Below are 54,657 nucleotides of genomic sequence, written 5' to 3' on the forward strand. Positions count from 1 at the left end.
CGGCCAGGTCAACCGCGGCGCCGCCGAGACCGGCTCGGCGTCCGAGGAGGTGCTGAATTCGGCCAAGTCCCTCTCCAGCGAAAGCACGCGTCTGCGCGCCGAGCTCGACCGCTTCATGGGGAATATCCGGGCGGCGTAGCGTTCGGACCGCGCCACCCGCTCAATCGTCGTCCCGGCGAAAGCCAGGACCCAACCCCAGGGAGCGGTTGCGGCGCGAGGCTGGTAACCACGCTTCGCCCAACCACTTCCTGTGGTTATGGGTTCCGGATCTGCGCTCCGCTTCGCTACGCTTGTCCGGGACGACGGTGGAGTGAAGATCGAGACCCACTCTTACCCCAAGGCCTCACTCTCTCCCGAACGCCCGCTTCAGTTCCACCTTCGCCCGCTCCAGCCGCGTGCGCTGCGTCTTCGGCAGCAACTTTCCGGCGCGGTTGATGTAGAAGGTCAGCATCGACAGCGCCGAGCGATAGGCGCCGGACTTGCGGCGCGAGCTGTGCTCGGCGGAACGCTTCAGCGATGCTGCGATGTTCTTCGGGCTCGTCTGCTTGAACACGCCGCGCTCGAGATCGAGCGCGTCGCTCTCCTTCGTCACGCGCTGCGACCAGCGCTTCGGCGCGGCGCGCTTCGAACTCTTGCGCGCGCTGGTGCTGCGCCTCGCGCGGCTCTTCGTGTTCCGGCGCGCCGTCTTGTGCATGCCGCTTTTTCGCGAATGTGTCGTCTTTCTGGCTTGAGCCATGCGTCAACTCCTTGCGGCTCCATCCGAAACGGATGTTCTGGGACACAGTTCCTATGGGAACCTGCCCGAGCCGCAGACGTTGTCGACGGTGGCAGGCGGAATGCCGCATCCCCATGATCGGATCGACCCCGTCCACATCATGTGAACCAGGGTTGATGGCATTGGTCAGACGCAACAACCCGATGGAATTGCAGCAAAGCCCAGCACTGAAATTTGGTCCTGCGGCCTCAGTGGCGGCCGCGTCCGACCGTATCGTCGAGACCAGCATTCCTTCGCGGCTCGACGCGCTGCCGTGGAGCGGCTTTCACACCCGCGTCGTGCTGGCGCTCGGCATCACCTGGATCCTCGACGGCCTCGAAGTGACGCTCGCCGGCGCGCTGTCAGGCGCGCTGAAGCAGAGTCCGACGCTGCAATTCTCAAATTTCGATCTCGGCATCGCCAATTCCGCCTATCTCGCCGGTGCGGTGCTGGGCGCGCTCGGATTCGGCTGGCTCACCGACCGCATCGGCCGCAAGAAGCTGTTCTTCATCACGCTCGCCGTCTATCTCTCGGCAACGGCGGCAACCGCGCTGTCCTGGAATATCGCGAGCTACGCGCTGTTCCGCTTCCTCACCGGCGCCGGCATCGGCGGCGAATACACCGCAATCAATTCGACCATCCAGGAGCTGGTGCCGGCGCGCTATCGCGGCTGGACCGACCTCGTCATCAACGGCAGCTTCTGGATCGGAGCCGCGATGGGCGCTGTGGCGGCGATCGTCCTGCTCGATCCCGCTTTGCTCGGCCCCGATCTCGGCTGGCGCCTCGCTTATCTCATCGGCGCGAGCATCGGCCTCGTCGTGCTGCTGATGCGGATGTGGATCCCGGAAAGTCCGCGCTGGTTGATGATCCACGGTCGTCCCGACCAGGCCCATGCGATCGTCGACGATATCGAGCGCTCGGTCATCGGATATGACCAGGATGCGAGCGAGGGACGCTTCACCAAGATCCGCTTGAAGATGCGTGACCACACGCCGCTCGGCGAGGTCGTGCACACGCTGTTCTCGGCCTATCGCCAGCGCGCGCTGGTCGGTCTCGTGCTGATGAGCGCGCAGGCCTTCTTCTACAACGCGATCTTCTTCACCTTCGCGCTGGTGCTGACCGACTTCTACGGCATCAGCGCCGATCGAGTCGGCTGGTACATCCTGCCTTTCGCCGCCGGCAACTTCCTCGGGCCGCTCTTGCTCGGCCGCCTCTTCGATACGCTCGGCCGCCGCACCATGATCGTGCTCACCTATGGCGTCTCCGGCCTGTTGCTGGCGCTGTCCGGCTATCTGTTCTCGATCGGCGCGCTGAGCGCGCAAGGACAGACCATCGCCTGGATGGTGATCTTCTTCTTTGCCTCGCCCGCCGCGAGCGCGGCCTATCTCACCGTCAGCGAGACCTTCCCCCTCGAAGTCCGCGCGCTGGCGATCGCGGTGTTCTATGCGGTCGGTACCGGTATCGGCGGCGTAATCGGGCCGGCGCTGTTCGGCGCGCTGATCGACACCGGCTCACGTACCAGCGTGTTCGCCGGCTATTTGCTCGGGGCGGTGCTGATGATCGCGGCCGCGATCGTGGCGTGGCGCTATGCCGTCTCCGCGGAGCGAAAATCGCTCGAACAAATCGCGCGGCCGCTTGCCTTTATGGAGTAGACTATGAAATCAGACCTTGCGGAAATGCCGTTGAGCGACGAACCAACCTTGCGCGATGACGAGGACGCGCCGGAAACGGTGCCGGTACCGCACGCGCTCGTGCCGCATCTCAATGAGATAGCGATGCTGCTCGACATCGATGGCACGCTGCTCGACCTGATGCCGACGCCGCGCGAGGTCTGGGTGCCGCCGGGCCTGTCTGATACGCTCAACCGGCTGGCGGAGCGCACGTCGGGCGCCCTGGCGCTGGTCAGCGGCCGCTCGCTCAACGACATCGACCTGATCTTCGCGCCCGATGTCTATCGCGCCGTCGCCGGTCATGGCGCGGAGATGCGCCTGTCCGTGGACAATGAAGCGGACGACGTGCACGCGCCGCCGCTGGACAAGGAGTTGAAGCGGCGGCTGGCGGCGATCGCCAAGCTCAGCCCGGGCATTCTGCTCGAGGACAAGGGCTATTCGCTGGCGCTGCATTACCGCCTTGCGCCGCAGGCGGAGAAGGCGATCTACGAATCCGTATCGCTGATCCGCGCCGACCTGCCCAATGCACCGATCGAGGTATTGCCCGGCAAGTTCGTCTGCGAGATCAAGCATTCCGGCTTCACCAAGGCGAGCGGCGTGCGGGAGCTGATGAAGCACGAGCCCTTCAAGGACCGCCGTCCGATCTTCATCGGCGACGACGTCACTGACGAAACCGTCTTCGCGATCATGCCTGATATGAACGGGCTTGCGTTCTCGGTCGGCCGCCGCGCCATCGGCGTGAACGGTCATTTCGATGCGCCGAGCGACGTACGCGAGTTCCTCGCGCGTCTGCTCGATAATCCAAGAACGTGATCCTGACCTAAAGCGCGATGACGATTCGTCGGCGCTTTAGGTGAAAGCAAGGCAGCGCCACCTCGAGGCCACAATACCTCTCGCGTCGTTCGATCGCGCACGCAATTCATGCTGCGCAACGCAGCCGCAAAAACTGTCTTTGCTGGCAAATTTCCGGGTTCCGCAGGAAAAACCGGTTCCATCGCACGCGCCCGATTTTGGTTTCAATTGGTTGGAACGATGATCAGGAACCATATTGATGAACGCCAGTTAAACGGTTCGGAATAAACAGGAGGGGACGACCTGTGAATCTTGTCGTCGTTTCGAACCGCGTCGCGCGCGGTAAGCCAAATGAACCCATGACGGGGGGCCTCGCGGCTGCCCTGCTTCCCGTGGTGGAACACTCGGGCGCGATCTGGGTGGGTTCCTCGGGCCGCGTGCGTGACGGCCACCAGAAGGAACCGTTCGCCGAGATCGAAGCACTCGGCACGGGCGCCCTGGCGACGCTGGATCTGCCGGCGGCGCATTACGGCGGCTATTACGAAGGTTTTGCCAATTCGGCGCTGTGGCCGGCGCTGCATTCGCGCAGCGACCTGATCCGCGTCTCTCAAGGCGACTATCTCAGCTATCGCGAGGTCAACGCCTTCATGGCGCGGGCGCTGCTGCGCTTCCGAAAGGTGCGGACCGCGTTCTGGGTGCAGGACTACCACTTCCTGGCGCTCGGTGCGGAGCTGCGCGAGGTCGGCGTCGACGAGCCGATCGGCTTCTTCCTGCACACGCCCTGGCCCGTGACCGCGGTGATGCAGGGCGTGCCGAATCATCGCGAGCTGATCACGGCGATGCTGGCCTACGATCTCATCGGCTTTCAGACCGAGGAGGATCGCGAGAACTTCCTCAGCTATGTCGGCGGCGAACTTGGCCTGAGCGTCGACGACGGCATCGTGCTCTCGCAGCACGGCCGCACGCGCTGCGAGGTCTTCCCGATCGGCATCGATGCGGAGAAGTTCTCGCAATATGCCGCGAAGTCGGTCTCGCATCCTGACGTGTCGCGGCTGCGCCGCAGCCTCAACGGCGAGAAGCTCGCCATCGGCGTCGACCGGCTCGACTACTCCAAGGGCCTCGTCAACCGCATCAGCGCGTTCGACCGGCTCTGGAGCGAGCATCCGCAGCTCTTGCGCAGCATCTCGCTGCTGCAGATCGCCAACCCCTCGCGCGGCGGCATCGAGGCCTATGGCAATCTCCAGAACGAGGTTGCGCGCCTCGTCACAGACGTCAATGGCCGCCACGGAGAGGTCGACTGGACGCCGATCCGGTACCTGAACAAGGGCTTCAGCCAGACCGTGCTTGCGGGCCTCTACCGCACCGCGCAGGTCGGTGTGGTGACGCCGCTGCATGACGGCATGAACCTGGTCGCCAAGGAATATGTCGCCGCCCAGAACCCGGCCGATCCCGGCGTGCTGGTGTTGTCGAAGTTTGCGGGCGCCGCCAACGAGCTCGATACGGCCCTGCTGGTCAATCCGCACGACATCGACGGAATGGCGCGCGCGATCGCGATTGCGGCCTCGATGTCGATTACCGAGCGCAAGATGCGCTGGGAAGCGATGATGAAGAAGCTGCGCGGCCACACCATCCAGCAATGGTCCGCCGATTTCGTCGCCGAGCTGGAGAAGTGCCGCACCGAGAAGCCCGCCGTCGCCCCCCTCGCCGCCCAGCCGCCGCAAGCGCTGCGCTGGCTGAAGTCGGCGATCTCAGGCGTGAGGTTGATCTAGCCTGCCGAAAAGTGTGCTCTTTACCCTCTCCCCTTGTGGGAGAGGGTGGCTCGCCGCGTAGCGGCGAGCCGGGTGAGGGGTCTCTCTTCGCGAGTGAGCCTCTCTCGATACGAGTTTGCGGAAACAACCCCTCATCCGGCGCCATAGCCGAAGCTCCGCTTCGGCGTTCTCTCAAGGACGGCGGCCGAAGGCCGCCTATGCCACCTTCTCCCACAAGGGGAGAAGGGAAGAGAGCCTCAATAACAATACGACACGCCATCCAGGATCGCGCACTGCCGCTTGTTCGGCGCGTTGGGATCATCCAGCGGCACCATGCCCTTGCCCTGGCCGACGAACACGCCGGGCCCGACATGCACCGAACTCTTGTTGCCGATGATCACGCTTTGATGGGGCGTTGAGCTCGAGCGGGTGCCGTCCGGCCAGATGATGGCATCGCCCGCCAGCACCCCGCGCCGCCCGTCGTCGCAGCTGACATCGACGCCCTGTCGGGTGCAAACCTGCGCCAGGGCAGGGGAGGCGAAGGCGGCGAGGGCCGAAAGCAGGCCTAGCGTGGCGATGGTTTTGCGGATGGGCATGGCGTCCCCTAGATACGGTTGGTGGTCTGTCGGTGAATCGTCGCGCCAAACCCGCCGCCGGTTCAGCCGGCGGGCGACTTAAACTCGCCACGCGGCGCCCGATATTCGTTCGTAATTACAATGCTTTAAGGAAAATTCACCCGATTTCCCCGCAGTCCCTTGCAAAATCATCGGCGCCCCTTCAAGAGAGGGCGCTCCGGAGAGATGGCCGAGTGGCTTAAGGCGCACGCTTGGAAAGCGTGTGTGCGGGAAACCGTACCGTGGGTTCGAATCCCACTCTCTCCGCCAGCTAAGTCAACTAATTATCTGAATTATTTGAGGAGCCCGGGCGATTTAGCGCGCTGGTCCCCAATTTAGTCCGCAAACCATCGACGAATGCGCCTGCGGATAACCTTGATTTTCGGCCCCCGCTTCCACGAACGTGGTGATACGTAGGTTCCTTGGCGCTACCTTCGCGAGCAATAGGAACACGCGGTATTTGGAATGGCGAACGATAGCTTTAATTGGACCTGTCCGCACTGCCGAAGGCCACAGGTCGTGACGAGATCGAATTATTACGATCAGGCGGTTGCGATCAACAATCCCCCCGGCCAGTTTGGCAAGGTGGCAGCTCGGATCGCATCAATCACGTGCCAGAACACCACTGATTGCGGCAAGATGACCCTTGACGTGCGTCTGCATGAACGAAGCGACTATTCCACGGGTCACTTCGACCTTGGGCAGGTGCTTCAATCGTGGACACTGATCCCCGAGAGCGGAGCGAAACCACAGCCCGAATGCATACCGCGAGCTATCGTGGAGGACTATTCTGAAGCCTGTCGCATAAAGGACCTTAGTCCCAAGGCGAGTGCTACGCTCGCACGGCGATGTCTCCAGGGCATGATCCGCGATTTTTGCGGCATCAGCAAAGCTCGACTGATTGATGAAATAAGGGAACTGCGAACTCAACTCGACGAGCACCGAGAGCCGCGAGGCGTCACGCACGAAAGCGTCGACGCAATCGATGCTGTGCGTGAAGTGGGCAATATCGGCGCGCACATGGAAAAGGACGTCGACTTGATTGTTGAGATCGACGACAATGAAGCTCAGGTCTTGATCGATCTCATCGAGACGCTTTTTGAGGACTGGTATGTCGCGCGCGAAACGCGAAAACTTCGTTTCGCTGGTCCGCTAGCAATCGCACAAGCAAAGAGAGCGGAAAAGCAGAAGCTTATCGACGAGCAGAAGGCCAAAGCTCTCCCGCCGCCCTCACCATAGCCGTTCTGGATTTCAATAGCTGGCCCGCGCCAGCTCATCGCATAAATTACGAAGGTCATCGTTTCACTCGTTTGGCTATCGTTGTGGCGCGCAAGGCTGACAGCATCGGACTGACGTAACACTTATGATGCGCAACATCTCGGGCTGGATAGGTGCGTCGGCCGTTCGTATCGGGAAATTATGGGTGCCCGGCCGGCGTACCGAGACGGTATTGGCGAATTACACCAAGCAAACCTTCTGCCTCACGGGGCACCCACAGTATCCGTACTCCTTCTTGGGATCAGCAACAGCCCTTCGGTTGGGAGACAAGTGCTTCGTCCTGTGGTGCCGTCATCAAACCAGAGAATACGCGCCTAATGATGTGACTATTCCAATCGAGGGCGGCACAATTCTCGTGTCGGGATCGCGCCTCTTGTTCGTTGACGACGACGAAAGCAACACGGACGAGGAGTTCAAAGACCTGCAAGCAATGGAGTTCGTGCCTGAGAACTACAAATCCCCAAATCTTGAAGCAGTGTTCTTTCCGTTGCGCGAAGATGACGTGTGGAAGGGAGATCCAGATGCCAAGTTCTACCTGTTCGGCTATCCGACAGAGCTACGCTCCGTTGACTATGAGCTTCCACATGTTCACGTTGGACAGGTCGTGACGACCGGCGAGTACAAGGGCGCAAGCCACGCTCGGTACGTCCATTCGCTCAATATCACCGGGAAGGGGAGCTTTGCCCAAGACGGGTTGAGCGGCGGTCCAGTCTATCATGTGGCGAACGACAAGGATGGCTTTTACATTGGACTAGCCGGCATCATGGTGCGCGGAGGTAATCAGCACGTTCACTTCATCGATGTGCGATTTGTCCTGTCGCTTCTCCGCTCGGCCTAGCTCTCGACACGAGAGCGCCGCGCCTGAAATGCCGTAACGTCCCGCGCTTTCAGGCAGGCGTCGTCCCATTTTTTCGATTTCGGATTTCGGATAGGGCCGACTGCATCTGCGGCCAACTGCATTGGCTTTCGAACGTGCGAGCCGTTAGCGGCAAGTCAGGGAAGCGCAGCAAAGAGGTGAAGCCAAATGTAATGCCCCAAAATTGGTATATTTCCTCCGCAAGCTTTTCGAGATCAGTGATCTTATAGATAAACGTCTCGCGCTTTTGGCCCAAGTTAGCATCGGCTTCTGGTGCCACACCCTCACGCTTTAGTTTGTGAAATTTTTCGATCCATTCCTTGGAGATTTTTTTGGTCTCGATCCAAGGCACGATGTTGTCGTCATCGACATCGACGTGTCCGAAAATGCCGTGGGCAATATCTGCCCTTTGAGCTTGCAGACTGCCGTAGAGAAGCATTACCGCATCGAAGACATCACGATGTTCAGCGGAAAGCGTCATGTCCGCTGCGGCAATCAGAACGTCCCGCTGCGCGCGCGCGTTCCTTAGGGTAAGGAATATTGCAACCGATGCTTCTGTATCGGCCTTCATTATGGCTGCCAGCAGCATCGCCATCTGCCAGTCAACGTAGGACCAGAGCATGATGCAGCGGCCAACAGCCGCTGCTATGTTAGATTTTCGATTTACATGGGCTGGTCCAAATATGAGCTCGGCATCCTTGTAGATTGGCAAAAACGGCTGTCTTGGCATGTGCTATTCCCATTAACTCGCGATCGCGAGCTCAACCCTACTCTAAGCGAACAGCGCTGCGCCCCGCATCAATGAGTTTCACAAAGTCCAGCTTCTCATGTTTCGAGAACCCGTATTTCGCGATGGCGGGGTTAGCGTGGTCCATTTTTATCAGCGCAAGTTGAGGTACGTTTCAGGTTTCAGCCCACCCTCCACCTTCCATCCCCTGCGCGCCGCAGCGCGGGGTCGTCGACCCGCACATGCTCCGCCAGAAAGTCGATGAACGCGCGGACGCGTGCGGGCAGCGGCGCGGTGTGGCCGACATAGACGGCGTGGATGTCTTCGCGGTCGCCGGGATTGTAGCTTTGCAGCACCGGCACGAGGCGTCCCGCCTCGATGTCGGGGCCGATGTGGAAGAGGGCAAGGCGGGCGAGGCCGACGCCGCCGAGGGCGAGGCGGCGGGCGGCTTCGCCGTCGCTGGCGCGTGCGGCCGGCGGCGGCACGGCTTCCTCGGTGCGGTCGCCGCGCTTGAACGGCCAGCCGCGGATCGAGCGCGGAAAGGTCCAGCCGATGCCGCGGTGATCGGCAACATCCGCCGGCGTCTTCGGCGTGCCGAAGCGCGCCAGGTAATCCGGCGCGCCGACGACCACCATGCGGCTGCCGCCGAGCTTGCGCGCGACGAGGCGCGAGGCCCGTAACGGTCCGACGCGGATGGCGACGTCGGCACGCTCCTGCATGAGGTCGATCAGCGTGTCGGTCAGCACGAGATCGAGCGTCACGTCAGGATGTTTTTCGAGGAAGCGCGGGATCAGCGGCATCACATGCAGCATGCCGAAGGGAACGTTGCTGTTGACCGTGAGCCGGCCGCGCGGTGCCGCGCCCGAGGCCGCCTCGCGCTCGGCCTCCTCCATCTCGCCAAGGATGCGCACGGCGCGCTGGTAGAAAGCCTGGCCTTCTTCCGTCAGCGTAAGCTTGCGCGTGGTGCGGTTGATCAGCCGCGTGCCGAGGCGAACCTCCAGCCGCGAGATCAGCTTGCTCACGCCCGACGGCGTCAGGCGCAGCTTTCGCGCCGCCTGGGTGAAGCCGCCGAGATCGACGACGCGGACAAAAACCTCCATCTCGGCGGAGCGGTTGGTGTCGAAACGGGCCATGTTGAATTCACGTCACAAATGATTGGATTGCGGACATCCTAATGCTTTTGCTGCGGTGCGGCTATCTGCGTGGCTCGTCCCTCTCACCGGAAGTCATGCATGCCTCCCGCCGTCCTCGCGCTCACCGCCGGTGCCTTCGGCATCGGCACCACCGAATTCATCATCATGGGCCTGTTGCTCCAGGTCGCCGCCGACATGCATGTCTCCGTGCCGGTCGCGGGCCTCCTGATCTCCGGCTATGCGCTCGGCGTATTCGTCGGCGCGCCGGTCCTGACGCTGGCGACACGACGGCTGCCGCGGAAAACCGTGCTGCTCGCGCTGATGGCGATCTTCACGCTCGGCAATGCCGCCTGCGCGCTGGCGCCAAACTATGCGCTGCTGATGGCCGCACGTGTGCTGACTTCGCTCGCCCACGGCACCTTCTTCGGCGTCGGCTCGGTGGTCGCCACCAGCCTCGTTGCCGAGGATAAGCGCGCCTCCGCCATCGCCACCATGTTCATTGGTCTTACCGTCGCAACCCTGCTCGGCGTGCCCTTCGGCGCCTGGTTCGGCCTGATGCTCGGCTGGCGCGCGGCGTTCTGGGCCGTGACCGTGATCGGCGTGATCGCCTTCGCCGTGGTGGCCGCGCTCGTGCCCGGCCATGTCGGCAACGGCGACAAGCCCATCACGCTTTCGGAAGAGGTTGCGGTGCTCGGCCGCCCGCAGGTGCTGCTCGGCCTTGCCATGACGGTGTTCGGCTTCGCCGGCGTGTTCGCTGTCTTCACCTATATCCAGCCGATCCTGACGCGCTTCACCGGCTTTTCGGAAGCCGCGGTCTCGCCGATCCTGCTGGTGTTCGGCGTCGGGCTTGCGATCGGCAATGTCGCCGGCGGCAAGCTCGCCGATCGCGGGCTGGCGCGGCCCCTGATCGGCACGCTCGCCGCACTCGCCATCGTGCTCGTGGGTCTTGCCGCTGTGCTGTCGATCAAGAGCCTCACCACTGTGCTGATCCTGCTGCTCGGCATCGCCGCCTTTGCGACCGTTGCTCCGCTCCAGCTTCGCGTGTTGGAGGCGGCCGGCCCCAGCGGCCGAACGCTTGCCTCGAGCCTCAACATCGCAGCGTTCAATCTCGGCAACGCGCTCGGCGCCTGGGCCGGCGGCGTCACCATCGATCGCGGGCTCGGTCTCTCCGCGCTGCCGCTGGTCGCGGCCGGGATCACGGCGGTGGGCCTCGTGCTGGCGCTGTGGAGCCTCCGGCTCGATCGCACACNGCCGCAGTCGCGGCGTGCCCCGCCGAATAGACAAGGAGCCAGACTATGGAATACCGCAATCTCGTCGCCTCCGGGCTCAAGGTCCCCGTCCTCAGCTTCGGCACCGGCACGTTCGGCGGGCAGGGCACGCTGTTCTCGGCCTGGGGCCGCAGCGGCGCTGAGGAGGCGCGCCGGCTCGTCGACATCTGCCTCGAGGCCGGCGTCAATCTGTTCGACAGCGCCGACGTCTATTCGAGCGGCGCGTCCGAGGAGATCCTCGGCGCCGCGATCAAGGGCCGGCGCGACAAGGTGCTGGTCTCCACCAAGATGAGCCTGCCGATGGGCGAGGGTCCGTTCGATGCCGGATCATCGCGGCATCGCCTCGTCACATCGGTCGAGGCAGCGCTGCGGCGGCTTGGCACGGACTACATCGACCTGCTCCAGCTCCACGCCTTCGATGCCTTCACGCCGGTCGACGAGGTGCTGTCGACGCTGGACACGCTCATGCGCGCGGGCAAGCTGCGCTATGTCGGCGTCTCCAACTTCTCCGGCTGGCACTTGATGAAATCGCTGGCCGTCGCCGAGCGGCATGGCTGGCCGCGCCATGTCGCGCACCAGGTCTATTATTCGCTGCTCGGCCGCGACTATGAGTGGGAGCTGATGCCGCTCGCGTGCGACCAGGGCGTCGGCGCGCTGGTCTGGAGCCCGCTCGGCTGGGGCCGGCTCACCGGAAAGATCCGGCGTGGCCAGCCGCTGCCGGCGGACAGCCGCCTGCATGCGACCGCGCAGTTCGGCCCGCCCGTGGACGAGCAGCGCCTTTACGCCATCGTCGACGTGCTGGACGCGATCGCCGCCGAGACCGGCCGCACCGTGCCGCAGATCGCGATCGCCTGGCTGCTGTCGCGCCCCACGGTGTCTTCCGTGATCATCGGCGCCCGCGACGAGACGCAGTTGCGCGACAATCTCGGCGCCGTCGGCTGGTCGCTCGCCCCTGCGCAGATCAAGCGCCTCGACGAGGTCAGCGCGGTGATGCCGCCCTATCCCTATTATCCCTATCGCGTCCAGGAAGGTTTTGCGCGGTTGAATCCGCCGACCGTGTGAGGCCATCAAGCGCTGACGATTCGTCGCACAGGTACTGCGCGGCAATGCGCCATGCAGAAACGCGCCTGTACACGCTCTGTCGCCATCCGTAACCTCCGCCGCGCAATTTCAGGAGGTGCGACGTGGCGAAGAAGGCGGCGACCAAGAAGAAAAGTGTCTTGAAGAAAGCAGCGAAGACCTCGAGCAAGAAGGGCACCGCCCGCAAGGGCGCCGTTGCGAAGATTCCGAAGAAGACGGCAAACAAGATCGCGCCGCGTAAGTCGGCCGCGGCGCGCCGCCCGAAGGGGCCGGTCTGGCAGTGGTCGGCGGTCGACACTGCGGCCGCGATCCGCACTGGGGCAATCTCCGCGGTCGAGACGGTCGAAGCCCATCTCGAGCGGATGCGCACCGTCAATCCCAGGCTCAATGCGATCGTTGTCGATCTCTCGGAGGAGGCGCTTGCTGCCGCGCATGCGGCCGACAAGCAGCGCGCCAAGGGCGGCGAGCTCGGCCTGCTGCACGGCGTGCCGATTACCATCAAGGAGAACGTCGACTATGAAGGCCGGCCGAATTTCAATGGCGTGCCGGCCAACAAGGATCTCGTCGCGCCGTCGGATGCGCCGGTGGTGCGCAATCTCAAGAAGGCCGGCGCGATCGTCATCGGGCTCACCAACACACCGGAATTTTCCTTCCGCGGCTTCACCGACAATCCCCTGCACGGGCTGACGCTGAACCCCTGGGATCCGGACATCACCTGCGGCGGCTCCTCGGGCGGCGCGGGTTCGGCGGTCGCCGCCGGCATCGGCACCATCGCCCATGGCAACGACATCGGCGGCTCGCTGCGCTGGCCGGCGCACTGCAACGGCGTTGCCACCATCAAGCCGACGCAGGGGCGCATCCCCGCCTTCAACCAGAGCGCAACGGCCGAGCGGCCGATGCTGGCGCATCTGATGTCGGCGCAGGGCCCACTCGCCCGCCACGTCGGCGATGTCCGCCTGGCGCTGGAGGTGATGAGCCAGCGCGATCCGCGCGACCCCTGGTGGGTGCCGGCGCCGCTGGTCGGGCCGAAGCCGAAGGAGCCGATCAAGATTGCGCTGGCCAAGATACCTGAGGACATGGACGTCGATCCGCAGGTCGCCGCGGCGCTGCGCCAGGCCGCCGATCATCTGGAACGTTCCGGCTATCGCGTCAGCGAGGTCGAAGTGCCCGACATCAACGGCGTCTGGCAGACCTGGTGCGACATCATCACCAACGAAACGGTGGTGATGCAGGAGGCCAGCATGCTGAAGGTCACCTCGGAGGACTTCCACAAGGCGTGGGGCGGCATGAAGACCAAGGCCAGCGTGCTCGATCTGCCCGCCTGGATGCGCGCCACCGCCGCGCGCAACGCCCATATCCGCGCCTGGCAATTGTTCTTCGAGGAATATCCGGTGGTGCTGGCGCCGACCACGGTGAAGCCGACGCCGGGACCACGCGAGGACACCGTCAGCGCTGAGCGCGTGCGCGAAATCTTCTGGGGCGAGATCCGCTTCATCTCGGCGATCAACGTGCTCGGCCTGCCCGGCGCCGTTGTGCCGGTGGCGCTGCATGACGGCAAGCCGATCGGCGTGCAGCTCATCGCCGGACGCTACCGCGAGGACCTCGCGCTCGACGCCGCAGCCGCGATCGAGAAGCGCGCCGGCGTGCTCGCCCACCGGCTTTGGGAGCAGATGGAGTAGGGGTGATAATGTCGGTGTCCCCCTCTCCCCTTGTGGGAGAGGGTGGCTCGCCGCACAGCGGCGAGACGGGTGAGGGGTCTCTCTCCGTGAATGCAGATGCAAGAGGGGTGCTCGCTGAAAGAACCCCTCATCCGGCGCGCTGCGCGCGCCACCTTCTCCCACAAGGGGAGAAGGAAGAAAGCATCACACCCTCGCCTCGAGCACGGCTCTTGCCGCCGCGACATAGTCCCGCCAATGCGCCTCCGCGTAACGCTCGGCCTGCTGGGCGCAGGTGATGTCGGGCGCATGTGACGCGGCGATCATTCGCGCAAAGCGCTCTTCGGCCACCGTCGCGCCGTCATCGGCGGATGTCGACGTGAAGGCTGTCGCTGCGGTCGGAGCCACGGCGAGCCCGGCCATTGCGGCGAGTAAGATGCGGCGTGACGTCTTCATGGCTGTCGTCCTCCATTGTCCGGCCTGCACTCTGGCGGGCGAGTGTGTCACTGCGATCACGGCAGGGTAACCGCGTGCGTCCGCACAGTCCATCGTTTGCGGATAGCGCTTGACCGCACGAACGATCACGTTCCATCTAACGAGCGGTTCCGTCATCACAGCGCCACGCGTCGGATTGTCACGTGTCCCATCGCAGCCAATCGTCCCGCGCGGCTCTGCGCGCTTCCGCGACGACCTTCCCAACGGGATTGCTCTGTCTGGTGATGTCGGCAATCGCCGCCTTCGCCGCCGACACCGACGAGGATGCGGCCGCGAAGCCGGCCGTTCCGAACATCTATCTTGATCTGCGCACGATCTATGCGGCGATCCCGGCGGGAACGCTCGGGCTCGGCTTCGGCAACACGTCGCTGTCGGCCGCGCTCGAAGCGCTGGCGGCGCGCAGAGGGGGCGCGTTGGGAAACGGCCTGCCGGCCGCGAAATCGATCGCCGTCGATCTGCCGTTGACCGTCGACGTCAGCGATCGCGTGTCGCTCTATGGCGGCGTGTCCGGCAGCGCGATCGATCTCGGCGGCGGCTGGTCGTCATTCGACATCACGAGCTGGAACATCGGCGTGCAGGCCGACCTCTACCAGCAGAACGGCGGGACGATCCCGACGATCACGCTGCAATCCACTCTGACGCAGTCGGTGCCGAACGAGCCGGGCATGACGACCTCGTTCAACGACATCCTGGAATTCGATTACGCGCTGGACGAGGACGAGACACGGGGGTGGCTTGCAGGCGTGCAGTACACCCACACCGACATCGCCAGCCAGTTCGCCAGCATCAGGCCGAACACGATCCTTTATGCCGGCGGCTATTATCAATGGCCGAGCAACTGGAAGTTCACGGGACGCCTCGGCATGCAGTCGTTCGGCGGCGCGCAGCTCGGGGGCCGGACGCTGGCGCAGTCCTTCACCCAGCCGATCCTGCGGCTCGACCTCGACCGCATGGACGACAACGACAACCGCCTGTTCGGCATCACCGCGCAGATCGCGTGGATGCCGAAGGCGTCCTATCAGGTGACGCTGCGGACGCCGCTCTATGCGGTACGCAACTAGAGCATGATCCGGACCCGAAGGGCCGCGGTAGCGCAAAGTGTGCAGCGGTTTTCCGAAAAGATCATGCTCAAACAACAACCTAAAGCGCGATGACGATTCATCCTAAGCTCATCGCGCTTTAGGCGGCCGCGTTGGCGCGCGATCAGTCCGGCACCGGCACGTCGAAGGTGTTGAGCGTGACGGAGACCATGCAGTAGATGCCGACGAGATAGGACAGTTCGGCGGCGCCATGCTCGCCGAATTCCTTCACCGCCGCGCGCCAGGTCAGCTCGGGCAGCACGCCGCCGCTCACCAGCGCGGAGGCCATGTCGTAGGCGACCGCCTCCTGCTTGGTGAGGTCGACCGGCCGCTGTCCAGCGACGATGGTCGCGAGCTTCTCGTCGGACAGGCCGCGCTGCTCGGCAACCAGCACATGGGCGTAGAGCTCGTAGCCGGAGCGGAAATGCGAGCCGGTGACGAGGATCGCGACCTCGCGTACCGGAGCCGGCAACAGCGGGTTCGACGCGACCGCCTTGACCAGATCCCACACCGGCTTGCCGAAGCGCGGCTCGCGGATCCAGGGATTCCAGGGCCCGAGCAGCGCCCCGTCCTCGCGCATGTTCACGAAGCCCTTGAAGTGGCCCTTGATGCCCGCTCGCATGTCGTCATAGAGCGGCTTCTGTTCGTCACTCAGCTCTTTCGGATCGAGAATGGGAAGGCGCACGGCAGGATCTCCTCGTTGAGAAGACGCGAGGCTCGCGCGCGGGCGCACGCAAGGCAAGTGAAGTTGCCGTGACATCGGCGCTCAGAACTCCAGCGGCGCGTTGTCGACGACCTCCTTCATCACGAAGAAGGTGCGGGTCTGGCGCACGCCAGGGAGCGCGATGAGCTGCTCGCCGTGGATGCGGTTGAAGTCCTCCATGTCGCCGACGCGGATCTTGAGGAAGTAGTCGAAATCGCCGGCGACGAGGTGGCAGTCGAGCACGAATTTCAGTTTTGCCACAGCCTGCTCGAAGGTCGCAAAACTCTCCGGCGTCGAGCGGTCGAGCACGACGCCGACCATCACCAGCGTGCCCTTCGCCACTTTCTTCGGCGCGACCATGGCGCGGACGGCGGCAATAAACCCGTCCTCGAACAGCCGCTGGGTGCGGCGATGACAGGTCGCAGGGCTGATCGCGACCGTCTCGGCCAATTCCGCATTACTCAGTCGGCCGTTATTCTGCAGCAATCTCAATATTTTGAGGTCTGTACGATCGAGCTTGGTAGCCATGGAAGAAGCTTCCGTAGATATATAATTTTCTGGAAGAAATACTAACCAAAGAGACCAATGCTGCAAGATCAGACGCAAAAGGCGTGCAGTATTCGGGAGCACATTTCTCGCTGCAAATGCTAGTTGCTGCGACCAGCTCAACGCCAATCGGGATGACCTGACGATGCTGGAAAAATTCGCGCGCTATCCGCTGACCTTCGGCCCCACCCCCATCGAGAAGCTGGAGCGGCTGTCAAAACATCTCGGCGGCCAGGTCGAGGTCTATGCCAAGCGCGAGGACTGCAATTCCGGCCTCGCCTATGGCGGCAACAAGCTGCGCAAGCTCGAATACATCATCCCCGATGCGATCGCCTCGAACGCCGACACGCTGGTCTCGATCGGCGGCGTGCAGTCCAACCACACCCGCATGGTGGCTGCGGTCGCGGCCAAGGTGGGCATGAAGTGCCGTCTCGTGCAGGAAGCCTGGGTGCCGCACGAGGACGCGGTCTATGATCGCGTCGGCAACATCATGCTCTCGCGCATCATGGGCGCCGATGTGCGCCTGGTCGACGACGGCTTCGACATCGGCATCCGCAAGAGCTGGGAGCAGGCGATCGAGGAGGTCAAGGCGGCCGGCGGCAAGCCCTACCCGATTCCGGCGGGCGCTTCCGTGCACAAGTATGGCGGCCTCGGCTATGTCGGCTTCGCCGAGGAAGTCCGCAAGCAGGAGCAGGAGCTCGGCTTCAAGTTCGACTACATCATCGTTTGCACCGTCACCGGCTCGACCCATGCCGGCATGCTGGTGGGCTTTGCCGCGGACGGCCGTGCGCGAAAAGTGATCGGCATCGATGCCTCCTTCACGCCGGCACAGACCAAGGCGCAGGTGCTGTCGATCGCACAGAACACGGCCAGGCTGGTCGAACTCGGCAAGGATCTCGTGGAAGACGACGTCGTGCTGATCGAGGACTACGCCTATCCAGCCTATGGCGTGCCGTCCGAGGAGACCAAGGAGGCGATCCGCCTCACCGCGCGGCTCGAGGGCATGATAACTGATCCCGTCTATGAGGGTAAATCGATGCAGGGCCTGATCGGCCTCGCGCAGAAGGGGTATTTCGAGAAGGGCGCCAAGATCCTCTACGCCCACCTGGGCGGCGCGCCGGCGCTCAACGGCTACGCCTACGCGTTCCGGAACGGATGAGGCGGACGCAAACTGTAGCCACATCTTCGGTGTCGTCCCGGCGAAGGCCGGGATCCATAACCCCAGGGAGTAGTCTGGCGAAGACTCGCGGTTCGGTACTCCTACCGATCGTAATCGATAAACTCCGCGGTATGGATCCCGGATCTGCGCTCCGCTTCGCTGCGCTTGTCCGGGATGACGTGTGGAGAGAGTTGCGCGCGCCAACTACAGCCTGCACCGCCGACTATCGCGTGCGACTGGGCGGCGCTCCCCCTACCGCGTCTTGACCAGCCGCAGCAGCTCCTCGCCGTAATGTTCGAGCTTCTTGTTGCCGATCCCTGGCACGTTGCGGAGCTCGTCGAGCGTGGTCGGCCAGGCTCGGACGATGCCGTCGATGGTGGCATCGTGCAGCACCACATAGGCCGGCACGCCACGCTCGCGCGCGACATCCGAGCGCCAGGCACGCAAGCGCGCACGCAATTCGGGATCGACATCGCCTTGCGGCGCGCTCGGCACGGCGGCGAGATCGCCGCGGCGGGATTTGGCGCGGCTTGAGCGGATGCGAGTGCCGGGTGCCTCCTCGCGCAGCCATACCTCGGTCTCGCCGCGCAGGACGCCGCGCGAAGACTCAGTCAGCTTCAGGGCGCCAAAAGCCTCGCTGTCGCTCTGCAAATGCCCCATCGCCACCAACTGCCGCAGCACGGTGCGCCACTGCTTCTCGTTGAGCTCGCGCCCGACGCCGAACACCGAGATCTTGTCGTGGCCGAATTGCGTCACCTTCTCGGTCAGGCGCCCGACCAGCACGTCGATCAGGTGCATCGCGCCAAAGCGCTGTCCGGTGCGGTAGACGCAGGACAAGAGCTTCTGCGCCAGCACCTTGCCGTCGCGCATTTTCGGCGGCGTCAGGCAGTTGTCGCAATTGCCGCAAGTCTCGCCCATCACGATCTCGCCGAAATAGGCGAGCAGCCGCCGGCGCCGGCAATGCGGCGTTTCGGCGAGCCCGACCAGCGCGTCGAGCTTGCCGATCGAGACCCGCTTGAAATCGTCGGAGGCGCCGGACTCGTCGATCATGCGGCGCTGCTGCACGATGTCGGAGAGCCCATAGGCCATCCAGGCGGCGGATGGCTTGCCGTCGCGACCGGCGCGTCCTGTCTCCTGGTAATAGGCCTCGATGCTCTTGGGCAGATCGAGATGGGCGACGAAGCGCACGTCCGGCTTGTCGATGCCCATGCCGAAGGCAATGGTCGCGACGATGACGATGCCGTCCTCATTGAGGAAACGGTCCTGGTTGCGCGAGCGCACGCTGCTGTCGAGGCCGGCGTGGTAGGGCAGCGCCGCAATGCCGGCATCGTCGAGCGCGGCGGCGACCTCCTCGACGCGGTTGCGGGACAGGCAATAGACGACGCCGGCATCGCCGGCGTGACGCTCCCGGATGAACTCCTTGAGCTGCGACACCGCATTGCGCTTGTCGACGATCTCGTAGCGGATGTTCGGCCGATCGAAGCTGGAGACGAATTGCGGGCTATCCGCGAGCTGAAGCCGCTCGACGATCTCCTTGCGTGTCAATTCGTCGGCGGTCGCGGTCAGCGCGATGCGCGGCACGTCGGGAAAACGTTCGGCGATGACGGAGAGCCCGACATATTCGGGTCGGAAATCATGGCCCCATTGCGAAACGCAATGCGCTTCGTCGATGGCAAACAGTGCCACCTTTGCCTGCGCCAGCAGCGACAGGCAGCGCGGCGTGACGAGGCGTTCCGGTGCGACATAAAGCAGGTCGAGATCACCTGCGATCAGGCGGCGCTCCACTTCGGACGCCTCCTGCGGCGTCAGCGACGAGTTCAGCGCGGCAGCGTTGACGCCGGCTTCGATCAGGCCAGCGACCTGGTCGCGCATCAGCGCGATCAAAGGCGACACCACGATGCCGCAGCCTTCGCGTAGCAGCGACGGCAGCTGATAGCAGAGCGACTTGCCGCCGCCGGTCGGCATCAGCACCAGGCAGTTTCCGCCATCCACGACGTGCCGGATGATCTCGCCCTGCGCGCCGCGGAAGCCGGGCAGGCCGAACACGGAATGCAGCACCGACAGCGCATCGCGGCCGCCGACGGACGCGGGCAATGGGGCAGTGGAGGGCGCGGACATGGGCGAACAGGATTGGCGATGACGATTCCGTCACCGCCAGTGGCATGACCGCGCTGGCGTGACAAGGTTTTTGAGGTGGGCGCGGCGGCACTTCCCGCCGGGTGTGGACGGGCGTCCCAGGTCTCGGCGCGGAGAGCAGCTCTTCCGCTCGCCTCAGCCCTTCAGGTCATACCGGTATGATTTCGAGACGATCTGCCAGCCGTCGCTGAGTTTCATCGCCACCAGATAGTCGGTGAAATAGCGCGGCGGCAGCTGGCACCTGACCTTGATGAAGGCGGTCTTGTCATCAGATCGATCGATGGTGACGATGAAATCCTCGCGCGGCTTGCCCTCGGCCTTCGCGGAGGCCCGTTTGCGCACGCGGTCGAGCCAGTCCGGTACGGTGAGTACCTGAAGCTCGCCCTTCTCGACCCAGCGCAGGTCGGCCGAGGGATGGAAGATAGCGCCGAGCTTTTCGGCATCGCCTTCGTAAAGCCCATCGAAATAGCTCTGCACGACGGCCTCGACGCTCGCACGGTTCTGGCTCATGGGTCATCCTCCCGAATGTTTGCGCAGGCAGAACTTAGTCACTCGCGCCGAATTGCGCTATGGGTGTCATTGCCGCTTGCGCGAGAGCCTTGTCATGACCGGATCAGAAAAGTCGAGCGCTCGTATTCTTGCCGGCGAATGCTTCTGCCGCGCGGTCCGCTTTGAGGTGGCGGACGAATTCTCCTACGCGATGAACTGCCACTGTTCGAACTGCCGCCGCACCACCGGCTCCGCCTTCAAGCCGTTCGCCGGCATCGAGCAGCACAAGCTCCGCATCGTCACAGGCGAGGGCGAACGGATGATCGTGGGCGACGACACCACCCATGATGCACACTGCGCCCGCTGCGGCTCGCTGCTTTATTCCCGGGTTCGCGAAGGAAAATGGGTCCATGTCGCCCTGGGAACCCTGGTCGACGCGCCCGCGATCCGGCCAAGTGCCCATATCTTCGTCGGCTCCAAGGCGCCCTGGCACGAGATCACAGACAATCTGCCGCAGTACCGCGGGCACATCGCCGATGGCTGAGGCGAGCTCTCAGCCCACGTCGTCCCGGCGAAGGCCGGGACCCAACTACAGGGAGGTGTTTGGCGAAGATTGGCAGCCAAAGATCTTCCCGAGCCGCTGACACCGCGCTTCATCGATGGATCACGCGGTATGGGTCCCGGCCCCCGTGCGCAATTGCGCACTAGGCCGGGACGACATTGAGGAAACAGCCTACGTCGCGATCGCGCTCGCCGCGATGTTCACCGTCAGCGCGAGCAGCGCCGTGTTGTAGATGAAGGAGACGATGCCGTGTGCGGTGGCGGTGCGGCGAATGGTCTTGTCGGTGATGCCGACGTCGGAGACCTGCGCGGTCATGCCGATCACGAAGGAGAAGTAGACGAAGTCCCAGTAGTCGGCATGATCGTCCTTGTCGCCGCTCGGGAACTGCAGGCCGCCCGGTGGATGCCGGTAGTAATCATGGGCGTAGTGCAGCGCGAAGATCGTGTGCACGGCGGCCCAGCTCAGCGCGATTGTGGTGATCGCGATGGTCAGCTCCCAAACCCCGCGATGCGGCGTGCCGAGCTCGGAGACGATCGCGGCGATGCTCGCAAACGCGCCGGTCGCCGTCACCAGCAGGATCACGAAACGGCCATCGTCCTGCATCGCGGCGGCGCGGCGGATGTGCCGATGGTCGTTGTTCAGCATCATGCCGTAGACCAGCACCAGGTAGGCCGCGATCAGCGCATCCCAGCCGAGCAATAGCCGCGTCACCAACCGGAGCGAGCCCGGAAGCAGCAGAGCGACGATGATGCCGATACCAAGCGAGATGAAGGTCCGCGGTCGCGCATAAAGCAGTCGCATCGGCCGCGACATCTGGCGGAAGCGGACGAGGACGGGATCTTCCTTGTCAGTGGCCATGATGGCTACGCCCTCTCGGTCAACTCTCGTTGTCGCCGCAGCGGCGGTCTGCTCCCTCGCCCCGCACTTGTCCGTCGAAGCTTCAGCGAAGGCGGATGCGGGGTGGGGGAGTCTCCGCGAGGGCAGTGAGAGCCGGATTGGCGGAGAGTCCCCCTCATCCGACATTCAAGCTGCGCTTGAATGTCGCCTCTCCCCGCAGGCGGGGAGAGGCGAAGATTTCCCCTGCATCAGTTCTTTCGCTCGGCGACAAACCGCGCCGCCGCGCGCAGCACGTCGGCGCGATCGCCGAAGATCGAGACCGCGCTGTCGGCCCGCGCGAGCAGGTCGCGCACGCGCTGCCTGGCGCCGTCGATGCCGAGCTGGGTGACGAAGGTGGTCTTGCCGAGCGCTGCGTCCTGGCCCGAGGGCTTGCCGAGCGCGGCCGCATCGCCCTCGACGTCGAGCAGGTCGTCGGCGATCTGGAAGGCTTCACCGAGCGCGCGACCGTAATCGTCGAGCGCCTGATACTCTTTCTGCGAGGCTTGGCCCAGGATCGCGCCGGCGATGCAGCCGTAGCGCAACAGCGCGCCCGTCTTCATCTGCTGGAGACGCGCGACATCAACCGGCTCGCGATCGCCGAAGCGGCCTTCGCCGGCGAGATCGAGCATCTGGCCACCGACCATGCCGCCGATGCCGGCGCAGCGCGCCAGCGCGCGCGTCAGCAGGAGCCGCACAGTGGCGTCGCGATGGATCTCGTCGCGGGTGATGATGTCGAAGGCGAGCGTCAACAGGCCGTCACCGGCGAGGATCGCGGTGGCGTCGTCGGTCTTCTTGTGCAGGGTGGGACGGCCGCGGCGGAGATCCGAATTGTCCATCGCCGGCAGATCGTCATGGATCAGCGAATAGCAGTGGATGCATTCGAGCGCGGCGCCGGCGAGCAGGGCGGCTTCGCGCGGTACGCCGAACACGGCCGCGCTCTCGACCACCAGGAACGGCCGCAGGCGCTTGCCGCCGTTGAGGCTCGAATAGCGCATTGCGTCCATCAGTCGCTTGGGGCGGGCGATTTCATCGGGCAGGATGTCGTCCGACAGCAAGCGGCCGAGCAAGGCCTCGGTGTCATCGGCGGTCTTGTCCAGACGCTTGGCGAAGTCGGGCGGGTACGTGCCGGTCATCAAGAAAGGCTCCAGAACTAAAATTCGGCGGGACAATCCTTTATGCGCCCGCCCCAGTCAATCGTTTGGAAGGCCTTAAAAGTGCTGAAAAAGGCCCGAATTATCACAGGCTTAATGGGCGAGCCCGCAGCCGCGTTTGATTTTGCGCCGGAAAGGTTGATTTGCGCGTTCTCAAGATCCTGATCGTGGTGCTCGCGATCGCGCTTCTTGCGCCCTATGCAATCGCGCCGTTCTATCGCACCGGCCACCCCGTCTCGACGCTGATGGCGTGGCGAACCTTGCGCGGTGCGCCGATGCACCGGGAATGGATCGATCTTTCGGCGATGTCGCCCTACCTGCCGCGCGCGGTGGTGGCGGCCGAGGACGCCCATTTCTGCAAGCACCGCGGCATCGACTGGGGCGCGCTGCGCGAGGCGATCGACGACGCCCAGGAGGACGGCACGCCGTTCCGGGGCGCCTCCACCATCACGCAGCAGGTGGCCAAGAACCTGTTCCTCTGGCAGGGGCGGGACTTCATCCGCAAGGCGCTGGAATTCCCGCTGGCGCTATGGATCGACTTCGTCCTGTCCAAGCCGCGGATTCTCGAGATCTACCTCAATATCGCCGAGCTCGGTCCGCAGGGGCAGTTTGGGGTGGAGACGGCGAGTGCCTATGCCTTCGGCAAGTCGGCCGCGAACCTCTCCCCCCGGGAGGCGGCGCTTCTGGCCTCGATCCTGCCGAATCCGGTCAAACGCAGCGCCAGGGCCCCCGGTCCGGGGGTGCGGCGGCTGGCCGCGACTTATATGGCGCGGGGGCAGGCGAGCTCCCTGGTCACCTGTTGGCGCGAAAATCGCGGATTTTGAGCCATTTCGGGTGCATTTTCGCACTCCAAAACCCTAGCTTTGCGGCCAGCCTTCCTCTATAAGCGCGGCCTTGATCGGCATTCAGCTCGCCTCGCATTGCGGGTGCTGAGCCGTCCCCCGCGGACGATGCCCGGACAACACCAATCCCTAGAGGATATTGATAATGGCCGTTCCGAGAAGAAAAACCTCGCCGTCGCGCCGTGGCATGCGCCGCTCGGCGGACGCGCTCAAGAAGCCGACCTATGTCGAGGACAAGGACTCCGGCGAGCTCCGCCGCCCGCACCATCTCGACCTCAAGACCGGCATGTACAAGGGCCGGCAGGTCTTGAAGAAGAAAGAGTCCTAAGGCCGGGCGTTTTCCTTTGGGCAGGGCGACGCAGCCCGCCTGATTTCGGCCAACCCAAGAGCTAAGATGTGTTAGGCGGTGACGGCGGCGGAGCAAATGCTTCGCCGCCGCATTGTCCTGCCCGGACGTCTTGATCGAGAAGGCATACAGCCGATGGTCGGTTTCCCGCTGCTTCTGATTCCGCTCGCGGTCTACAACATCATCGCCTTCCTGATGCCGACCGTGTCGTTCTCGGACGTGCTGTTCAAGGTGCCGATGGTGACGGGCGAGGTCTGGCCGGTCACGCTCGCCGACCTCCTGCTCGCGCTCGGCGTGGTGCTGTTGCTGCTCGAGGTGGTCAAGGGGGCGCGGCCCGGCGCCAAGTTCCTGATGGATCACCTGCTGTCGCTGATCATCTTCGGCGCAGCCGCCGCCGAATTCGTGATGTGGCCCAAGTTCGGCAACTCCACCTATTTCCTCCTGGTGCTGCTCTCGATGGCCGATTTCCTCGGCGGCATCGCCCAGCGCACGCGCCGCCGCGTCACCTATGTCGCCGCCGAGACCGTGACGGTGCCGCGCAAGGCCAAGCGCCAGGCCGAGGCGACCGCGGACGAGGCGGTTGCCGAGCCCAAGTTCGAGCCGGTGGCTGCGCCGCAGCCGCCTGTTCCTCCCGCGCCTTCGGCGCAATCGGTCGCCGAATCCGTGCTGATGGATCATCCCGCGCCGAAGCCTGCGCAGAGCCCGCCGTCGCCTGAAATCCCCTCGCCGCATCTGCAGCCGGGCAACGGCACGCCGTCTCCTGACACGCCGCGCTGATCTCTCGGGATTAATCTCGTTTGCAGCCGCGTCGGCAGTGTGCCCCCCTCTCCCGCTTGCGGGGGAGGGTTGGGGTGGGGGTGTTTCCGCGGAGAAGGTCCCCGAGAGGAAAGAGCCCTCACCCGGCGCTTCGCGCCGACCTCCCCCGCAAGCGGGAGAGGTGACCGAACCTGTGGCTCCATCGCAAAACTTACTGGCGTCCGCTCAGGCTACCTGCCGGGTGCGTGCGCTGACGCTGGGTAGCGGGCGCTTGCCGCCATAGGCCGTGCGGGCATCCTCGGGGGAGGCGCGACGCAGCCGGCTCGCCTGGGGCAGGTGCTCGGCATTGGCGATCAGCTGGGTGACGAAGCTCGGATCGGGACGCGGCAGCGGCACCTTGTGGACCCGCTGCAAAGTCGGCGTCAGCGGCACCAGGGCCGTGCCCGTGCCGCTGCCTGTCTCATCCGATCGATCAGTACCCAACATCGCAATCACCGTTGATCCGGCAGGGCTGTCGCGTTTCGGGACGCTGGCGCCGGTGCGTGTCATGTACTCGCAAGGCCTATGCCGGTCGGGCCGGCTTGGTTCCGATACCGCCTTCGAACGTGGTTTCCAAATTGTTTATGAACTTTGCCTAGGGTGGGGGGCGAATCTAGCTCTATCCTGTGTCGACTCAGGACTCCTCCGCTGTCCCGAAACGAGGCGATTTTGACCCCCGCATTGCCGCAAGCCTCCGAAATCCTGGCTGGCCTCGGCCAGGCCGTGTTCGTCTGGGACCTCGCCAGCGACGCCATCGTCTGGGGCGAGCAGGTCGGTGCCGTGTTCCCCGGCATTCCCGCCGAGCGGCTCGCGACCGGTGCCGAATTCGCCCGCCTGATCGAGCCCACGCAGTCGCTGCGCAGCGCAGCGCTTGCCCAGTCTGCCGTGCACGGCGCCGACGGCACGCCCTACCGGGTCGAATATGGCGTGCGCATGAGCGCCTCGGACCCCGTGGTCTGGATCGAGGAGACCGGCCGCTGGTTCGCCGGACCCGACGGCCGCCCGCTGCGCGCCCAGGGCATCGTCAGCATCAACAACGAGCGTCACGTTCGCGACGAGGAACTGGCCAGGCTGGCGCGCCTCGATCCCCTGACCGGCGAGCTCAACCGCACCCACCTGATCGCGGCGCTGGCCGAGACGATCGAGGAGGCGACCCGCTTCCGTTCGACCTCGGCCTTCATGCTGCTCGGCATCGATCATCTCGCCCGCGTCAACGATGCCTTCGGCTTCGACGTCGCGGATGCCGTGATCCTCGACGTGGCCAAACGCATCCGCGCGCGACTGCGCGGCGGCGACGTGCTGGGGCGCTTCTCCGGCAACAAGTTCGGCCTGATCCTGAAGAACTGCACCATCGACGACATGAACATCGCCGCGGAGCGCTTCCTTGCCGGCATCCGCGACGAGGTGGTGCCGACCAGGTCGGGGCCGGTCTCGGTCACCGCCTCGATCGGCGCCGTCAGCGTGCCGCGCTATGCCCGCAGCACCGACGAGGCGATCAACCGCGCCCATGAGACGTTAGATGCTGCCAAGCGCCGCCGCGCCGGCTCATTTGCGGCGTGGCGCCCGAACGCCGAGCGCGACGCGCAGCGCCGCGTCAACATCCGTGTCACCGACGAGATCGTCACCGCGCTGAACGAGCGCCGCATCCTGCTCGCCTATGAGCCGGTGGTCGCCGCGGGCACGCGCGAGGGCGCGTTCCACGAATGCCTGGTGCGGATGGACCAGGGCGACGGCCAGGTGCTGCTCGCGCCGGACATCGTGCCGGTCGCCGAACGGCTCGGCCTCATTCGCCTGGTCGATCACCGCGTGCTCGAGCTCGTGGTCGCCGAGCTCGCCGCCTCGCCCGATGTCCGGCTCAGCCTCAACATCTCGCCGGACACCACAATGGATCCGGACTGGTGGGCGGGAATCGAGTCGCTCATGCACGCCCATCCCGGCGTCGCCGAGCGGCTGATCGTGGAGATCACCGAGACGGTCGCCATCCAGGACATCGACGATGTTCGCGCCTTTGTCGGGCGCCTGAAGCATTTCGGCAGCCGCATTGCCATCGACGATTTCGGCGCCGGCTACACCTCGTTCCGCAATCTGCGCAAGCTCGGCGTCGACATCGTGAAGATCGACGGCGCCTTCGTGCAGAACATCACCCATTCTGCCGACGACCGCGCCTTCGTGCAGACCCTGATCGATCTCGCCCGTCGCCTCGACATCAAGACGGTCGCCGAGTGGGTCCAGGACGAGGAGGCAGCAAGCATGCTGCGCGACTGGGGCTGCGACTACATCCAGGGCCGCCTGATTGGGCTGGCCTCCGCCGAGCGCCCATGGGGCTCGTCGCCGAGCAGCGCAGTGCCCGTGGCGGGGTAGGGATCGTAGCCATCGCAGGGTGGGCAAAGCGAACCGTGCCCACCATTTCTCCCCCGGGTCGCTGTCCGAGCGAAACCGGGTCGCTGTCCGAGCGAAAAAGGTATGTCCCGTGACAATTCCACCGATCAGCTTTGTCGATCGTGACAGTGGGGACGAAGCTTTAGTGCTGGTTCGTGTGATCGATAATCTTGCTGGTTGGCGCTGTTGCTAAAGCGCGGCAGCGATTTGGAAGTCGTGCTCGGGCCTGAGGAGCTGGATAAACTAATCGAAGCGCTTCAGACGGCGCGGCTCGCCGTTCGAGCCAACGACACGCACTAGCTAATCGATCCGCGAATTCGATTACCCTCTCCCCTTGTGGGAGAGGGTGGCTCGCCGCGCAGCGGCGAGACGGGTGAGGGGTCTCTCTCCACGAATCAATCTCGCGACTTGAGTTTGCGGAAACAACCCCTCATCCGGCGCGCTATGCGCGCCACCTTCTCCCACAAGGGGAGAAGGGAAAGCATCGTGCCGCGCGCCGAACCGAATTCAATCAGCAGCTACGCCACGCAGATATTCGGCACCGCGACCTTCTGAAACAGATGCGGGCTCGCGACCGCGGATGCGGGGTAGACCGCGATCTTCGCCCGGAATTCCGGATGGGTGAAGGCCGCGCGGAAATGCGCGTTGGATTCCCAGACCGCGTAATTGAGATAGGTCGGATTGTCGCCGACGGCGCGGTGAAGCTGGGTCGAGATGAAGCCCGGTTGCCGCTTCATGAAGGCGGCATCGTCCTGCCAGCTCTTCAGGAAGCTCTGCTCATCCGCCGCATCGAGCGTGAACAGGTTCACCAGCACCACGGGGCCGGTGTCGAGCGCGATCTGGCGGTCGATCGGGAAGGCCGGGTCGAGGGGGCGCATCTGGGGCATGACATCACTCCATCTAGTTTGGTATCATCATGTCAATTCGACAATGTGTGACATAGGTCATTGACATGACCATGTCAATATCGCACTATCGTGACAAATGAGCAAAATTAAGCGAACCCCATCCGGCGAGGCCCTGACGGGCCTCATCCTCGACCTGTTCCGGGCTAATGGCCTGCTTTTGACCGCCGGCGACCGGCTGGTGGCGCAGCTCGGCCTCACCAGCGCGCGCTGGCAGATCCTGGGGGCGATCGTCGACGCCGAGCGTCCCGAGCCGGTCGCCTGGCTCGCCCGCAATCTCGGTGCCAACCGTCAGAACGTGCAGCGCATCGTCAACGACCTCGAGCGGGACGGTCTCGTCGCGTTCGAGATCAATCCGCATCACCGCCGCGCGCAGCTCGTGGTCCTCACCGATAAGGGCAGGCAGGTCTACGATGCCGCCGGCCGATTGCAGGTCCCGTGGGTCAACCGCCTCGCGGACGGATTGTCGGTCAGGGAAATCGAGGTGGCCCATCGCGTCGTGACCGCACTGCGAGCCGGTCTGAAAGACGCCGGTGAAGCGAACGAATGAGCAAGTGAGGCGCCGGAGGATACGAGGCGTACATCGCGCGAACCCATTTCGGACTCAAATCCGCCGCCGACTCAATCGATGATTCCAAATACGGCTGGCGGCATGTCCTGAGTTGGGGAATTTGCCATGAGTGATGAAGATTTGCTGCGTCATAGGAGACAGAAGCTGATTTCCACCGCCGAAGATATCGTGCCTGATGAGTCGTTCGAACTTCTGTCGCGGGAGTTTTGCGAAGTGGCGAGCTTTTCGGACGATGAATCCCCGTCGGACGACGTTTGTTTGCTTCTTGAGGAGAATGCGCGGCTTCGTGCGCTTGCCATTAGTCTTTCCAGCCTGGTCGGAGACCTCTCCGACCAGGAGTGGAGCAATGCACTCGCATCGGCAGATCGTGCGACGCTCAATCGCCTGAGGCCGTCTCGGTCGTGACGATAGAGAGAGCGGCGAGGTGAAGCGGAGCGTCACGCCACGCGGCGGATCGCGCTCAGCCTCTCGATCACGCCGCCCACCTCCGCAGCGGGGCATGGCTTGCCGAAGTAATATCCCTGCACGGCGGTGCAGCCGCACTCGCGCACGAAGTCGAGCTGCTCGACCGTCTCCACGCCCTCCGCCGTCGTCTCGACGCCGAGCACGGCGCCGAGGCTGGCGATGGTGCGGACGATGGCGATGCTCTCCGGGCTTTCGCCGAGCGTGCCGACGAAGGAGCGGTCGATCTTGATGCGGTCGAACGGAAACTTGCGCAGGTAACTGAGCGATGAGTAGCCGACGCCGAAATCGTCGAGGCTGACTCGCACGCCGAGCGCGCGGAGCTGATGCAGGATCTCGATCGTCGCCTCGCTGTCGTCGAGCAGCGCCGTCTCGGTGACCTCGAGCTCGAGCCGTCGCGGCGGCAGCCCCGCCTCCGCGAGCGCATTCGTGACCATCGCCACCAGCCCGCGCGCGCGGAATTGCACCGGCGACAGGTTGACGGCCACCGTGACGCCCGGCCAGGACGCGGCGGTCGCGCAGGCCGTGCGCAACGCCCATTCGCCGATCGGAACGATCAGGCCGTTCTCCTCCGCGATCGGAATGAACTCGGCCGGCGAGACCAGACCGCGCAGCGGATGATTCCAGCGCAAGAGCGCCTCGAAGCCGGTGAGCTCGGATGTGTCGAGCCGGACCTGTGGCTGGAACACCAGATGGAACTGGCGCCCCTCCAGCGCGCCGCGCAAGTCGTGCTCGAGCGCGTGGCGGTTGCGCGCCTCCTCCTCCATCTCGGCTTCGAACAGCTGATAGGCGCCGCGTCCCTTGGCCTTGGCCTGGTACAGCGCGAGGTCGGCGCATTTCATCAACTCGTCGGCGTCGAGCCCGTGGTCGGGTGCGATCGCGATGCCGATCGACACGCCGATATGGATCGACTGGCTTTCCAGCGGGGGCGGCCGGCCGATGATCTCGACCAGACGACGCGCGAGCTGCTCAGCGGCTTGCGGCTGCGGTCCGCGTTGCAGCACCGCGAACTCGTCGCCGCCGAGGCGAGCGACCGTGTCGTGCTCGCCGACATTCTCCTTCAGCCGCGCCGCGACCCAGCGCAACAGCCGGTCGCCAGCGGCATGTCCGAGCCGGTCGTTGACCGTCTTGAAATTGTCGAGGTCGAAGCACAGGACGGCCATGGCGCCGCCAGCGATCGCGACCTGGTTCAGACCCTCGGTCATCTTCTCGCGGAACAGCGTACGGTTGGGCAGGTCGGTAAGCGAATCGTGCCGCGCCATGTGCGCGACGCGGGCCTGCGCCTTGTGCCGCTCGGTGACGTCCTCGTAGGTGACGACCCAGCCGCCATGCTCCATGCGCTTGTGATTGAGTTTGATGATGCGGCCGTCGCTCAAATGGCGGTGCAACGTGTGCTCGCCCTCGCGCAGCCGCTCGACATAATCGACATAAAGCTGTGCGGCCGTCGTGTTCGGATGGATGCCGAGCGAGCAGCTGTGCTCCATGATCTCGCGCATCGAGACGCCGGGCTTAACGACATCGGGCGACAAGCCGTACATCTCGATATAGCGGCGGTTGCAGACGATGACGCGCAGGCTCGAGTCGAGCATGCACAGGCCTTGGCTCATGTTGTTCAGCGCTGCGTCGAACCGGCGATACTGTTCGCTCAGCTCCTCGACCGCGCGCTCGCGCTCGGTGATGTCCTCGTAGGTGGCGACGAACCCACCCTCGGGCAGCGCGCAGTAGCGTACCGAGACCATGGTGTCGTTCGACATGCGGCGGCGCATCGGCGAAGAGTCGCGGCCCACGATTCGCGCGCCGGCGGTTTCGAGAATTTGCTGCGGGCTGTATTCCGAGGAGAACGCGCCGTTCGCAATCGACCGCTCGATCAGTTCGGAGAGATGCGTGCCGGGCGTGGCCTCCTGCGGCGACAGCATATAGATCTTCCGATACGTGGTGTTGCAGACGCGCAGGCGCATGTCGCTGTCGTAGAAGGCGAGCCCATGCGCCATGTTCTCCAGTGCCGCATCGAGGATGAGGTTCTGCTGCCGCAGCGCCTCCTCATATCGCAGCCGTTCGGTGACGTCCTCATGCACCGTCACCCAGCCGCCGTCAGGCAGGAAGCGGGTCACCGCCTGCACCATCCGCCCGTCGTAGCGCATCACGAGCAGGGACTTCGCCTTCCTGCTGCGGATGTCCTCCAGCCGGGCATCGTGGAATTCGTCCGCCGACATGCCCGGCAGGTTGCCCCGCGACATCCAGTGCTCGATCACCGTGCTGTGCGAAACGCCCGGCTTCACGACGTCGGCATCGAGGTTGTAGAGGCGCAAAAACCGATCGTTGCAGACGACGACGCGGCTCTCGGCGTCATACATGATGAGGCCGTGCGACATGTTGGCGAGCGCATGCTGGCTGCGTTCGGTCTGAAGCTGCAGCTCAGCCTCGAGCCGGGCGCGGCGGGTGATGTCGTCGCAGATCGTCATCCAGCCACCGCCGGGCAGCGGCTTCAGATCGAGCGCCATGACGAGGCCACTCGCCAGCCGCTGCTCGGTGCGGAAGGGCTCGCCGGCCGCGATCTGCGCGATGCGCGATGCGTACAGCGCGTCGAGTTCGCTCTCCGCGAAATTGCCCCGTGTCGCGCTGTGCGCAAGCACGTCGCGATAGCTCGTGCCCTGCCGGACCGCGTTCGGCGACAGGTCGAACAGCTCGAGATAGCGGCGGTTGAGCAGCACGATCCGGTTGTCAGCGTCGTAGACGCAGACACCCTGCTCCATGCGGTCGAGCGCAAGCTGGCTCAGCGCGAGCAGTGCCTCTGCCCCTTGCTCGCGGTGCGCACCGAGCTCGTTGTTGCGGGTCGACGTCATGGGATTGGCGGCTTCTCGGCGGGCAATACATTTAACGCGACGTAACTGGGACGCCGAGGGTAGCGGACACCCCGGAAAATTCCCTTAAGCGCGGTAGTTTACGGAGGGTGACTGGCGATGCGGAATTCGCGCGCGGGGCGGCCGCCGCTCGGGCGCCAAACGCGCGACGCGAGCACCTCCAGCGACAACCGCTTCGCGGTTGCGCGGGGATGAGGGGATCACAATCTGCAATGATGAGGTGGAAGCAGGATGCCTCCCAGCGTCGTCCCGGCGAAGGCCAGGACCCAACCCCAGGGTGAAGTTGTTTCACAAGATGGTGGCCACGGCGCGCCCAGATAACCCTGACCAGGATTATGGGTCCCGGCCTTCGCCGGGACGACGCGGAGTGAGTGGCGACGTTGCAGCAAGCTGGCGGCAGCGCACCTGGGGTGCGCTGGCGCGGAAGAAAGACCTACTCGTCCTTCTTTGACATCCGCTCGAGGCGTTCCTGCATTTCCTTCATCTGCTGGCGCAGATCGTCGATGTTCTTGTCCTTCGCCGGCTCGGCGTTCGCTTCGGGCTCGGGCTCCGGGGTGGCCGCCGGCCGCGCCGGCGGTGCGAAAGGCTTGAACATCGAGAAGGTCTGCTGGAACAGCTCCATGTTGCGGCGGACCTGTTCTTCCAACGGAGCAAAAGGAGTGCCGGACAGCGTGCTGGCGATTTGCTTGCGGAACTTCTCCTGCTCCTGCGTCAGCGTCGCGATCGACTGCTCCAGATATTTCGGCACCACCATCTGCATGCTGTCGCCGTAGAAGCGGATCAGCTGGCGCAGGAAGGTGGTCGGAAGCAAGTTCTGGCCGGCCTTGTTCTCCTGCTCGAAGATGATCTGGGCCAGCACGGAGCGGGTAATGTCGTCGCCGGTCTTGGCGTCGTAGACCAGGAAATCCTCGCCTTCCTTCACCATGGCCGCGAGATCTTCCAACGTCACATAGGTGCTCGTTCCGGTGTTATAGAGCCGGCGGTTCGCGTATTTCTTGATGGTGGTGGGCTGGTCTGATTTCGCCATGGGCTCTCACTTGCAAAGACACTGAGAACGGGAACCTGCGGCATTTGCCGCAAGGCGGGACGAGTACGCAACGCAACAAAATAAGCATTTTCAAAGGGCTCACGCTACCGTTTTGTGCGCCACGGTTAATTGCGGAGCAAAAAGTTGCTTGCGAAATCGCCACGAACGCTATTTTGAATGCGGTGCGGCATGAATTAGGCCCGCTGCCGATTGACATGCCTCAACGACGTTAACAGGATGCCTAACGAGACTGGCGAGCCGATTTCCCAAGCTCAGCCTGCCCCCTTTAAGAACCTCAAGCCCCAGGAGATGCCCATGTCAGACGATGTCGTCATCGTCAGCGCCGCCCGCACCCCGGTCGGAAGCTTCAACGGAGCGTTCGCGACCCTTCCCGCCCATGACCTCGGCGCCATTGCCATCAAGGCCGCGCTGGAGCGCGGTGGCATCGAGCCCGGCCGGGTCTCCGAAGTCATCATGGGTCAGATCCTGACCGCCGCTCAGGGCCAGAACCCGGCCCGCCAGGCCGCGATCTCGGCCGGTATCCCGGTGGAGAGCCCGGCGTGGGGCGTCAACCAGCTCTGCGGCTCGGGCCTGCGCTCGGTCGCGCTGGGCTATCAGGCGCTGGTCAACGGCGACTCCGACATCGTGGTCGCCGGCGGCCAGGAGTCCATGAGCATGGCTCCGCACGCCCAGTATCTGCGCGGCGGCGTCAAGATGGGCGCAGTCGAGTTCGTCGACACCATGATCAAGGACGGCCTGTGGGATGCCTTCAACGGCTACCACATGGGCAACACCGCGGAGAACGTCGCGCGGCAGTGGCAGATCACGCGCGCCCAGCAGGACGAGTTCGCGGTCGCCTCGCAGCAGAAGGCCGAGGCGGCGCAGAAGGCCGGCAAGTTCAACGACGAGATCGTGCCGGTGACCATCAAGACCCGCAAGGGCGACGTGGTCGTCAGCGCCGACGAATATCCGCGTCACGGCGCAACGCTCGATGCGATGGCGAAGCTGAAGCCGGCCTTCGAGAAGGATGGCACGGTCACCGCAGGTTCGGCCTCCGGCATCAATGACGGCGCCGCTGCGGTGGTGCTGATGACGGCGAAGCAGGCCGCCAAGGAAGGCAAGAAGCCGATCGCGCGCATCGTGTCCTGGGCGCAGGCCGGCGTCGATCCGAAGATCATGGGCTCGGGGCCGATTCCGGCCTCGCGCCTTGCGCTGAAGAAAGCCGGCTGGAACGTCGGCGACCTCGACCTGATCGAGGCCAACGAAGCCTTCGCGGCGCAGGCCTGCGCCGTCAACAAGGACCTCGGCTGGGATACCTCCAAGGTCAACGTCAACGGTGGCGCGATCGCGATCGGCCATCCGATCGGCGCGTCCGGCGCGCGCGTGCTGGTCACGCTCCTGCACGAGATGCAGAAGCGCGATGCGAAGAAGGGCCTTGCCACGCTGTGCATCGGCGGCGGCATGGGCATCGCCATGTGCGTGGCTCGCGACTGAAGGCGACCTTACGCGTGACCGACGCGTGCGCTGCACACGCCAGCCGCGTGCGTTGCACGCGACTAAAAAGGCGGCGGTTGCAAATCAAATATTCTTCGCAACCGCGCAACGCTCGATTAAAGACAAACGCCCGGCGATTCGCCGGGCGTTTTGTTCTTGATGTCCGTCAAACCTACCGCATAATCCGCAGTTAAAAACGATCACTTAGAAACGTCCAAGAAAACATCCGAGACGAGTCCAAGGGAAGGAAATCGACATGGCACGTGTTGCATTGGTGACGGGCGGAACGCGCGGTATCGGAGCTGCAATCAGCAAGGCCCTGAAGGCCGCCGGCTACAAGGTCGCGGCGAGCTATGCCGGAAACGATGCGGCCGCCGAGAAATTCAAGGCAGAGACCGGCATCGCCGTCTACAAATGGGACGTCGCGTCCTTCGATGCCTGCGCCGAAGGCGTGAAGAAGGTCGAAGCTGACCTCGGTCCGATTGAGGTGCTGGTCAACAACGCCGGCATCACCCGCGATACCGCCTTCCACAAGATGACGCTCGAGCAGTGGACCGCGGTGATCAACACCAATCTCGGTTCGCTGTTCAACATGACGCGCCAGGTGATCGAGGGCATGCGTGCGCGCAAGTTCGGCCGCATCATCTCGATCTCGTCGATCAACGGCCAGAAGGGGCAGTTCGGCCAGGTCAATTATTCCGCGGCCAAGGCCGGCGACATCGGCTTCACCAAGGCGCTGGCGCTCGAAAACGCCAAGGGCGGCATCACCGTCAACGTGATCGCGCCGGGCTACATCAACACCGAAATGGTGCAGGCTGTGCCGAGGGACGTGCTCGAGAAGAACGTCATCCCGCAGATCCCGGTCAATCGCCTCGGCGAGCCCGAGGAGATCGCGCGCGCCGTAGTGTTCCTCGCGGCCGATGATGCCGGCTTCATCACCGGTTCGACGCTGACCATTAACGGCGGCCAGTATCACACCTGATATAGCGCCAAGCATGTAGCTTCAGGCGCAACAAGACGGTAATGAAGACGCCATGCCCGGCCTCGTGCCGGGCATCCGCGTCCTCAGAGCCCTTCGATTGATGACACCCCGTACCGCGACCCTGATTGGCTTGACCGCGATCCTGATGTGGTCGCTGCTCGCGGTGATGACGGTGGCGACCGGAAAAATCCCGGCCTTCCAGCTCGCCGCGATCACCTTTGCGATCGGCGGGNCCTGGATCGGCCGCAGCGAGGCAGCGGCAAGCCTGCGCCAGCCACTGGTCGTGTGGGCGGTCGGCGTCGGCGGATTGTTCGGCTATCACGCGCTCTATTTCCTCGCGCTGCGCTTCGCGCCACCGGCCGAGGCCGGCCTGCTCAACTATCTCTGGCCGCTCTTGATCGTGGTGTTCTCGTCCTTCCTGCCGGGCGAGCGGCTTGCCGTGCATCACGTCATCGGCGCCGTGCTCGGCCTCGTCGGCACCGTGCTGCTGTTTGCCGGCAATACCTCTGGCTTCGCGCCGGGCCAGTTGCCGGGATTGATCGCGGCCTTCATCGCCGCCTTCGTCTGGGCGACCTATTCCGTGCTGTCGCGCCGGCTGAAGGCTGTGCCGACCGATGCCGTGGCCGGCTTCTGTCTCGCGACCGCCGTGCTCGCTGCGGTGATGCACCTCGCGCTCGAGACCACTGTGTGGCCGGAGACCTCGCTGCAGTGGCTGTCCATCGTCGCGCTCGGCGTCGGACCGGTGGGCGCCGCGTTCTACGCCTGGGACATCGGCATGAAGCGCGGCGACATCCGCGTGCTCGGCGCGGCCTCTTATGCGACGCCGCTGCTATCGACCGGCTTCCTCATCGCTGCCGGCTTTGCGAAAGCCAGCGCCAACATCGCCATCGCCGCGATCTTGATCGCCGGCGGCGGCCTGATCGCGGCGAAGGACATGGTGCTCAGGAAGCGATGATTCGTTCGCGCGCCATTCCGCTGATGCTGCTCGTAGCGCTCACGTGCCCGAGCGTGATGGCGCAAGTCAGCCCGAAACCCGAGACATTTTCCGGCATTCACCGGAAAGAGAGCGTGCGTGGCCGACCCGAGACCGCCACGGTAACCGACGGAAAATCCTTCATTCAATTGACCGAGCAGGAATATCGAGCAGGCGGTTTTTGGCCACCCTACGAAACGCTCCCGACGATTGTCGTTCGGCGACTGCCTGTGCGGGGTCCCGTGCCTAACAATTTGAAATAATAAATAGCTCGTCGCGTTCGTCTTGCGCTACGGCTCCCAGCCCATCGGCGCGAGCTCGAATTTTGCGAACTCGAACGCCGGGGCCACGGTGCAGCCGACCAGCGTCCATTCGCCGGTGGTCTCCGCCATCTGCCAGGCATCGGCCGGCACGATCGCCTGCGGCCGCTCGCCGCCGATGAGATCCGTTCCGAGGCGCACCTCGTGCCGGGTGCAGCCCTCATGCGCAATGCGCAGCATCAGCGGACTGCCGGCATAATAGTGCCAGACCTCGACCGCATCGATGCGATGCCAGTGCGAGCGCTCGCCGCGCGCGAGCAGGAAATAGATCGAGGTCGAGCGCGACCGGCCGTTGGCGTCCGTGCCCTGGTCGCGGAATGTCTCGCGGTAATGCCCACCTTCCGGATGGGGTCTGAGTTCAAGACGCGCGATGATCTCGGCTGCGGTCGGCATCGATCCCCGTCAGGACTTGTTCTTGCGCTCGCGCAATTCGCCGAACACCGCGGCGGCATCCGCGCCCCTCATGTGTAGCTTGGCTGCGACCGACGGTTCATCAGCTCGCAGGAACACGTTTGCTCGCTTCTCATCACCAAGCAGTGAAGGAATCGTGGGCTTGTTCTCGGCGCGGAGCTTCGCAACCTCCGCCGCGCGCGCCTGGAGCGCCGGATTGTCGGGCTCGACGGTGAGCGCGAACTTGACGTTCGAGGCGGTGTATTCGTGGCCGCAATAGAGCTTGAAGTCGTCGGGTAGCGCGCGCAGCTTGAGCAGCGAGTCCCACATCATCGGGTAGGTGCCTTCGAACACGCGGCCGCAGCCGATCGAGAACAGCGTGTCGGCCGCGAACACCGTCTTCTCGTTGTCGAACACGTAGGAGATGTGGTCGAGCGTATGGCCCGGCGTCTCCAGCACGCGCGCGAGCAGATTGCCGATCTTGACGATGTCGGCATTGGCAACGCGCAGGTCGACATCGGCGATTGTCGTCGTCTTGTCATGCGGCGCGACGACGCGGCAATTGTATTTCTGCTTGAGTTCGGCGACCCCACCGACATGATCGCCGTGGTGATGGGTGATCAGGATGTCGGTGAGCTGCCAGCCCTCGCGCTCCAGCGCCTTGAGGATGGGGCCGGCCTCCGGCGCGTCGATCGACGCCGTCGCCTTGGTTTCCGCATCGTGGATCAAATAACCGAAATTGTCGTTTAAACAGCTGAAAGTACGAATTTCGGCAGCCATGACATCTCCATCGCGCTCAGCCCCGTCAGACAGATATGGCGTTACTGTTGCGCAGGCAATGCAATATTGGGCGCGCTCAGGCTGCCGGCGCCATGTTAAGTTGCCGTCATGAGCATCGATGTCATTGATCTGCGTGACTTCTATTCGCGCCGCCTCGGGATCGTCGCGCGACAGCTGATCAATCGCGGGATCAAGGAGCGCTGGCCGAACGCCGTGGGGCAGCGGGTGCTCGGCATCGGCTACCCGACGCCCTATCTCGGACTGTTCCGTGAGGACGCGGAGCGCTGCATCGCCTTCATGCCGGCGGCCCAGGGCGTGCTGAAATGGCCCACCGGGCGGCCGGCGCTGGCCTCGCTGGTCGACGAGTTCTCGCTGCCGCTACCGGATGCCGCAGTCGACCGCATCCTTCTCGTCCACGCCCTGGAGATGTCGGACGACCCGGCCGCGCTCTTGCGTGAGGTGTGGCGGGTGCTGTCGCCGTCCGGGCGCGTGATCGCGGTCATCCCGAATCGGCGCGGGGTGTGGACCCGCACCGACAACACGCCGTTTGGTCACGGCCGACCCTATTCGCGCTCGCAGATCACGGACCTCTTGCGCCAGACCTGGTTCACGCCGACCGCCTGGGGGGAGGCGCTGTTCATGCCTCCCTATGCCGGCGGGTGGGTGCTCAAATCGGCCCATATGTGGGAGCGCGTCGGCGCGGCGCTGTCGCTGCCCTTTGCCGGCGTTCACATCGTCGAAGCCACCAAGCAGGTCTATCGCGCGATTCCCGCCAAGCGCGAGCACGCGCGGTTGATTCCCGCGCTGACGAAGCCGGTGCTGGTGCCGTCCTCGACGACGGCGACGCGCAGCTAGAAACAGGCCGCCAAAACACAATGTCCCGGCGAGGCCGGGACATTGCAGTGCGATAAATCCAGGAGAGATCGCGGCTTACTCGCCGGGAGCGAGGTCGTCGCTCGATCCGGCCGGAGCGGCCTCGCGCTCGGGGCGCGGGCCATGCGGCCTGCGGCGCCGCCGCGGATAGCGCTCGCCGCCGCCCTCGAAGCCGCCGCCCTGGCCGCCGTTCATCTGCGGCTGTGCGCCGGTGATGAAGGAGGGCAGCCGGTCGACATTGCCGGCATCTGAAATCACCGGCTGCGGCTGATTCTGCGGTTGCGGCTGGGGCTGATATTGCGGCTGCGGGCGATGCTCGCGCTCGCGGTGTTCGCGCGGCTGCTGCTGATCGCGCTGATAGGGTTGGTTGTCACGCTGATGGTCGCGCTGGCTGTCGCGGTCCCGCATATAGGGCTGCTGCTGCGGCTGCGGAACGAAGCCCGGCTCCTGGCCGAAATTCGAGAAATTCTCGCCGTCGTCCTCGCTGTCCTCGCTGACGATCTCCTCGCCGCGCGGCTGCTGCTGATTCTGGCGGAACTGCTCCTGGGCCGCCGCGATCATGCGGAAATAGTGCTCGGCGTGCTGGTAGTAGTTCTCGGCCGCGACGGGGTCGCCGGAGGAGCGCGCATCGCGCGCGAGTTGAAGATATTTTTCGGCGATGTGCGAGGGGGTACCGCGGATCTTGATGTCGGGTCCGTTGGACTCGTAGACCCGGGTCATTGGGTTCTGGCCGCGCCGGTTGTTGTTATTGTTATTGCGGTTGCGCATCCGCTGCTTGTTCTGACCGTTTCTCATGTCCTGCCTTTAATTCCAGCCCTAAAAGTTACACGCATTACTGACTGCCGAGAGTGACCTAATGACAACGGCTCACATCTCTCGTGCGCACCGCATGCGAGAGCGGCTTAAGCCCTGCCGATGTTCGTCGACCGTCGCGTTCAACAAAGACGCGTTCCCCACCCGCCAGCATCCATCGCCAGCGAACCCATTCATTTCGCCTGCCGAAACACGCCCAGCTTTCTTGCGTAAGTGTTCAAGCGCAATATCAGGCTTTCGTTCACGTTGCGGTCGGAAAGCAGCGCAGCTCCACGGGCCATCGCGCTAACAGGACCTGCGGCTTGGAACCTTTAATCAGTAAAGCTCTCGCCCTGAGAGCCCGGCTTTCGCCCGTAGGTCTACGGGGCCGGCACCGATGTGTTGAGCGGAACGTAGTCGTTCCCACGGGATATTCCAAGAGGTTTTTACAGTCCAATCGGGCTTTTATGCGGGCATTTTTCGGGCCGAAACGGCCCTCGGCATACCCGACAGGTCGGCCCTTGGCGACCTGTCCACTATTAACGCAGCTGCCGTCAATAAGGTTTCAATCCCCTGGGCCTGGCCCTGGCCGGCCTCCACAATCAGCGCCCCGCCGGGGGCGAGACGCTCCGCCGCCTGCGGGATCAAGGCGCGGTAGGCGTCGAATCCATCATGGCCGCCGTCGAGCGCAAGATGCGGGTCGTGGTCGCGGACCTCCGCGCTCAAATTCGCGATGTCCGCCGAGGCAATGTAGGGCGGGTTCGACACGATCAGGTCGAACGGGCCTGAAAGGGCTGCCGCATAGTAGCACGCGATGAATCCCGAGCGGTCAGAGAGGCCTAGGGCTGCCGCATTGTCCCGCGCCGTGCCGAGCGCCGTCAGGCTGACGTCGGTGCCGACGCCGAAGGCTTCGGGAATCTCGTGCAGCAGTGCGAGCAGGATAGCGCCCGACCCGACGCCGATGTCGGCGATCAGCGGACGTCGCCCCGATGTCGGGAGCTCGCGGAAAATCTCGAGCGCCAGCTCGACGACGGTTTCGGTGTCAGGTCGCGGCACCAGCGTCGCCTCGGACAATCGGAACGGCAGGCCCCAAAACTCCCTCATGCCGAGAATGCGCGCCACCGGCTCATGCGCAAGCCGGCGCTGCGCATATTGCTCGAGCCGCGCGGCCTCCTCGACCGTGAGTCGTCGTGCCGCCTGTGCGATCATGCCGGTCAGATCGAGGTTCAGGGCAGCGCCGACGAGCAAGCGCGCGTCGAGCGCGGCCTCCTCGATGCCGGCTGATTGCAGTCGCGCCGCCAGGGTGCGCCGCGCGCTCTCGATGCTGTTCCCAGATTTGGAATTCGTCGCCAATGGAGACACCCTGCCTGGCATCGTGGATAGATCGGCGGCCGCGCTTGCGTCAACGGAAAGGAGCGCGTTTGATCGCGCCGGCGCAGTCGAGGCAGAAGGCGGGGATGGTTCAGTCGAAGCGGAAGACGGGCCGCCCGGCGTCTGCGCGGCCCTCAAAAGGCGGTGCGATGCGCGAGTCCGATTACGCGGCGCTTGCGCAGTTCCGCTACCAGATCCGAAGCTTCCTGGCGTTCAGCGAGGCGGCCGCACGGCGTCAGGGATTGACGCCACAGCAGCATCAGGCGCTGCTCGGCATCAAGGGCTTTGTCCACCCGCAGCACGCGACCGTCGGCGATATCGCGCGATTTCTCCTGATCCGGCATCACTCAGCCGTCGAGCTGTTGAATCGCATGGCGAAGCTCGGACTGATCAGCAAGTTCGCGGACCCCGAGGATGCCCGGCGCGTTCATCTCAAGCTGACCGGGAAGGGCGAGCAGAAGCTCCGAGCGCTGTCGCGGAAGAATATCGAGGAGCTCCGTCGTGCGGCGAGCCCGGCCTTGAGCCGGTTGTTTAAGTCGTTCCGGCACTCCGGCGGAGCCTGAGCAGCCGCAGCCTCGTTACGCCGCGGCGCCCTGCGCTGCGAGCTGGGCGGCCTGGTGCTCGGTGGTCAGCGCGTCGATCAGTTCGCCGAGCGCCTCGCCCGCGATCACCTGCGGCAGCTTGTAGAGCGTCAGGTTGATGCGATGGTCGGTGACGCGTCCTTGCGGGAAATTGTAGGTGCGGATGCGCTCGCTGCGGTCGCCGGAGCCGACCTTCTCCTTGCGGTCGGCGGAGCGCGCCGCCTCGAGCCTCTGGCGCTCGGCGTCGTAGATGCGCGAGCGCAGGATGTTCATGGCAGAGGCGCGGTTCTTATGCTGCGAGCGGCTGTCCTGCATCATCACCACGATGCCGGTCGGGATATGCGTGATGCGGATCGCCGATTCGGTCTTGTTGACATGCTGACCGCCCGCGCCTTGCGCACGCATGGTCTCGATCCGCAAATCGTCGTTCTTGATGTCGACGTCGACGTCCTCGACCTCCGGCAGCACGGCGACGGTGGCGGCGGAGGTATGGATGCGCCCTTGCGTCTCGGTGTCGGGCACGCGCTGCACGCGATGTACGCCGGATTCGAACTTAAGCTTCGAGAACGCGCCGCGGCCCTGCACCTCGGCGATGATTTCCTTGTAGCCGCCGACGGTGCCTTCGCTCGCTGAAATGACCTCGACCTTCCAGCCCTGCAAGCTGGCAAAGCGCTCATACATGCGGAACAGGTCGCCGGCGAACAGCGAAGCCTCGTCGCCGCCGGTGCCGGCGCGGATTTCCAGCACCACGTTGCGGTCGTCCATGGCGTCCTTGGGCAGCAGCGCGACGCGGATTTTTTGGACGAGCTCCTCGATCTTCGAATTGAGCTCGTCGCGCTCGGCTTCCGCCATGCTGCGCATCTCGGCGTCCGTTGCGGGATCGGCGATCAGTGCCTCGGTATCGGCGAGCTCTTTCACGGCAGAACGATAAGCCTTGACCGACTCGATCAGCGGGCTGATCTCGGCGAGCTCGCGCGTGATCTGCACATAGCGCTCGGAGGACAGCTGTCCCAGCGATTCGGCCTCGAGCGAAGCGTGATGCGCGAGCAGGACGTCCAGTTTGGCTTCGGGGAGTGACGACATCGGTTCAGTCTCAAAGTGCGACGGAAGGCAAGGCGAAAGCGGGCGGACGGGCCCGCTACAACGCCAGCCCCTCGGCTTCGGCGAATTCCGTCAGCTTCTGCCGGATCGAGACGCTGCCGGTTGGCGCGTCCAGCAACGGGCCGAGCATCGCCTCGGCCTTCTTCGCGTCGAGGTCGATGACCATCGCCTTGACCGGGCCGAGCGCGGTCGCCGAGAGCGACAGCGAGCGATAGCCCAGCGCGATCAGGGCCAGCGCGCCGATCGGCTTCGAGGCCATCTCGCCGCAAAGCGAGAGCGACTTCTTCGCAGCATGGCACTTGCGCGCGATGTCGCGCAGCGCGCGCAGGATCGGCGCCGACATGGTGTCGAAGCGTTCCGAGACCTTGGCATTGCCGCGGTCGACCGCGAACAGGAACTGAAACAGATCATTGGAGCCGACCGAGATGAAGTCGACCTTCTTCAGGAGCTCGTCGAGCTGATAGAGCAGCGCCGGCACCTCGACCATGGTGCCGATGTCGATGCGTTCCGGCAGCGTGTGTCCGTGTTGGCGCAAGTAAGTCAGCTCGCGCTCGACCAGCGCCTTGGCGGCATCGAACTCGGCGACTTCCGAGACCATCGGAAACATCACACGCAAGGCGCGGCCGCCGCCGGCGCGCAGCAGCGCGCGGATCTGGCCGCGGAGCAGGCCGGGGCGATCGAGTCCGAGCCGGATCGCGCGCCAGCCGAGTGCGGGATTCTCCTCGATCACGGTCTCCATATAGGGCAGCGCCTTGTCGCCGCCGATGTCGAGGGTGCGGAAGGTGACGGGCTTGCTGCCTGCGGCATCCAGCACGGCGCGGTACAGCGCGAGCTGGTCGCTGGTGCGCGGCAGGCTCTGGCCGACCATGAATTGCAGCTCGGTGCGGAACAGCCCGATGCCGGCGCTGCCGGTGTCGTCGATATGCGGCAGGTCGATGGCGAGGCCCGCGTTGATCAGCAGCTCGACCTTCTCGCCGTCCTTGGTGACGCAGGGCCGGTCGCGCAACGCCAGATATTGCGCCTGGCGGCGGGCGCGGAAGCGCACGCGTTCGGCATAGGCGGCCTCGATCTCCTGCGAGGGGCGCACATAGATCGAACCGGAGGTGCCATCGACGATGATGGCGTCGCCCGGATCGGCGATGCCCGGCGCGTTCGGCACCTCGCCGACCGCGGGAATGCCGAGCGCACGGGCCACGATGGAGACATGGGAGTTGGCGGTGCCTTCCTCCAGCACGATGCCGCGCAGGCGCTTGCGGTCGTAGTCGAGCAGCGCCGCCGGTCCCATCGCGCGCGCGATGACGATGGCATTGTCAGGCAGTTGCTCGCGCGAGGGCGCGTGGTCCTGGCCGACGAGCTGCCGCATCAGGCGGTAGCCGAGGTCCTCCAGGTCGTGCAGCCGGTCGCGCAAATAGGGATCGGTCGAACGCAGCATGCGCGCGCGGGTATCGGACTGCACGCGCTCGACGGCGGCTTCCGCGGTGAGGCCGGTGGCAACCGCCTCATGCAGCTTGTGCGACCAGCCCTGGTCGTTGGCGAACATGCGGTAGGCTTCCAGCACGTCGCGATGCTCGCCTCCTTCCGCGACGTCGCCGCGCTCCAGCATGCGGTCGAGGTCGGAGCGCAGCTTGGCGAGCGCGGTGTCGAGCCGCTTGATCTCTTTCGGCAGGTCCTCGGCGATGTAGTCCTTGATGACGACGCGCGGCTCGTGCAGCACGACGTGGCCGAGCGCGATGCCATCCGAGAGAATCGCGCCCACCTTCTGCATGGAGTGGCGCGCCGCCGGCTCGAGGCCGGGCTGGGCGAGGGCCGACAGCTCGCCGGAGGCGATCAGCTCCGCCAGCACCATGGCGGTGGTCTGCAGCGCCTCGAGCTCCTCCTCGACGTAGGTTCGCTTGGCGCGGTTCTGCACCACCAGCACGCCGAGCGTGTTGCCGGCGCGCAGGATCGGCACGCCGAGGAAGGAGTGGTAGATTTCTTCGCCGGTCTCGGGGCGGAACGAGAAAGCGGGATGGCTCTGCGCATCGCTCAGGTTCAGCGGCGTCGCCTCGCTGGCCACGAGGCCGACGAGGCCCTCATGGGCGCTGAGCACGGTATGGTGCACAGCCTCGCGGTTGAGACCCTCGGTGGCGTAGAGCTCCAGGGTGTTGTCGATGCGCAGCACATAGACCGAGCACACCTCGGCCACCATGTTGGCGGCGATCAGCACCACGATCTTGTCCAGCCGCTCCTGGGCCGAGACCTGCTCCGCCATGGTTTCGCGGAGCCGTCTCAACAAGACGCGGGGACCTCCCGACGCGCTCCGCATGTGCCGTCAATCTCCTCCATCTGCCGGGCCGGAAGGGCGCCGGCGGCTTGCCCAGAATTCCAGAAAAACAACAAAGTTGCTCATCCGGCGCCGGCCCCAGCGTCGCTTGAGCCGAATCAGCACCGCCTAAACTGGGGCACAGTTTGTGGCAGCCCACCCTGTTCGCCGTATAGCGAATTGGGGCTTGTTTTGCCAAGCAAAACGCCTGCCAAACGCAAAGGTGTGTACACCTTCGCGTTTGCTGCGACCGCTAAGAGAAAATTCGTCTAGGCCTGATCGAGGCCGTAGAGTGTATGCAGGGTGCGCACCGCGAGCTCGGTATAGGCGGTGTCGATCAAGACCGAGAATTTGATCTCGGAGGTTGTGATGGCGCGGATGTTGATATTCCGCCCCGCGAGGGCCGAGAACGCCTTGGCGGCGACGCCGGCATGGCTGCGCATGCCGCTGCCGATTACCGATATCTTGGCGACATCGGTAGCGCTGTCGAGCCGGGCGTAGCCGATCTTGTCCTTCGCGGCGGTGATCGTGTCCTTGGCGCGGGCATAGTCGGCCGCCGGCACCGTGAAGGTGAGGTCGGTGGTCTTGCCGTCCTCGGAGACGTTCTGCACGATCATGTCGACGTTGATGTTGGCATCCGCGAGCGGGCCGAAGATCGACGCGGCGACGCCAGGCTTGTCCTCGATCTGGCGCACCGAGATCTGGGCCTCGTCCTTGGAAAAGGCGATGCCGGTGACGACGTGGCTTTCCATGATCTCCTCCTCGCTGCAGATCAGCGTGCCGGGCGGCTGGTTGGCATGCGGGTCGATATCCTCGGGCTTGTCGAAGCTGGAACGGACGAAGATCGGCATGTTGTGGACCATGCCGAGTTCCACCGAGCGAACCTGGAGCACCTTGGCGCCCTGGGAGGCCAGTTCCAGCATGTCCTCGAACGCGATCTTGTCGAGCCGGCGCGCCTTGGGCACGATCCGCGGATCGGTGGTGTAGACGCCGTCGACGTCCGTATAGATGTCGCAGCGGTCGGCCTTGACGGCGGCGGCGATCGCAACTGCGGAGGTGTCGGAGCCGCCGCGGCCGAGCGTGGTGATGCGGTTGGTCTCGGGGGCGATGCCCTGGAAGCCGGCAATGACGGCGACCTCCTTCCGCTCCTTGAAGCGGTTGATGAGCTCGGTGCCGTCGATGTCCTCGATCCGGGCCGAGGCATGGGCGTCGCTGGTCTTGATCGGGATCTGCCAGCCCTGCCAGGAGCGGGCCTGGATGCCCATGCCCTGGAGCACGATGGCGAGCAGGCCCGAGGTGACCTGCTCGCCGGAGGCGACGATGGCGTCGTATTCGCGCGCATCGTGCATGGGCGAGGCTTCGGTGCACCAGGCCACGAGCTCGTTGGTCTTGCCGGCCATCGCGGAGACGACCACGGCCACCTCGTGGCCGGCGTCGACCTCACGCTTCACATGGCGTGCGACGTTGCGGATACGTTCGATGTTGGCGACGGACGTGCCGCCGAATTTCATCACGAGGCGGCTCATGACGACGCGTGCATTCCCTCACAAGGATAAGTATGGTGACCCGCGCGAGGCGATGCAGCGGATACCCCGACCGCGCGTATACAGAGGGGCGGGGCCGGGGGCAAGCGGGTTCCTGGGGCCCGGACGCGGGGGTGATGGGTTAATCGAGATTATGGCGCGCTATATCGACGAGATTCTGCAGCCCGGCGAGAAGGTGCTGTATTCGACCAATGCGCACTGGATCTTCTATTTCCCGGCCATCGTGACCTGGATTGCCGCGCTGGTTCTGTTCGTCCTGTCCCGGCAGACCACCGTCGAGGGGCTCGCACTGCTATGTCTCGTCGCTTCCGTCCTGGTGGCTCTGGCCGCCCTGTATTGGACGGTGAAGGGCTGGTTCCATCGCTTCACCACCGAGACCGACGTGACCAATTTGCGGGTCGTGCACAAGACCGGGTTCATCAAGCGGCGCACCTTCGAGATGGCGCTGGACAAGGTCGAGAGCGTCGATGTCAACCAGTCGATTCTTGGACGTATTCTCAACTATGGCGACGTGACGATTCGCGGGGTTGGGGAAGGGATCGAGAAGATCACGACCGTCGATTCGCCGCTCGCCTTCCGTAGTTCGATCACCACGCGGTAGGACCGCGCGTTATCATGAGCATGCAGCAAAATACAACCGCAACCGCAAGCAACCAGCCGGGCTCGACCGTCGACGCCGCCGAGATCGCGAAATTCTCAAAGCTGTCGGCGGAGTGGTGGGACCCCAAGGGCAAGATGGCGCCGCTGCACAGGATCAATCCGCTGCGGCTCGGCTACATCCGCGACGCCGCCTGCCGCAAGTTCGAGCGGAACGTGCGCAGCCTCAACTGCCTCGGCGGCCTGCGCCTGCTCGACATCGGCTGCGGCGCCGGCCTGTTGTGCGAGCCGCTGTCGCGGCTGGGGGCGCAGGTCATCGGTATCGATCCCTCGGCCAGCAATATTGCGGCCGCCAAGCTCCACGCCGACAAGGGACACCTGGCGATCGATTATCGCTGCACCACGGTCGAGGAGATCGATCCGCGCGAGCGCTTCGACATCGTGCTCGCGATGGAGGTGGTCGAGCACGTCACCGACGTCGGCATGTTCCTGAAGCGCTGCGCGGCGATGCTCAAACCGAACGGGCTGATGGTGGTTTCCACCCTCAACAGGAACTGGAAGAGCTTTGCCCTCGCCATCGTCGGCGCCGAATACGTCCTGCGCTGGCTGCCGCGCGGCACCCACGAGTGGAACAAGTTCGTCACCCCCGACGAGCTCGCAAAATACCTGCTCGACAACCGCCTCGTCATCACCGAGCAAACCGGCGTGGTCTACAGCCCTTTCGCCGATAAATGGGCCCTCTCCTCCGACCTGGACGTGAACTACATGGTCGTCGCGGAAGGGATGGTGTGAGGGGGGAATGGGTAGCGCGCGAACTGTTGCTCCAGGGGAGGTCTCGTCCCTGCGAAAGCAGGGACCCATAGCCACCGGCCCCCGTAGTTAGGCGAGATAGGCGTCCGGAGCATGTACCACGTTTACATACTCGCCAGCCGCCGTCACGGGACACTCTATATCGGAATAACCAACTTGCTTCAGAAGCGGTTGGAAGAGCATCGGAACGGCAAGGGTTCGGAATTTGTAAAGCGCTACGGCGTGTATCGCCTCGTCCACTCAGAGGCTTACGAGCGGGTAGAAGACGCGATCGCCCGTGAAAAGCAGCTGAAGCGCTGGAAACGCGACTGGAAGATCGAACTAATCGAGCGCGAGAATCCAGAGTGGCGCGACCTCAGCGATCTGCTGGTCTGACACGCTGGACTGCGCCAAGCCCCGGCTGTCGTCCCTGCGAACGCAGGGACCCATACCGCGGAATCCATCGATGGCACACGGCGGGTGGACGCGTGGCCGGCAGCTTTCGCAAAACTGCTCCCTGGGGTTATGGGTCCCTGCGTTCGCAGGGACGACAGGAGAGTTTGTGGCCCGAGCATCGCTCCCATGACATCCGTGCTGTTGACCGCGCGGGCTCAAGCTTGCACGTTGGCCTGATCTTTCCCGCCTCATTCCGCCCGCCCCATGCTCACCGTCACCAGCCTCTGGATTCCCTTCACCGTCATTGCCGCGCTCGGGCAGGTGGCGCGCAATGCGATGCAGCGGTCGCTCACGAAGCCGCTCGGCACCTGGGGCGCGACCAATATCCGCTTCCTGTTCGGCTTCCCGTTCTCGGTGCTGTTCTTGGGCCTCGTGCTGATCGTCTCCGGCGATCATCTCAGCATGCCGCCCTCCGTGTTCTGGCCGTGGCTGCTGCTCGGCGCGCTCAGCCAGATCGTCGGCACCGGGTTGATGCTGCTGGCCATGAACGACCGCTCCTTCGTGGTGACGACGGCCTACCTGAAGACCGAGGCGATCCAGACCGCGATCTTCGGCTTCGTCTTCCTTGGTGATCACCTCACCTGGCTGAAGGTTGCCGCCATCGTGATCGCGACCGTCGGCGTCGTCATCACGGCGCTCAGGCCCGGTGGCGAGAAGAGCTTTGCGGAATTGAGGCCGACCATCATGGGCCTCGTGGCGGCAGCAGCGTTCGCGCTGTCCGCGGTCGGGTTCCGCGGCGCCATCATCGCGGTGCCGGGCGTGTCCTTCGTGACGGCGTCGTCATTCACGCTGGTGCTGGGCCTGCTCGCGCAGACGCTGATCCTGACGGTCTATCTGCTCTGGCGCGCGCCGAAGGTGCTGCAAGCGATCCTCGGACTTTGGAAGCCGTCGCTGCTCGCAGGCTTCATGGGCGCCTTCGCCTCGCAGTTCTGGTTCCTGTCCTTTGCGCTGACCGCCGCCGCCAACGTCCGCACGCTCGCGCTGATCGAGGTGCTGTTCGCGCAGGGCGTGGCATATTACTCGTTCAAGCAGCCGGTCTCCCCGCGCGAGATCTTTGGGATCGTGCTGATCGTGATCGGTGTGGCTGTGTTGGTGGGGGCCTAAATCTCTTGGCTCCGGTCAAGCCCGGCCATGACGACAAGCGTGACCCTCAATTCCTATCTTCCGGCAGCGTCGGCAGCGGCGAGACTTCGATGCCTTCGTCGATCAGCGACTTGGCCTCATCAGGCGAGGCTTCGCCGTAGATCGGGCGGTGCTCCTTGTCGCCGTAATGCATGGCGCGGGCTTCGTTGGCGAAGCGGTCGCCGACATTGTCGGCGTTCTTCACGATGTGATCGCGCAGCTCCTTCAGCTTGGCGCGCAGCTCGCGCTCCTGCGCCATCATCAGCGAGGTCGGCGCGGATTGCGTAGGCGCGGTCGTGGCGGCGGCCTCCGGCGGCTGCGCGGCGCGTCCCTTCTTGCCGACGACGCGCGGCGCCATGATCGCCTTGTCGACCTTGGCCGAGCCGCAGATCGGGCAGGTCACGAGCTTGCGCCTGACCTGCGAATCATAGGCGGTCGAGCTCTGGAACCAGCTTTCGAACTCGTGGTCTCGGTCGCAGCGGAGCGCGTAGCGGATCATGCCGATCCTCGCACCAGATGCAGATGGTCAGGGCCGGCCTTGGGGTCGGAGACGCCGAAGCGGCGGCCGTGCTGGAGCGACGGGATCGCCTTCCGCGCCGTCTCGACCCTGGCCGGGTCGATCTTCGCCATGATGATGCCGGGCTCGACGTCGCCCTCGGCGAGGATCTCGCCCCAGGGGTCGATGATCAGCGAGTGGCCATAGGTCTCACGCTTGTTCTCGTGCAGGCCCGCCTGTGCCGCGGCGAAGATGAAGCAGCCGGTCTCGATTGCGCGCGAACGCAGCAGCACGTGCCAATGCGCTTCCCCGGTCTTGCGGGTGAAGGCGGAGGGCACCGTGATGAAGGCCGCGCCACTCTCGGCGAGCGCGCGATAGAGCGCGGGGAAGCGCACGTCGTAGCAGATCGTCAGCCCGATGCGGCCCCAGGGCAGGTCCGAGATCACGGCCGTCTCGCCCGGCTGGTAATTCGCGGATTCGCGATAGCTCTCGCCGTCCGGCAGCTCGATATCGAACATGTGGATCTTGTCATAGCTCGCGAGCACGTTGCCCTCGGGCCCGATCAGGAAGGAGCGATTGACCGCCTTCTCCGGCGAAAAGCGCAGCGCCAGCGAGCCGACATGCAGGTGGATCCTCAGCTCCGCCGCGAGCGCCCGATAGGCCTTCAGCGACTGATCGTGCTCTTCGCTCTGAAGGTGCTCGAACAGCGCCTTGCGGTTCAGCTGCATCATGTTGCTGACTTCCGGCGTCTGCACGTAGTTGGCGCCGTTAGCCGCCGCCTGCCGGATCAGCTTGCTCGCCTGCTCGAAGCTCGGCTCGGGCAGAAGCCCGGTGCGCATCTGCACCATGGCGGCGGTGAAGGTACGATCTTGATTCTGGCTCATGAAACCGCCTTGCCGTTCTCGAGCAGCGCATCGAGCCGGCCTTCGCGATCGAGCGAATAGAGCTCGTCGCAGCCGCCGACATGGATCTCGCCGATCCAGATCTGCGGGAAGGTCGCGCCTGCCCCGGCGCGGTCGTACATCTCCTGGCGCCAGGACGGGTTCTTGGCGATATCGAACTCGGTGAAGGTCGCCTTCTTGCGGGTCAGCAGCGACCTCGCCGCGGAACAATAGCCGCAGCCCGGCCTCGTGTAGATCTCGACAGTCATGTCGTCTGGCGCTCTCATGTCATGAATTCATTGAATTATATGGGACGCGGCCCGCTCTCGACAACCCGGGCGAAGACGAGGAGGTCCACCTGGGCGGCCTTGGCGCGGAGCAGGGCCCGCGCACAGGCATCGGCGGTCGCGCCAGAGGTCAGGACGTCGTCGATCAGCACGATATGGCGGCCCTGGACCTCGGATTGGAGGTCGGCAGATACCTGGAACGCGCCCTGCACATTGGTGGCGCGCTGGGCGCGCGACAGGCCGATCTGCTGCTCGGTCGCGCGCACCCGGCGCAGCACGTCGCCCCTGATCTTGACCCCGCTCTGCCGCGCGATGATGCGTGCCAGTGCCCCGGACTGATTGTAGCGGCGCCGCCAGGCTCTCCGCCAATGCAGGGGAACGGGGACCAGCATGTCGGCATCGGTGAGTAGCTCGCTGCCCGCGCGGGCCATCCAGCGACCCATGGCGGGGGCGAGATCGGTGCGGTCCTGGTACTTCAGCGCATGCACCAGCGTGCGCGCGACGTCGTCGTAGCGCACGGCCGCGCGCGCCCGCTGGTAAGCTGGCGGGCTCGCGATCGCCTCCATCGACAGCATGTCGGGACCGGGATCGTAGACGAAGGGAATTCCGAGCCGCGGGCAATAGGGCGGCGCGATGAACGACAGCCGCGCCCAGCAGGCCGCGCACACGCCTTCACCATCGACCGGTTCGCGGCAGGACACGCACAGGGTCGGCAACGCAATGTCGAGCGCGAGCCGCGCCGCATGCGACAGCGCGTGACGGCCGGCGAGCCATACGGCGCGCAGTGGCGCGGAGATGGAACGGGAAGGGGCGCTTTCGGCTTCCATGAGGGAAGGCTAGCTCCGCACGCACCGGATTGCCAGAACCGTCGAGATCGGCGTAACCAGCGGCATGGTTCAAAATCCGCAAAATCCGCCCGCCCTGTTCGATCGTGCATTGCTGCACGCCCGGCAAAATCGCGCGCAAGCGCAGGGCCCGGTCAGCTTCCTGCTCGATCGGGTCGCTGAGGACATGTCCGACCGGCTGGCCGCGGTGATGCGCGAGTTTCACGCGGCGGCCGATCTCTGGACGCCTGGTGACGGCCTGATGGCACTGCGCGCGCGACTGCCTTCGATCGAGCGGATCGTGCTCGATGCGACGGGTGCGGAAAAGCTGCCCTTCGCGCCCGAAAGCCTCGATCTCGTCGTCTCGGCGCTGGCGCTGCAATTCGTCAACGATCTTCCGGGCGTGCTCGCGCAGATCCGGCGTGCGCTGAAGCCGGACGGGCTGCTGCTGGCGGCGATGATCGGCGGCGACAGCCTGACCGAGCTGCGCCAGGCCTTTGCCGCGGCGGAAGCCGAATGCGAAGGCGGTGTGTCGCCGCGCGTGGCGCCGTTTGCTGACTTACGCGACATCGGCGCGCTGTTGCAGCGGGCGGGTTTTGCGCTGCCGGTCACCGATGTCGATCGCGTCGTGGTGCGCTACGCCAATGCGTTCGCGCTGATGCAGGACTTGCGGCGCATGGGCGCGGCCAATGTGCTGATCGAACGGCGGCGCACACTGAGCCGGCGCGCGACGCTGCTGCGCATGGCTGAGATCTACGCCGAACGCTTTGCCGATGCGGACGGCCGCATCCGCGCGACGTTCGACATCATCTGGCTGTCCGGCTGGGCGCCGCATGCAAGCCAGCAGCAGCCGCTGAAGCCCGGCTCGGCGAAGGCGAGTCTCGCGGAGGCGGTGAAGAAGGCGCGGAAGGAGTGATGTGTCCCGGACGCGCTGCGCTGCGTCCAGGGCACGCCGGGCATCACATCAGCAAATCGATCAAATGCGGGATCAGCGGGATGTCCGCCGGCGGCATCGGGTAGTCGCGCAGCTTGTTGGCGCGGACCCAGGCGAGGCTCTGGCCTTCGCGCGCCGTGACCAGCCCTTCCCAGCGCCGGCAGATGTAGAGCGGCATCAGGAGATGGAAGGTCTCGTAGGCATGGCTCGCAAACGTCAGCGGCGCCAGGCACGGCTCGCTGACGGTAATGCCGAGCTCCTCGTGAAGTTCGCGAATGAGGCTCTGCTCCGGCCGCTCGCCGGGCTCGAGCTTGCCGCCGGGGAATTCCCAGAGGCCCGCGAGCGCCTTGCCTTCGGGGCGCTGCGCGATCAGGACGCGCTTGTCGGCGTCGATCAGGGCGCAGGCCACCACCAGTGTCAGTTTGAGATCGGCCATGCTTGTTCTGTCGGGAGGATTCGCTCGTGAATGGTGTGACTACGTAACGGGCTGTTAACCGCGTTCCGTGCGTCGCTCTGCGGTCCCAATAAGTCATATTTAATTGACGGTTCCTAGGGTGGAAACGCTTAAACCACTCCGGATCCGATCCATGCGCACCGCGCTTCGCACACTTATCCGCCGCTTCACCTGCAATCGGCGCGGCAACGTTGCCGTGATCTTCGCACTCTCCTGCGTTCCGCTGATCACGGCCGTCGGCTGCGCGATCGACTATTCCCGCGCGACGCAGACCCGCGCCAAGCTGCAGGCCGCGGCCGATGCGGCCAGCGTCGGCTCGATCTCCAAGGCCTCGCCGGCCTTCGCGGCGGCGGGTACGATGACGTCGGACGGGTCGATCCCCGTCGGCGTCACCGATGCCCAGAACATCTTCGACGCCAACCGCGCCAATCTGACCGGCTACACGCTCAACAGCGTCACTCCCGCCGTGGTCAAGAGCGGCTCGACCGTCACCGCGACGGTCACGTTCAGCGCCAATATCAACACCATGTTTCTCGGCCTGATCGGCAAGACCGCGCTGACCGTGACCGGCACGTCGACCTCGACGGCCAACATGCCGCTCTACATCGACTTCTATCTCCTGCTCGACAACTCGCCGTCGATGGGCGTCGGCGCGACTCCGGCCGACGTCAGCACCATGGTCAGCAACACGTCCGACAAATGCGCCTTCGCCTGCCACGACTACAACAACGCGAACAACTACTACAATCTCGCGAAGACGCTCGGCGTGACGACGCGGATCGACGTGCTGCGCAGCGCCACCCAGTCGCTGATGGACACCGCCGCGGCTACCGAGACCTATTCGAACCAGTTCCGCATGGCGATCTACGATTTCGGCGCTTCGTCGAAAACGATTGGGCTTCGCGCGCTGTTCTCGCTGTCGTCCAGCCTATCGAGCGCCAAGACGGCAGCCGGAAACATCGATCTGATGGGCGTCTACGGCAATAACGACGCCTATACGGCCGACAAAGACACGCAGTTCGGCAAGGTCTTTCCGGCAATAACCAGCTTGATTCCTGCGCCGGGAAGCGGCACCTCGTCAGCCCCGCTGAAATACCTGTTCTTTGTCTCGGACGGCGTCGCTGACGAAAGCAACGCCGCTTGCTCGAAGACGATGTACAACAGTCATTGGGGCAACATCTCGCCACGCTGCCAGTCGCCGCTCGATGCGACGCTTTGCGACACGCTGAAGAAGAACCACGTCAAAATTGCCGTGCTCTACACGACCTATCTGCAATTGAAAGACAACCAGTGGTACATGGATTGGATCGACCCGTTCAATCAGCCGCCATTCGGTCCGTCGCCGAACAGCGAGA

At 64.6% G+C, this 54,657-nt stretch carries 55 protein-coding genes, 1 tRNA gene and 2 pseudogenes (1 of these 58 only partly in view); 31 read left to right on the forward strand and 27 right to left on the reverse strand.

Annotated features, from left to right (window positions below; all coding sequences use genetic code 11):
- Positions 1 to 343: 343 nt before the first annotated feature.
- Positions 344 to 736, reverse strand: coding sequence for a DUF3175 domain-containing protein (locus AYJ54_RS12895; RefSeq protein ID WP_082905637.1), 393 nt, complete (start codon positions 734 to 736; stop codon positions 344 to 346).
- Positions 737 to 918: 182 nt separating this feature from the next.
- Here AYJ54_RS12895 and AYJ54_RS12900 point away from each other — a divergent pair, with 182 nt between their 5' ends.
- From AYJ54_RS12900 to AYJ54_RS12910, 4 genes are all read left to right on the forward strand, one after another.
- Positions 919 to 2,406: an MFS transporter gene (locus tag AYJ54_RS12900; protein ID WP_063699284.1), complete on the forward strand. Its 1,488-nt coding sequence runs from the start codon at positions 919 to 921 to the stop codon at positions 2,404 to 2,406.
- Between the two features lie 3 nt (positions 2,407 to 2,409).
- Positions 2,410 to 3,237, forward strand: coding sequence for a trehalose-phosphatase (gene otsB, locus AYJ54_RS12905; protein WP_063699285.1), 828 nt, complete (start codon positions 2,410 to 2,412; stop codon positions 3,235 to 3,237).
- Positions 3,238 to 3,345: 108 nt separating this feature from the next.
- Positions 3,346 to 3,504, forward strand: coding sequence for a hypothetical protein (locus AYJ54_RS50650; RefSeq protein ID WP_161491849.1), 159 nt, complete (start codon positions 3,346 to 3,348; stop codon positions 3,502 to 3,504).
- 17 nt (positions 3,505 to 3,521) lie between these two features.
- Complete coding sequence (locus AYJ54_RS12910; RefSeq protein WP_063699286.1) at positions 3,522 to 4,985, forward strand: trehalose-6-phosphate synthase; 1,464 nt, start codon at positions 3,522 to 3,524, stop codon at positions 4,983 to 4,985.
- Positions 4,986 to 5,221: 236 nt separating this feature from the next.
- On the opposite strand, the gene AYJ54_RS12915 is transcribed toward AYJ54_RS12910, so the two are convergent.
- On the reverse strand, positions 5,222 to 5,560 hold the full coding sequence (locus AYJ54_RS12915) for a hypothetical protein (RefSeq protein WP_063699287.1): 339 nt from the start codon (positions 5,558 to 5,560) through the stop codon (positions 5,222 to 5,224).
- Between the two features lie 198 nt (positions 5,561 to 5,758).
- Here AYJ54_RS12915 and AYJ54_RS12920 point away from each other — a divergent pair.
- From AYJ54_RS12920 to AYJ54_RS12930, 3 genes are all read left to right on the forward strand, one after another.
- Positions 5,759 to 5,848, forward strand: a tRNA-Ser gene (locus tag AYJ54_RS12920).
- Between the two features lie 249 nt (positions 5,849 to 6,097).
- Positions 6,098 to 6,817: a DUF4145 domain-containing protein gene (locus AYJ54_RS12925; RefSeq protein ID WP_245329003.1), complete on the forward strand. Its 720-nt coding sequence runs from the start codon at positions 6,098 to 6,100 to the stop codon at positions 6,815 to 6,817.
- A 124-nt stretch (positions 6,818 to 6,941) separates the two neighbouring features.
- Positions 6,942 to 7,694, forward strand: a complete 753-nt coding sequence (locus tag AYJ54_RS12930) for a hypothetical protein (protein ID WP_063699289.1) — start codon at positions 6,942 to 6,944, stop codon at positions 7,692 to 7,694.
- A 49-nt stretch (positions 7,695 to 7,743) separates the two neighbouring features.
- Here AYJ54_RS12930 and AYJ54_RS12935 read toward each other — a convergent pair whose 3' ends face one another.
- Positions 7,744 to 8,442: a hypothetical protein gene (locus AYJ54_RS12935; protein ID WP_136623657.1), complete on the reverse strand. Its 699-nt coding sequence runs from the start codon at positions 8,440 to 8,442 to the stop codon at positions 7,744 to 7,746.
- Between the two features lie 179 nt (positions 8,443 to 8,621).
- A complete protein-coding gene (locus AYJ54_RS12940; protein ID WP_063699291.1) occupies positions 8,622 to 9,572 on the reverse strand; it encodes a LysR family transcriptional regulator in 951 nt (316 codons plus the stop codon).
- Between the two features lie 165 nt (positions 9,573 to 9,737).
- Between AYJ54_RS12940 and AYJ54_RS12945 the strand changes: the two genes are divergently transcribed.
- The 3 genes from AYJ54_RS12945 to AYJ54_RS12955 all read left to right on the forward strand — a co-directional run.
- On the forward strand, positions 9,738 to 10,821 hold a 1,084-nt coding region (locus AYJ54_RS12945; protein WP_430641428.1), incomplete at its 3' end, for an MFS transporter.
- Between the two features lie 46 nt (positions 10,822 to 10,867).
- Positions 10,868 to 11,902 (forward strand): aldo/keto reductase, encoded by a 1,035-nt coding sequence (locus AYJ54_RS12950; protein ID WP_063699292.1) that lies wholly within the window; start codon positions 10,868 to 10,870, stop codon positions 11,900 to 11,902.
- 122 nt (positions 11,903 to 12,024) lie between these two features.
- Positions 12,025 to 13,599, forward strand: coding sequence for an amidase family protein (locus AYJ54_RS12955; RefSeq protein WP_063699293.1), 1,575 nt, complete (start codon positions 12,025 to 12,027; stop codon positions 13,597 to 13,599).
- A gap of 183 nt (positions 13,600 to 13,782) precedes the next feature.
- Here AYJ54_RS12955 and AYJ54_RS12960 read toward each other — a convergent pair whose 3' ends face one another.
- A complete protein-coding gene (locus tag AYJ54_RS12960) occupies positions 13,783 to 14,031 on the reverse strand; it encodes a hypothetical protein (RefSeq protein WP_063699334.1) in 249 nt (82 codons plus the stop codon).
- 263 nt (positions 14,032 to 14,294) lie between these two features.
- On the opposite strand from AYJ54_RS12960, the gene AYJ54_RS12965 reads away from it, so the two are divergent.
- On the forward strand, positions 14,295 to 15,131 hold the full coding sequence (locus tag AYJ54_RS12965; protein WP_430641429.1) for a hypothetical protein: 837 nt from the start codon (positions 14,295 to 14,297) through the stop codon (positions 15,129 to 15,131).
- Positions 15,132 to 15,273: 142 nt separating this feature from the next.
- Here AYJ54_RS12965 and AYJ54_RS12970 read toward each other — a convergent pair whose 3' ends face one another.
- Both AYJ54_RS12970 and AYJ54_RS12975 read right to left on the reverse strand, forming a co-directional pair.
- Positions 15,274 to 15,834, reverse strand: a complete 561-nt coding sequence (locus AYJ54_RS12970) for a carboxymuconolactone decarboxylase family protein (protein WP_063699294.1) — start codon at positions 15,832 to 15,834, stop codon at positions 15,274 to 15,276.
- An 81-nt stretch (positions 15,835 to 15,915) separates the two neighbouring features.
- A complete protein-coding gene (locus AYJ54_RS12975) occupies positions 15,916 to 16,380 on the reverse strand; it encodes an Lrp/AsnC family transcriptional regulator (RefSeq protein ID WP_063699295.1) in 465 nt (154 codons plus the stop codon).
- Between the two features lie 163 nt (positions 16,381 to 16,543).
- Between AYJ54_RS12975 and AYJ54_RS12980 the strand changes: the two genes are divergently transcribed.
- Entirely contained in the window at positions 16,544 to 17,557 is a 1,014-nt protein-coding gene (locus AYJ54_RS12980; protein ID WP_063699296.1) for a 1-aminocyclopropane-1-carboxylate deaminase, read from the forward strand.
- 252 nt (positions 17,558 to 17,809) lie between these two features.
- Here the strand turns inward: AYJ54_RS12980 and recQ are convergent, their stop codons facing one another.
- Together recQ and AYJ54_RS12990 are read right to left on the reverse strand one after the other, a co-directional pair.
- A complete protein-coding gene (recQ, locus tag AYJ54_RS12985; RefSeq protein ID WP_063699297.1) occupies positions 17,810 to 19,675 on the reverse strand; it encodes a DNA helicase RecQ in 1,866 nt (621 codons plus the stop codon).
- A 153-nt stretch (positions 19,676 to 19,828) separates the two neighbouring features.
- On the reverse strand, positions 19,829 to 20,203 hold the full coding sequence (locus tag AYJ54_RS12990; RefSeq protein ID WP_063699298.1) for a nuclear transport factor 2 family protein: 375 nt from the start codon (positions 20,201 to 20,203) through the stop codon (positions 19,829 to 19,831).
- A gap of 94 nt (positions 20,204 to 20,297) precedes the next feature.
- On the opposite strand from AYJ54_RS12990, the gene AYJ54_RS12995 reads away from it, so the two are divergent.
- On the forward strand, positions 20,298 to 20,726 hold the full coding sequence (locus AYJ54_RS12995) for a GFA family protein (RefSeq protein ID WP_063699299.1): 429 nt from the start codon (positions 20,298 to 20,300) through the stop codon (positions 20,724 to 20,726).
- 189 nt (positions 20,727 to 20,915) lie between these two features.
- Here the strand turns inward: AYJ54_RS12995 and AYJ54_RS13000 are convergent, their stop codons facing one another.
- Positions 20,916 to 21,602 carry a DUF1345 domain-containing protein gene (locus AYJ54_RS13000; RefSeq protein WP_063699300.1) on the reverse strand — a complete coding sequence of 229 codons (687 nt, stop codon included), beginning with the start codon at positions 21,600 to 21,602 and terminating at the stop codon, positions 20,916 to 20,918.
- Between the two features lie 227 nt (positions 21,603 to 21,829).
- Positions 21,830 to 22,753, reverse strand: coding sequence for a polyprenyl synthetase family protein (locus AYJ54_RS13005; protein ID WP_063699301.1), 924 nt, complete (start codon positions 22,751 to 22,753; stop codon positions 21,830 to 21,832).
- 161 nt (positions 22,754 to 22,914) lie between these two features.
- Between AYJ54_RS13005 and mtgA the strand changes: the two genes are divergently transcribed.
- The 3 genes from mtgA to AYJ54_RS13020 all read left to right on the forward strand — a co-directional run bounded on the left by mtgA (position 22,915) and on the right by AYJ54_RS13020 (position 24,736).
- The gene (gene mtgA / locus AYJ54_RS13010) at positions 22,915 to 23,595 is read left to right on the forward strand and encodes a monofunctional biosynthetic peptidoglycan transglycosylase (protein ID WP_063699302.1); all 681 of its coding nucleotides are present in this window, start codon (positions 22,915 to 22,917) and stop codon (positions 23,593 to 23,595) included.
- 163 nt (positions 23,596 to 23,758) lie between these two features.
- A complete protein-coding gene (rpmF, locus tag AYJ54_RS13015; protein WP_024509484.1) occupies positions 23,759 to 23,941 on the forward strand; it encodes a 50S ribosomal protein L32 in 183 nt (60 codons plus the stop codon).
- 153 nt (positions 23,942 to 24,094) lie between these two features.
- Entirely contained in the window at positions 24,095 to 24,736 is a 642-nt protein-coding gene (locus tag AYJ54_RS13020) for a hypothetical protein (protein WP_063699303.1), read from the forward strand.
- 204 nt (positions 24,737 to 24,940) lie between these two features.
- Here the strand turns inward: AYJ54_RS13020 and AYJ54_RS13025 are convergent, their stop codons facing one another.
- Entirely contained in the window at positions 24,941 to 25,201 is a 261-nt protein-coding gene (locus tag AYJ54_RS13025) for a hypothetical protein (RefSeq protein WP_063699336.1), read from the reverse strand.
- Positions 25,202 to 25,423: 222 nt separating this feature from the next.
- Here AYJ54_RS13025 and AYJ54_RS13030 point away from each other — a divergent pair, with 222 nt between their 5' ends.
- Positions 25,424 to 27,115 carry a bifunctional diguanylate cyclase/phosphodiesterase gene (locus AYJ54_RS13030; protein WP_063699304.1) on the forward strand — a complete coding sequence of 564 codons (1,692 nt, stop codon included), beginning with the start codon at positions 25,424 to 25,426 and terminating at the stop codon, positions 27,113 to 27,115.
- A 536-nt stretch (positions 27,116 to 27,651) separates the two neighbouring features.
- On the opposite strand, the gene AYJ54_RS13035 is transcribed toward AYJ54_RS13030, so the two are convergent.
- Entirely contained in the window at positions 27,652 to 28,020 is a 369-nt protein-coding gene (locus AYJ54_RS13035; protein WP_063699305.1) for an antibiotic biosynthesis monooxygenase family protein, read from the reverse strand.
- A 97-nt stretch (positions 28,021 to 28,117) separates the two neighbouring features.
- On the opposite strand from AYJ54_RS13035, the gene AYJ54_RS13040 reads away from it, so the two are divergent.
- Both AYJ54_RS13040 and AYJ54_RS13045 read left to right on the forward strand, forming a co-directional pair.
- The gene (locus AYJ54_RS13040) at positions 28,118 to 28,588 is read left to right on the forward strand and encodes a MarR family winged helix-turn-helix transcriptional regulator (protein ID WP_063699306.1); all 471 of its coding nucleotides are present in this window, start codon (positions 28,118 to 28,120) and stop codon (positions 28,586 to 28,588) included.
- 126 nt (positions 28,589 to 28,714) lie between these two features.
- Entirely contained in the window at positions 28,715 to 29,014 is a 300-nt protein-coding gene (locus tag AYJ54_RS13045) for a hypothetical protein (RefSeq protein ID WP_063699307.1), read from the forward strand.
- A 32-nt stretch (positions 29,015 to 29,046) separates the two neighbouring features.
- Here AYJ54_RS13045 and AYJ54_RS13050 read toward each other — a convergent pair whose 3' ends face one another.
- Together AYJ54_RS13050 and phaR are read right to left on the reverse strand one after the other, a co-directional pair.
- The gene (locus AYJ54_RS13050; RefSeq protein WP_063699308.1) at positions 29,047 to 31,914 is read right to left on the reverse strand and encodes a PAS-domain containing protein; all 2,868 of its coding nucleotides are present in this window, start codon (positions 31,912 to 31,914) and stop codon (positions 29,047 to 29,049) included.
- Positions 31,915 to 32,365: 451 nt separating this feature from the next.
- Positions 32,366 to 32,959, reverse strand: a complete 594-nt coding sequence (gene phaR / locus AYJ54_RS13055; RefSeq protein ID WP_063699309.1) for a polyhydroxyalkanoate synthesis repressor PhaR — start codon at positions 32,957 to 32,959, stop codon at positions 32,366 to 32,368.
- A gap of 315 nt (positions 32,960 to 33,274) precedes the next feature.
- Here phaR and AYJ54_RS13060 point away from each other — a divergent pair, with 315 nt between their 5' ends.
- The 4 genes and pseudogenes from AYJ54_RS13060 to yddG form a co-directional block, all read left to right on the forward strand.
- Positions 33,275 to 34,453, forward strand: a complete 1,179-nt coding sequence (locus tag AYJ54_RS13060) for an acetyl-CoA C-acetyltransferase (protein WP_063699310.1) — start codon at positions 33,275 to 33,277, stop codon at positions 34,451 to 34,453.
- Positions 34,454 to 34,709: 256 nt separating this feature from the next.
- On the forward strand, positions 34,710 to 35,435 hold the full coding sequence (gene phbB / locus AYJ54_RS13065; protein ID WP_063699311.1) for an acetoacetyl-CoA reductase: 726 nt from the start codon (positions 34,710 to 34,712) through the stop codon (positions 35,433 to 35,435).
- A gap of 100 nt (positions 35,436 to 35,535) precedes the next feature.
- Positions 35,536 to 35,667: pseudogene (locus tag AYJ54_RS52275) on the forward strand (aromatic amino acid exporter YddG); the annotation flags it as partial.
- Between the two features lies 1 nt (position 35,668).
- Positions 35,669 to 36,390: pseudogene (gene yddG, locus AYJ54_RS13070) on the forward strand (aromatic amino acid exporter YddG); the annotation flags it as partial.
- 308 nt (positions 36,391 to 36,698) lie between these two features.
- Here yddG and AYJ54_RS13075 read toward each other — a convergent pair.
- Positions 36,699 to 37,121, reverse strand: a complete 423-nt coding sequence (locus AYJ54_RS13075; RefSeq protein WP_063699312.1) for a cupin domain-containing protein — start codon at positions 37,119 to 37,121, stop codon at positions 36,699 to 36,701.
- A gap of 9 nt (positions 37,122 to 37,130) precedes the next feature.
- Entirely contained in the window at positions 37,131 to 37,898 is a 768-nt protein-coding gene (gene gloB, locus AYJ54_RS13080; RefSeq protein WP_063699313.1) for a hydroxyacylglutathione hydrolase, read from the reverse strand.
- A 108-nt stretch (positions 37,899 to 38,006) separates the two neighbouring features.
- Between gloB and AYJ54_RS13085 the strand changes: the two genes are divergently transcribed.
- Positions 38,007 to 38,753 (forward strand): class I SAM-dependent methyltransferase, encoded by a 747-nt coding sequence (locus AYJ54_RS13085; protein ID WP_063699314.1) that lies wholly within the window; start codon positions 38,007 to 38,009, stop codon positions 38,751 to 38,753.
- 75 nt (positions 38,754 to 38,828) lie between these two features.
- On the opposite strand, the gene AYJ54_RS13090 is transcribed toward AYJ54_RS13085, so the two are convergent.
- Positions 38,829 to 39,566 (reverse strand): DUF4167 domain-containing protein, encoded by a 738-nt coding sequence (locus AYJ54_RS13090; protein ID WP_063699315.1) that lies wholly within the window; start codon positions 39,564 to 39,566, stop codon positions 38,829 to 38,831.
- A 462-nt stretch (positions 39,567 to 40,028) separates the two neighbouring features.
- Entirely contained in the window at positions 40,029 to 40,937 is a 909-nt protein-coding gene (gene prmC, locus AYJ54_RS13095) for a peptide chain release factor N(5)-glutamine methyltransferase (RefSeq protein ID WP_201724180.1), read from the reverse strand.
- An 83-nt stretch (positions 40,938 to 41,020) separates the two neighbouring features.
- Between prmC and AYJ54_RS13100 the strand changes: the two genes are divergently transcribed.
- Entirely contained in the window at positions 41,021 to 41,497 is a 477-nt protein-coding gene (locus tag AYJ54_RS13100) for a MarR family winged helix-turn-helix transcriptional regulator (RefSeq protein ID WP_082905638.1), read from the forward strand.
- A gap of 15 nt (positions 41,498 to 41,512) precedes the next feature.
- Here AYJ54_RS13100 and prfA read toward each other — a convergent pair whose 3' ends face one another.
- The 3 genes from prfA to AYJ54_RS13115 form a co-directional block, all read right to left on the reverse strand.
- Positions 41,513 to 42,598, reverse strand: coding sequence for a peptide chain release factor 1 (gene prfA, locus AYJ54_RS13105; protein WP_063699317.1), 1,086 nt, complete (start codon positions 42,596 to 42,598; stop codon positions 41,513 to 41,515).
- 55 nt (positions 42,599 to 42,653) lie between these two features.
- The gene (gene ptsP, locus AYJ54_RS13110; RefSeq protein WP_063699318.1) at positions 42,654 to 44,921 is read right to left on the reverse strand and encodes a phosphoenolpyruvate--protein phosphotransferase; all 2,268 of its coding nucleotides are present in this window, start codon (positions 44,919 to 44,921) and stop codon (positions 42,654 to 42,656) included.
- A gap of 266 nt (positions 44,922 to 45,187) precedes the next feature.
- Positions 45,188 to 46,444, reverse strand: a complete 1,257-nt coding sequence (locus tag AYJ54_RS13115; protein WP_063699319.1) for an aspartate kinase — start codon at positions 46,442 to 46,444, stop codon at positions 45,188 to 45,190.
- Between the two features lie 151 nt (positions 46,445 to 46,595).
- Here AYJ54_RS13115 and AYJ54_RS13120 point away from each other — a divergent pair, with 151 nt between their 5' ends.
- The 4 genes from AYJ54_RS13120 to AYJ54_RS13135 all read left to right on the forward strand — a co-directional run bounded on the left by AYJ54_RS13120 (position 46,596) and on the right by AYJ54_RS13135 (position 49,408).
- Complete coding sequence (locus AYJ54_RS13120; RefSeq protein ID WP_063699320.1) at positions 46,596 to 47,063, forward strand: PH domain-containing protein; 468 nt, start codon at positions 46,596 to 46,598, stop codon at positions 47,061 to 47,063.
- 14 nt (positions 47,064 to 47,077) lie between these two features.
- Entirely contained in the window at positions 47,078 to 47,851 is a 774-nt protein-coding gene (gene ubiG, locus AYJ54_RS13125) for a bifunctional 2-polyprenyl-6-hydroxyphenol methylase/3-demethylubiquinol 3-O-methyltransferase UbiG (protein ID WP_063699321.1), read from the forward strand.
- A 111-nt stretch (positions 47,852 to 47,962) separates the two neighbouring features.
- Positions 47,963 to 48,244, forward strand: a complete 282-nt coding sequence (locus tag AYJ54_RS13130) for a GIY-YIG nuclease family protein (RefSeq protein WP_063699322.1) — start codon at positions 47,963 to 47,965, stop codon at positions 48,242 to 48,244.
- A gap of 264 nt (positions 48,245 to 48,508) precedes the next feature.
- Positions 48,509 to 49,408, forward strand: coding sequence for an EamA family transporter (locus AYJ54_RS13135; protein WP_063699323.1), 900 nt, complete (start codon positions 48,509 to 48,511; stop codon positions 49,406 to 49,408).
- A 46-nt stretch (positions 49,409 to 49,454) separates the two neighbouring features.
- Here the strand turns inward: AYJ54_RS13135 and AYJ54_RS13140 are convergent, their stop codons facing one another.
- From AYJ54_RS13140 to AYJ54_RS13155, 4 genes are read right to left on the reverse strand one after another with little or no spacing between them, the layout of a single operon-like run.
- Positions 49,455 to 49,925: a DUF1178 family protein gene (locus AYJ54_RS13140; RefSeq protein ID WP_063699324.1), complete on the reverse strand. Its 471-nt coding sequence runs from the start codon at positions 49,923 to 49,925 to the stop codon at positions 49,455 to 49,457.
- Positions 49,922 to 50,806: a carbon-nitrogen hydrolase family protein gene (locus AYJ54_RS13145; protein WP_063699325.1), complete on the reverse strand. Its 885-nt coding sequence runs from the start codon at positions 50,804 to 50,806 to the stop codon at positions 49,922 to 49,924. Before AYJ54_RS13145 ends, AYJ54_RS13140 begins: the two co-directional genes overlap by 4 nt.
- Entirely contained in the window at positions 50,803 to 51,090 is a 288-nt protein-coding gene (gene grxC / locus AYJ54_RS13150) for a glutaredoxin 3 (RefSeq protein WP_430641427.1), read from the reverse strand. The genes AYJ54_RS13145 and grxC overlap by 4 nt, the downstream gene beginning before the upstream one ends.
- 17 nt (positions 51,091 to 51,107) lie before the next feature.
- Positions 51,108 to 51,917 (reverse strand): ComF family protein, encoded by an 810-nt coding sequence (locus AYJ54_RS13155; protein WP_063699327.1) that lies wholly within the window; start codon positions 51,915 to 51,917, stop codon positions 51,108 to 51,110.
- 64 nt (positions 51,918 to 51,981) lie between these two features.
- Here AYJ54_RS13155 and AYJ54_RS13160 point away from each other — a divergent pair, with 64 nt between their 5' ends.
- Entirely contained in the window at positions 51,982 to 52,830 is an 849-nt protein-coding gene (locus AYJ54_RS13160; RefSeq protein WP_063699328.1) for a methyltransferase domain-containing protein, read from the forward strand.
- A 43-nt stretch (positions 52,831 to 52,873) separates the two neighbouring features.
- On the opposite strand, the gene AYJ54_RS13165 is transcribed toward AYJ54_RS13160, so the two are convergent.
- The gene (locus AYJ54_RS13165) at positions 52,874 to 53,284 is read right to left on the reverse strand and encodes a (deoxy)nucleoside triphosphate pyrophosphohydrolase (RefSeq protein WP_063699329.1); all 411 of its coding nucleotides are present in this window, start codon (positions 53,282 to 53,284) and stop codon (positions 52,874 to 52,876) included.
- A 151-nt stretch (positions 53,285 to 53,435) separates the two neighbouring features.
- Here AYJ54_RS13165 and AYJ54_RS13170 point away from each other — a divergent pair, with 151 nt between their 5' ends.
- Positions 53,436 to 54,657, forward strand: partial view of a TadE/TadG family type IV pilus assembly protein gene (locus AYJ54_RS13170; RefSeq protein WP_063699330.1) — the 5' portion only. Its footprint extends 128 nt past the window's final position; the window shows 1,222 of its 1,350 coding nt (coding positions 1-1,222); its start codon is at positions 53,436 to 53,438; its stop codon lies off the right edge, out of view.

The organism is Bradyrhizobium centrolobii (assembly GCF_001641635.1).
In the GTDB taxonomy this organism is placed as follows: domain Bacteria; phylum Pseudomonadota; class Alphaproteobacteria; order Rhizobiales; family Xanthobacteraceae; genus Bradyrhizobium; species Bradyrhizobium centrolobii.

Bases quoted from the DNA above. Each gene is read 5' to 3' on its own strand.
- AYJ54_RS13160 (WP_063699328.1), top strand. From the start codon at position 51,982: ATGGTTCAAAATCCGCAAAATCCGCCCGCCCTGTTCGATCGTGCATTG.
- rpmF (WP_024509484.1), top strand. From the start codon at position 23,759: ATGGCCGTTCCGAGAAGAAAAACCTCGCCGTCGCGCCGTGGCATGCGC.
- AYJ54_RS13130 (WP_063699322.1), top strand. From the start codon at position 47,963: ATGTACCACGTTTACATACTCGCCAGCCGCCGTCACGGGACACTCTAT.
- AYJ54_RS13020 (WP_063699303.1), top strand. From the start codon at position 24,095: ATGGTCGGTTTCCCGCTGCTTCTGATTCCGCTCGCGGTCTACAACATC.
- AYJ54_RS13085 (WP_063699314.1), top strand. From the start codon at position 38,007: ATGAGCATCGATGTCATTGATCTGCGTGACTTCTATTCGCGCCGCCTC.
- AYJ54_RS12975 (WP_063699295.1), bottom strand. From the start codon at position 16,380: ATGGCTACCAAGCTCGATCGTACAGACCTCAAAATATTGAGATTGCTG.
- AYJ54_RS13145 (WP_063699325.1), bottom strand. From the start codon at position 50,806: ATGAGCCAGAATCAAGATCGTACCTTCACCGCCGCCATGGTGCAGATG.
- AYJ54_RS13135 (WP_063699323.1), top strand. From the start codon at position 48,509: ATGCTCACCGTCACCAGCCTCTGGATTCCCTTCACCGTCATTGCCGCG.
- gloB (WP_063699313.1), bottom strand. From the start codon at position 37,898: ATGGCTGCCGAAATTCGTACTTTCAGCTGTTTAAACGACAATTTCGGT.
- prfA (WP_063699317.1), bottom strand. From the start codon at position 42,598: ATGTCGTCACTCCCCGAAGCCAAACTGGACGTCCTGCTCGCGCATCAC.
- phaR (WP_063699309.1), bottom strand. From the start codon at position 32,959: ATGGCGAAATCAGACCAGCCCACCACCATCAAGAAATACGCGAACCGC.
- AYJ54_RS12995 (WP_063699299.1), top strand. From the start codon at position 20,298: ATGACCGGATCAGAAAAGTCGAGCGCTCGTATTCTTGCCGGCGAATGC.
- AYJ54_RS13120 (WP_063699320.1), top strand. From the start codon at position 46,596: ATGGCGCGCTATATCGACGAGATTCTGCAGCCCGGCGAGAAGGTGCTG.
- AYJ54_RS12965 (WP_430641429.1), top strand. From the start codon at position 14,295: ATGTCGGCAATCGCCGCCTTCGCCGCCGACACCGACGAGGATGCGGCC.
- prmC (WP_201724180.1), bottom strand. From the start codon at position 40,937: ATGCCAGGCAGGGTGTCTCCATTGGCGACGAATTCCAAATCTGGGAAC.
- AYJ54_RS12950 (WP_063699292.1), top strand. From the start codon at position 10,868: ATGGAATACCGCAATCTCGTCGCCTCCGGGCTCAAGGTCCCCGTCCTC.
- AYJ54_RS13050 (WP_063699308.1), bottom strand. From the start codon at position 31,914: ATGACGTCGACCCGCAACAACGAGCTCGGTGCGCACCGCGAGCAAGGG.
- AYJ54_RS12915 (WP_063699287.1), bottom strand. From the start codon at position 5,560: ATGCCCATCCGCAAAACCATCGCCACGCTAGGCCTGCTTTCGGCCCTC.
- AYJ54_RS12990 (WP_063699298.1), bottom strand. From the start codon at position 20,203: ATGAGCCAGAACCGTGCGAGCGTCGAGGCCGTCGTGCAGAGCTATTTC.
- AYJ54_RS13090 (WP_063699315.1), bottom strand. From the start codon at position 39,566: ATGAGAAACGGTCAGAACAAGCAGCGGATGCGCAACCGCAATAACAAT.
- AYJ54_RS13040 (WP_063699306.1), top strand. From the start codon at position 28,118: ATGAGCAAAATTAAGCGAACCCCATCCGGCGAGGCCCTGACGGGCCTC.
- AYJ54_RS13000 (WP_063699300.1), bottom strand. From the start codon at position 21,602: ATGGCCACTGACAAGGAAGATCCCGTCCTCGTCCGCTTCCGCCAGATG.
- AYJ54_RS50650 (WP_161491849.1), top strand. From the start codon at position 3,346: ATGCTGCGCAACGCAGCCGCAAAAACTGTCTTTGCTGGCAAATTTCCG.
- AYJ54_RS12895 (WP_082905637.1), bottom strand. From the start codon at position 736: ATGGCTCAAGCCAGAAAGACGACACATTCGCGAAAAAGCGGCATGCAC.
- AYJ54_RS13115 (WP_063699319.1), bottom strand. From the start codon at position 46,444: ATGAGCCGCCTCGTGATGAAATTCGGCGGCACGTCCGTCGCCAACATC.
- phbB (WP_063699311.1), top strand. From the start codon at position 34,710: ATGGCACGTGTTGCATTGGTGACGGGCGGAACGCGCGGTATCGGAGCT.
- AYJ54_RS13045 (WP_063699307.1), top strand. From the start codon at position 28,715: ATGAGTGATGAAGATTTGCTGCGTCATAGGAGACAGAAGCTGATTTCC.
- AYJ54_RS12980 (WP_063699296.1), top strand. From the start codon at position 16,544: ATGCTGGAAAAATTCGCGCGCTATCCGCTGACCTTCGGCCCCACCCCC.
- AYJ54_RS12935 (WP_136623657.1), bottom strand. From the start codon at position 8,442: ATGCCAAGACAGCCGTTTTTGCCAATCTACAAGGATGCCGAGCTCATA.
- AYJ54_RS12940 (WP_063699291.1), bottom strand. From the start codon at position 9,572: ATGGCCCGTTTCGACACCAACCGCTCCGCCGAGATGGAGGTTTTTGTC.
- AYJ54_RS13100 (WP_082905638.1), top strand. From the start codon at position 41,021: ATGGTTCAGTCGAAGCGGAAGACGGGCCGCCCGGCGTCTGCGCGGCCC.
- AYJ54_RS13075 (WP_063699312.1), bottom strand. From the start codon at position 37,121: ATGCCGACCGCAGCCGAGATCATCGCGCGTCTTGAACTCAGACCCCAT.
- ubiG (WP_063699321.1), top strand. From the start codon at position 47,078: ATGAGCATGCAGCAAAATACAACCGCAACCGCAAGCAACCAGCCGGGC.
- AYJ54_RS13035 (WP_063699305.1), bottom strand. From the start codon at position 28,020: ATGCCCCAGATGCGCCCCCTCGACCCGGCCTTCCCGATCGACCGCCAG.
- otsB (WP_063699285.1), top strand. From the start codon at position 2,410: ATGAAATCAGACCTTGCGGAAATGCCGTTGAGCGACGAACCAACCTTG.
- AYJ54_RS13155 (WP_063699327.1), bottom strand. From the start codon at position 51,917: ATGGAAGCCGAAAGCGCCCCTTCCCGTTCCATCTCCGCGCCACTGCGC.
- AYJ54_RS12960 (WP_063699334.1), bottom strand. From the start codon at position 14,031: ATGAAGACGTCACGCCGCATCTTACTCGCCGCAATGGCCGGGCTCGCC.
- AYJ54_RS12930 (WP_063699289.1), top strand. From the start codon at position 6,942: ATGATGCGCAACATCTCGGGCTGGATAGGTGCGTCGGCCGTTCGTATC.
- AYJ54_RS13025 (WP_063699336.1), bottom strand. From the start codon at position 25,201: ATGTTGGGTACTGATCGATCGGATGAGACAGGCAGCGGCACGGGCACG.
- AYJ54_RS13165 (WP_063699329.1), bottom strand. From the start codon at position 53,284: ATGGCCGATCTCAAACTGACACTGGTGGTGGCCTGCGCCCTGATCGAC.
- grxC (WP_430641427.1), bottom strand. From the start codon at position 51,090: ATGAGAGCGCCAGACGACATGACTGTCGAGATCTACACGAGGCCGGGC.
- AYJ54_RS13140 (WP_063699324.1), bottom strand. From the start codon at position 49,925: ATGATCCGCTACGCGCTCCGCTGCGACCGAGACCACGAGTTCGAAAGC.
- recQ (WP_063699297.1), bottom strand. From the start codon at position 19,675: ATGTCCGCGCCCTCCACTGCCCCATTGCCCGCGTCCGTCGGCGGCCGC.
- AYJ54_RS13005 (WP_063699301.1), bottom strand. From the start codon at position 22,753: ATGACCGGCACGTACCCGCCCGACTTCGCCAAGCGTCTGGACAAGACC.
- ptsP (WP_063699318.1), bottom strand. From the start codon at position 44,921: ATGCGGAGCGCGTCGGGAGGTCCCCGCGTCTTGTTGAGACGGCTCCGC.
- AYJ54_RS13060 (WP_063699310.1), top strand. From the start codon at position 33,275: ATGTCAGACGATGTCGTCATCGTCAGCGCCGCCCGCACCCCGGTCGGA.
- AYJ54_RS12900 (WP_063699284.1), top strand. From the start codon at position 919: ATGGAATTGCAGCAAAGCCCAGCACTGAAATTTGGTCCTGCGGCCTCA.